44 protein-coding genes and 4 tRNA genes (1 of these 48 cut by a window edge) are annotated in these 57671 nt (G+C 56.1%); 37 read left to right on the plus strand and 11 right to left on the minus strand.

The genetic code is table 11. From position 1 onward, the window contains the following. Both B3075_RS05950 and B3075_RS05955 read right to left on the minus strand, forming a co-directional pair. A partial coding sequence (locus B3075_RS05950; protein WP_290492049.1) for an RHS repeat domain-containing protein occupies positions 1-5043 on the minus strand: 5043 nt, incomplete at its 3' end. Between the two features lie 196 nt (positions 5044-5239). Beyond that, a complete protein-coding gene (locus B3075_RS05955; protein WP_290487490.1) occupies positions 5240-5431 on the minus strand; it encodes a hypothetical protein in 192 nt (63 codons plus the stop codon). A 96-nt stretch (positions 5432-5527) separates the two neighbouring features. On the opposite strand from B3075_RS05955, the gene gadC reads away from it, so the two are divergent. Both gadC and glsA read left to right on the plus strand, forming a co-directional pair. Then, complete coding sequence (gene gadC / locus B3075_RS05960; protein WP_414631726.1) at positions 5528-7096, plus strand: putative glutamine/gamma-aminobutyrate antiporter GadC; 1569 nt, start codon at positions 5528-5530, stop codon at positions 7094-7096. Then, on the plus strand, positions 7089-8030 hold the full coding sequence (gene glsA, locus B3075_RS05965; protein WP_290487494.1) for a glutaminase A: 942 nt from the start codon (positions 7089-7091) through the stop codon (positions 8028-8030). Before gadC ends, glsA begins: the two co-directional genes overlap by 8 nt. 228 nt (positions 8031-8258) lie before the next feature. On the opposite strand, the gene B3075_RS05970 is transcribed toward glsA, so the two are convergent. After that, positions 8259-8669 carry a GNAT family N-acetyltransferase gene (locus B3075_RS05970; protein ID WP_290487496.1) on the minus strand — a complete coding sequence of 137 codons (411 nt, stop codon included), beginning with the start codon at positions 8667-8669 and terminating at the stop codon, positions 8259-8261. A 466-nt stretch (positions 8670-9135) separates the two neighbouring features. On the opposite strand from B3075_RS05970, the gene B3075_RS05975 reads away from it, so the two are divergent. From B3075_RS05975 to dapF, 6 genes are all read left to right on the plus strand, one after another. Beyond that, entirely contained in the window at positions 9136-10545 is a 1410-nt protein-coding gene (locus B3075_RS05975; RefSeq protein WP_290487498.1) for an alanine/glycine:cation symporter family protein, read from the plus strand. 87 nt (positions 10546-10632) lie between these two features. Further along, positions 10633-10708 (plus strand) — tRNA-Glu (locus B3075_RS05980). A gap of 234 nt (positions 10709-10942) precedes the next feature. Further along, a complete protein-coding gene (gene prfA / locus B3075_RS05985) occupies positions 10943-12019 on the plus strand; it encodes a peptide chain release factor 1 (protein ID WP_290487500.1) in 1077 nt (358 codons plus the stop codon). Between the two features lie 15 nt (positions 12020-12034). After that, complete coding sequence (gene prmC / locus B3075_RS05990) at positions 12035-12940, plus strand: peptide chain release factor N(5)-glutamine methyltransferase (protein WP_290487502.1); 906 nt, start codon at positions 12035-12037, stop codon at positions 12938-12940. Between the two features lie 22 nt (positions 12941-12962). Further along, positions 12963-15179: a replication restart helicase PriA gene (priA, locus tag B3075_RS05995; RefSeq protein WP_290487504.1), complete on the plus strand. Its 2217-nt coding sequence runs from the start codon at positions 12963-12965 to the stop codon at positions 15177-15179. Between the two features lie 59 nt (positions 15180-15238). Continuing rightward, on the plus strand, positions 15239-16063 hold the full coding sequence (gene dapF, locus B3075_RS06000) for a diaminopimelate epimerase (RefSeq protein WP_290487506.1): 825 nt from the start codon (positions 15239-15241) through the stop codon (positions 16061-16063). 40 nt (positions 16064-16103) lie between these two features. Here the strand turns inward: dapF and B3075_RS06005 are convergent, their stop codons facing one another. Both B3075_RS06005 and B3075_RS06010 read right to left on the minus strand, forming a co-directional pair. After that, positions 16104-16742 (minus strand): hypothetical protein, encoded by a 639-nt coding sequence (locus B3075_RS06005; RefSeq protein ID WP_143247127.1) that lies wholly within the window; start codon positions 16740-16742, stop codon positions 16104-16106. A 289-nt stretch (positions 16743-17031) separates the two neighbouring features. After that, complete coding sequence (locus B3075_RS06010) at positions 17032-17427, minus strand: hypothetical protein (RefSeq protein WP_290487510.1); 396 nt, start codon at positions 17425-17427, stop codon at positions 17032-17034. An 82-nt stretch (positions 17428-17509) separates the two neighbouring features. Between B3075_RS06010 and B3075_RS06015 the strand changes: the two genes are divergently transcribed. The 4 genes from B3075_RS06015 to B3075_RS06030 all read left to right on the plus strand — a co-directional run bounded on the left by B3075_RS06015 (position 17510) and on the right by B3075_RS06030 (position 20016). Continuing rightward, positions 17510-17584: transfer RNA gene (locus B3075_RS06015), tRNA-His, on the plus strand. Between the two features lie 63 nt (positions 17585-17647). Beyond that, positions 17648-18319, plus strand: a complete 672-nt coding sequence (locus tag B3075_RS06020; RefSeq protein WP_290487512.1) for a ubiquinone/menaquinone biosynthesis methyltransferase — start codon at positions 17648-17650, stop codon at positions 18317-18319. After that, complete coding sequence (locus B3075_RS06025; RefSeq protein WP_290487514.1) at positions 18316-19821, plus strand: MATE family efflux transporter; 1506 nt, start codon at positions 18316-18318, stop codon at positions 19819-19821. Before B3075_RS06020 ends, B3075_RS06025 begins: the two co-directional genes overlap by 4 nt. A gap of 119 nt (positions 19822-19940) precedes the next feature. Beyond that, positions 19941-20016, plus strand: a tRNA-Ile gene (locus B3075_RS06030). Positions 20017-20168: 152 nt separating this feature from the next. Here the strand turns inward: B3075_RS06030 and B3075_RS06035 are convergent. Next, positions 20169-21323, minus strand: a complete 1155-nt coding sequence (locus B3075_RS06035; protein ID WP_290487515.1) for a 2-isopropylmalate synthase — start codon at positions 21321-21323, stop codon at positions 20169-20171. Positions 21324-22147: 824 nt separating this feature from the next. On the opposite strand from B3075_RS06035, the gene B3075_RS06040 reads away from it, so the two are divergent. Next, positions 22148-22426, plus strand: coding sequence for a DUF3892 domain-containing protein (locus B3075_RS06040; protein WP_290487517.1), 279 nt, complete (start codon positions 22148-22150; stop codon positions 22424-22426). Positions 22427-22524: 98 nt separating this feature from the next. On the opposite strand, the gene recJ is transcribed toward B3075_RS06040, so the two are convergent. Next, entirely contained in the window at positions 22525-24264 is a 1740-nt protein-coding gene (recJ, locus tag B3075_RS06045; RefSeq protein WP_290487519.1) for a single-stranded-DNA-specific exonuclease RecJ, read from the minus strand. Between the two features lie 188 nt (positions 24265-24452). After that, entirely contained in the window at positions 24453-27314 is a 2862-nt protein-coding gene (locus B3075_RS06050; RefSeq protein ID WP_290487521.1) for a beta-N-acetylglucosaminidase domain-containing protein, read from the minus strand. Between the two features lie 14 nt (positions 27315-27328). Here B3075_RS06050 and B3075_RS06055 point away from each other — a divergent pair, with 14 nt between their 5' ends. From B3075_RS06055 to B3075_RS06095, 9 genes are all read left to right on the plus strand, one after another. Next, a complete protein-coding gene (locus B3075_RS06055; protein WP_290487524.1) occupies positions 27329-27604 on the plus strand; it encodes a hypothetical protein in 276 nt (91 codons plus the stop codon). 35 nt (positions 27605-27639) lie between these two features. Next, positions 27640-28560 carry a metal ABC transporter substrate-binding protein gene (locus tag B3075_RS06060; protein ID WP_179219196.1) on the plus strand — a complete coding sequence of 307 codons (921 nt, stop codon included), beginning with the start codon at positions 27640-27642 and terminating at the stop codon, positions 28558-28560. Continuing rightward, the gene (locus B3075_RS06065) at positions 28557-28991 is read left to right on the plus strand and encodes a hypothetical protein (RefSeq protein ID WP_290487528.1); all 435 of its coding nucleotides are present in this window, start codon (positions 28557-28559) and stop codon (positions 28989-28991) included. The genes B3075_RS06060 and B3075_RS06065 overlap by 4 nt, the downstream gene beginning before the upstream one ends. Continuing rightward, positions 28982-29788: a metal ABC transporter ATP-binding protein gene (locus B3075_RS06070; RefSeq protein ID WP_290492050.1), complete on the plus strand. Its 807-nt coding sequence runs from the start codon at positions 28982-28984 to the stop codon at positions 29786-29788. Before B3075_RS06065 ends, B3075_RS06070 begins: the two co-directional genes overlap by 10 nt. After that, on the plus strand, positions 29785-30648 hold the full coding sequence (locus B3075_RS06075; protein WP_128154188.1) for a metal ABC transporter permease: 864 nt from the start codon (positions 29785-29787) through the stop codon (positions 30646-30648). Before B3075_RS06070 ends, B3075_RS06075 begins: the two co-directional genes overlap by 4 nt. A gap of 112 nt (positions 30649-30760) precedes the next feature. Beyond that, a complete protein-coding gene (locus tag B3075_RS06080) occupies positions 30761-31252 on the plus strand; it encodes a UvrB/UvrC motif-containing protein (RefSeq protein WP_290487535.1) in 492 nt (163 codons plus the stop codon). A 5-nt stretch (positions 31253-31257) separates the two neighbouring features. Next, positions 31258-32313 (plus strand): protein arginine kinase, encoded by a 1056-nt coding sequence (locus B3075_RS06085; protein ID WP_094136033.1) that lies wholly within the window; start codon positions 31258-31260, stop codon positions 32311-32313. Positions 32314-32341: 28 nt separating this feature from the next. Continuing rightward, entirely contained in the window at positions 32342-34924 is a 2583-nt protein-coding gene (locus B3075_RS06090; RefSeq protein ID WP_290487541.1) for an ATP-dependent Clp protease ATP-binding subunit, read from the plus strand. A 126-nt stretch (positions 34925-35050) separates the two neighbouring features. Next, the gene (locus tag B3075_RS06095) at positions 35051-37597 is read left to right on the plus strand and encodes an alpha-N-acetylglucosaminidase (RefSeq protein ID WP_290487543.1); all 2547 of its coding nucleotides are present in this window, start codon (positions 35051-35053) and stop codon (positions 37595-37597) included. Positions 37598-37727: 130 nt separating this feature from the next. On the opposite strand, the gene B3075_RS06100 is transcribed toward B3075_RS06095, so the two are convergent. Together B3075_RS06100 and B3075_RS06105 are read right to left on the minus strand one after the other, a co-directional pair. Beyond that, complete coding sequence (locus B3075_RS06100; protein WP_290487545.1) at positions 37728-38096, minus strand: rhodanese-like domain-containing protein; 369 nt, start codon at positions 38094-38096, stop codon at positions 37728-37730. A gap of 194 nt (positions 38097-38290) precedes the next feature. Beyond that, positions 38291-39169 (minus strand): fumarylacetoacetate hydrolase family protein, encoded by an 879-nt coding sequence (locus B3075_RS06105; protein ID WP_290487547.1) that lies wholly within the window; start codon positions 39167-39169, stop codon positions 38291-38293. Positions 39170-39335: 166 nt separating this feature from the next. Between B3075_RS06105 and B3075_RS06110 the strand changes: the two genes are divergently transcribed. From B3075_RS06110 to B3075_RS06165, 12 genes are all read left to right on the plus strand, one after another. Continuing rightward, positions 39336-40892, plus strand: coding sequence for a 2-isopropylmalate synthase (locus B3075_RS06110; RefSeq protein WP_094139758.1), 1557 nt, complete (start codon positions 39336-39338; stop codon positions 40890-40892). A 126-nt stretch (positions 40893-41018) separates the two neighbouring features. Continuing rightward, entirely contained in the window at positions 41019-41933 is a 915-nt protein-coding gene (locus B3075_RS06115; protein WP_290487551.1) for an SMP-30/gluconolactonase/LRE family protein, read from the plus strand. A gap of 118 nt (positions 41934-42051) precedes the next feature. Next, the gene (locus tag B3075_RS06120; RefSeq protein WP_022198625.1) at positions 42052-42507 is read left to right on the plus strand and encodes a GatB/YqeY domain-containing protein; all 456 of its coding nucleotides are present in this window, start codon (positions 42052-42054) and stop codon (positions 42505-42507) included. Next, positions 42504-43199: a 2-C-methyl-D-erythritol 4-phosphate cytidylyltransferase gene (ispD, locus tag B3075_RS06125; protein WP_022198626.1), complete on the plus strand. Its 696-nt coding sequence runs from the start codon at positions 42504-42506 to the stop codon at positions 43197-43199. Before B3075_RS06120 ends, ispD begins: the two co-directional genes overlap by 4 nt. After that, positions 43196-44050 carry an NAD-dependent epimerase/dehydratase family protein gene (locus B3075_RS06130; protein WP_102735110.1) on the plus strand — a complete coding sequence of 285 codons (855 nt, stop codon included), beginning with the start codon at positions 43196-43198 and terminating at the stop codon, positions 44048-44050. Before ispD ends, B3075_RS06130 begins: the two co-directional genes overlap by 4 nt. A gap of 190 nt (positions 44051-44240) precedes the next feature. After that, the gene (gene trpS, locus B3075_RS06135; RefSeq protein WP_290487557.1) at positions 44241-45206 is read left to right on the plus strand and encodes a tryptophan--tRNA ligase; all 966 of its coding nucleotides are present in this window, start codon (positions 44241-44243) and stop codon (positions 45204-45206) included. Between the two features lie 88 nt (positions 45207-45294). Beyond that, positions 45295-45765 carry a universal stress protein gene (locus B3075_RS06140; RefSeq protein WP_012419131.1) on the plus strand — a complete coding sequence of 157 codons (471 nt, stop codon included), beginning with the start codon at positions 45295-45297 and terminating at the stop codon, positions 45763-45765. Between the two features lie 33 nt (positions 45766-45798). Further along, on the plus strand, positions 45799-46602 hold the full coding sequence (locus B3075_RS06145) for a TIGR00282 family metallophosphoesterase (RefSeq protein ID WP_290487598.1): 804 nt from the start codon (positions 45799-45801) through the stop codon (positions 46600-46602). Positions 46603-46851: 249 nt separating this feature from the next. Beyond that, positions 46852-47646 (plus strand): tRNA cyclic N6-threonylcarbamoyladenosine(37) synthase TcdA, encoded by a 795-nt coding sequence (gene tcdA, locus B3075_RS06150; RefSeq protein WP_290487600.1) that lies wholly within the window; start codon positions 46852-46854, stop codon positions 47644-47646. Further along, positions 47643-48158 carry a hypothetical protein gene (locus B3075_RS06155; RefSeq protein ID WP_290487602.1) on the plus strand — a complete coding sequence of 172 codons (516 nt, stop codon included), beginning with the start codon at positions 47643-47645 and terminating at the stop codon, positions 48156-48158. The genes tcdA and B3075_RS06155 overlap by 4 nt, the downstream gene beginning before the upstream one ends. A 104-nt stretch (positions 48159-48262) precedes the next feature. After that, positions 48263-48348: transfer RNA gene (locus tag B3075_RS06160), tRNA-Leu, on the plus strand. A gap of 613 nt (positions 48349-48961) precedes the next feature. After that, positions 48962-51031 (plus strand): DUF262 and DUF1524 domain-containing protein, encoded by a 2070-nt coding sequence (locus tag B3075_RS06165; protein WP_290487604.1) that lies wholly within the window; start codon positions 48962-48964, stop codon positions 51029-51031. 517 nt (positions 51032-51548) lie between these two features. Here B3075_RS06165 and B3075_RS06170 read toward each other — a convergent pair. Continuing rightward, positions 51549-52511, minus strand: coding sequence for a carbohydrate kinase family protein (locus B3075_RS06170; RefSeq protein WP_290487606.1), 963 nt, complete (start codon positions 52509-52511; stop codon positions 51549-51551). A 430-nt stretch (positions 52512-52941) separates the two neighbouring features. Between B3075_RS06170 and B3075_RS06175 the strand changes: the two genes are divergently transcribed. From B3075_RS06175 to B3075_RS06185, 3 genes are all read left to right on the plus strand, one after another. After that, positions 52942-53445 carry an 8-oxo-dGTP diphosphatase gene (locus B3075_RS06175; protein ID WP_290487607.1) on the plus strand — a complete coding sequence of 168 codons (504 nt, stop codon included), beginning with the start codon at positions 52942-52944 and terminating at the stop codon, positions 53443-53445. Between the two features lie 628 nt (positions 53446-54073). Next, positions 54074-55273: a glycine C-acetyltransferase gene (kbl, locus tag B3075_RS06180; protein WP_094136060.1), complete on the plus strand. Its 1200-nt coding sequence runs from the start codon at positions 54074-54076 to the stop codon at positions 55271-55273. Between the two features lie 14 nt (positions 55274-55287). Continuing rightward, positions 55288-57671: the 5' portion of an SUMF1/EgtB/PvdO family nonheme iron enzyme gene (locus B3075_RS06185; protein WP_290487608.1), read on the plus strand. It continues 256 nt past the right edge of the window; only the first 2384 of its 2640 coding nucleotides appear in the window; the start codon lies at positions 55288-55290; its stop codon lies off the right edge, out of view.

The raw sequence follows: 57671 nt of genomic DNA on the forward strand, positions 1-57671 counted from the left end.
ATACGGGCCGTATTCGTACAAGGCTCGCCGGCCCGCCTTGATGCCGAAGAGCGCCGTTGTGTTCTTCAACGCGTCATGCGTATAATAAAGATCTTCCACATAAGTTCCCGTTTCATCAAAGACGCTCATCGCCAGGACGCGCGTGGCTACCGGTTCCAGGGGATCCCACAGGTACGTTTTACGCAGGACGGGTTCAGCGGATTCCGAAGCGTCCGCAGCATCCAGTTCCGCGATTTGCAGGTAACCCTGGTAGATAAACCGTTTCCTTGACATGAGCGCTTCCCCTTCATAGACGGATTTTTCTACCCTCCTGTTCAGATAATCGTAAACGCACTCAATACGCCTGTCCCCCTGCGTGAAGCTGACCGCCTGATTCAACGCGTTGTAGGCGGCTTCCCATTCTCCCGTGGACGTCTGAATCTTCGTCTGGTTGCCGTCGGCGTCATAGGTGGGAACAAAGGACGGCTCCGTACCCTCGGTAATATCCGTGTATTGATTAAGCCGGTTGGCAACGTATGTGGTGGGAAGGGAATCCGTTCCCTCCCGGGAGGTTGTGCGGTTACCGATGTTATCGTAGGCGTAACTGTATATGCCGCCCCGGCTCATCGCGTCGCTCACAAGTTCATTCCTGTCATTGTAGGCGTAGGCGTGGGTGAGGTCGGGCGCGGACGTGTTGAAATAGTCGTTCTTCGTGACGGGACGCCCCAGCACATCGTACGAGTAGCCGGTTTTGGCCGGGTAGTTGGCGCTGCCGGGGCGCAGGTAGTCAATATTCACCGGGAGGTCGCGCTTTTCTTCCAGGGTGCGCCGCCATTTCAACGTGTTGGGGTAATCAAGAGTGTCCAGCAGGCCGCTTTCCGCATTGTAGCCGTAGGTGAAGGGCTTCGCGACGGCGTTCAGCGAGACGGAGGAAAGCCTTCCGGAGGCGTCATGCCCCCATGCCGTCTGCAAGGCGGCGGCGCCCGCATAGTCCAGACAGTAGCCCGCGGGCCTCCCCACTCCGTCACGGCGGAGGGTCAAGACGCTTGCCGCAAGGCCAGCCGTCGTTTCCGTTTCCTGTTCGTTATACTGATTGTACGTGAACGTGCGCGTTCCGGAAGCGTCTTCAATTTGCGTCAGCTGCCCCAGATGATTGTAGCGGCTGCTGATGGAGGGGGTAAAACCGTCGTCATTAAAGGTAATGGAGGTAAGCTCCCCGGTAAGGGGGGCGTAGGAGCGGGAGGCAACGGTTCCCCGCGCGTCCGTCGTAGCGGAAACGCGGTTGAGCGCATCATAAGCGGTATCCACATGGGTGGCATTGGCATAGGTCTTGCGGACAACCAGCCCCGTAGCGACATCGTACGTCCAGGTGGTGATGTCCCCATCCGTCCGGAGGCGGGGATCAGTAGTGATGACATCCCCGGGATCACGGAAGGTGGAAAGGCTCACTATATGGCCGGCGGCGTCATAAGCATATACGGCGGGCTGTATGGCCGTCCCCCATTCGGCTTCCTTGCGGCCCCGGATATCATAAACGGAACAGGCCGTTTTACCAAGGGCATTGGTAACGCAGGTAGGCAGATCAAAGGGCTGGGCATAAGCGTAGGTGGTCGTGTTGCCCGCGGCATCCGTGCCGGAAATGATGCGGCCGGCGATGTCGCAGACGGCGGTAAAGACGTTACCGCGCACATCTGTGTCCGCATAGGTGATGCCCGTTTCCGTATAAGTGCGCTGCCGGCGGGCGGTCGCGCCGTCAAAGCCCGTAACCGCCGTCGTGAATCCGTCCACGACGCGCGTGAGGGCAACGCTCCCGACGCCGGGCACGGTTTTCTTCTGCAGGCGGACAGAACCGCCGCCATACTCCGTCCACTCCACGGTATCCTGGCCGCGGGGATCCGTCATGACGGTTTTGCCTGCAAGAACAGAACTCAGAGCAGAGAGCAGGGCCGCCTGCTTTTGAAGAACGGGAGTACCTGAAGAAGTATAACTTGTTATGGAAACAAGTCTGTAGATGCCGTCTTCACGGCTCTCGGCCACATAAGCGTAATCAGTAATGCGGGAGTTCAGGATGGTCGGTTCATCCTCCAGGGCGACGATTGCCCTTGTCCTGTTCCCAAAGGCATCATAGGCATAGAGTGTCGGCGCCATGTCCGCCAGCTGTTCCCTGATAAGGCGCCCCTTGTCATCGTATGCAAGAGTGCGCACATTTTCCCCATTCAGGGTATTGGCGGCAGCAATCCGTACAAGCTCGCCAAAGCCGTTGACGGTGGAGCTTCCCGTCACGACGCGGGGCTCTCCCCCCTCCCCTTCCGGCACAGCCTCCGTCGTGCGGATCCCTTCCGCCGTGGCCTCAACGGTATAAAGGATATCCTGCTGCCCGGTGCCGTAACGCCGCACTACTGTTCCGGAAGGGCTTTTCCGGGTGATGAACGTAGCGCCGGCGGCCGTGGTAACAGTTTCTACCAGGCCATCCCCGCTATAAGAGCGGACGGTGGTGCGCCCCAGAATATCGGTTTCTCTTATCAGGCGCCCCAGCAAATCGTATTCCCGGCTTTCCACCGTCGTCATTGGGCCTGCATCCCTGCGCAGGGAGGTAATTTTACCGAGGGCATCACGGGTATAGCTCGTGATGGTTTCCGGAGTGATCATAGTTTCCCCGTCCGTAACGGCTGAACGGATGGTTTCCACCAGCTGGCGGGCCGTATTGTAGGAATAGGAAGTGGTCACTCCATTTTCATCCCTCTCCCACAACGGGCCGCAGCAGGTCATCATGCGCTCGTAAACGCGCCCATTGGCGCGGGTGCGCTTTACCCAACGGTTCTCAACGTCATATTCATAAGAAGACGCGTCCGTCATGGACCAGGCGCCATCGGCCAGCCGGGCGTATTGCTCATAACGCATGTTATTGCCCTGGCCGGAGACGTAAGTAACCTTCCGCGAGCTCAGGCCGGGGACGCTCTCTCCCGCTATCCGCGTTTCCGCGGTCACTTTGTAAAGGGCTCCGTACCGGTCCGTCTCTTCATAAAAATAATGCGTCTGAATGCCGTCCATGCCCTGTTTCATCTTCAGGCGTCCGCGGGCATAAACATTGGGAGCCGTGCCGAGCCAGGATTCCTTCACTTCCAGACGCACGTTTTCTTCCCCCAATGCGGTGGTGCGTTTTTCCACGCGCCGCACATGATTTTCCTCAACGTAGGTGTAATCCGCGCGCCAAAGTTCCGCCGCAGTGGCCGTCAACGTCACCCATTGGGTGAGGATATCCGGATCCGCCTGCGTCTGGTCCCGATACGTGGTGTAAGTGACCTTATCGCCGGCTTCCGCCCAGGGGACGCTGGACACGATTTCACGGCCGAAACGGTCGTATGCCCACGTTTTGACACTTCCGTCAGGAGCAGTTTCCTTAGCGATTTTTCCCATGCCGGTGTACTCGTAAGTCGTTTCCCGGGCGTAGTCCGTTCCGTAACCTTCAATACGGCTAGTGCACAAATTGCCATTGCGGGTGACGGCATAAGTCTCACAGACGCGGGAAATGGGAGCGCCGTTTTCCCCCCGCTGGATGGTGGTGATGAGTTTCCACGTGCCGGGCGAAACGATCTGCTTTTCTTTCAGAGTGAATATGGCGTCTTCTCCTTCCCCCTGCGCCATGTTCCATGCTCCGTCGGCTCCCTGCCAGTAGCGGGTGGTGTAGGGAGCGCGCGCGGCGGTCTGTTCGGTAACGGAGAGTCTGCCCGCAGCCGCGTCCCCGGTAATTGTGAAGGTTTTAAAAGGGTCGCCCGTAACGGAATAAAGGCCGGTGGAACTGTTTTTCCCTCCCACCTGTTCGGGGAGATAGAGGGCGATGCGGTAACCGGACTCCGTGACATTTTCGATGTTGGCGAGCCCGTCCCACAGGTTCCATATTTGCCGGATGCTTCCATCCGAAGCCCGCACAATATCCAGCTTTCCGTCAAATTCTTCTCTTGTGTAAGCCGCGCCGTTTTTAGCGGTGTAGCCGGTGGCGTATTTCAAGGAAGAGGCCGAACCTGCGGTATAGTTAACGGTATTGCCCGTGTTTGAACGGATACTGAGGCAGAATTCTCCCGCCCTTGCCGAAGAAACGGATCTCCTCCCGAACCACGCCGAGCCCCCGCGCTTGGCGGATCCTGCAATGGGGGCCACGCTGTCCCCCCTGCTGCCGTCTCCATCCGCGTAACAGTAGTAGTTAATGGCAGTTCCGCCGCTCCTGATTTGGAAAGCGGTATTCGCCCCGATGCCCGATGATGGCGCGGAGATGATTTCACGAGTCATCGGATGCCAGTAATGAAGCGCACGTGGGGACCAGAGTTCAGCCGAGAATGCGTATCCTACTATTTCCAGCAATCCCTGAGGCAGACCCGTCATGCCCCGGAAAGAGCCGAAATTGGTACGCCAGATCATTTCCGTCTTGAGCGTCCGGGCGACCACGCGCCTGCCGGCGGCCGACGAACCGTAAAGGGTGGAGGAAGAGCGCGCGCCGCGCGCCGAAGAGCTGCTGCTGCCGCCCTCATTGTTTTCACAGGTGCAGGGATCCACATCTTCACCGTTATCCCCTTCTCCGTTGTCTTCCTCCGGACAGGGAGAACAGGAACTGCTCTGGGAGCCATTGCCGCCAGCAACCTCCTCCCCGCATTCACACGGCACATCTTCCCCCTCATCTTCCGTACTTACGGGTTCCGGATAACCTTCATCCGGCTGATAGGAAGATGAAGAGGTTCCATCCGAAACCATGACTTCAATGGAATAATTAAGGATGGCGAGATTAGTCCATTCAGGAGGAACAGCCACGTTCTCATAAGTCATGTGCACGCGGTGCGGTCCCGGTTCAATGGGGAAGCTCAAGCTTTTTTCCCTATAAGACCCTCCATGGTATTTGCCTTCCCCAGGAATGAAAATTCCCTCGCCGTCAACAGTAAGAGAGCCGTTATCATCCACCCCCAGCATCAGACGGCACTCTGCCGTTTCCCCCGGGCCGAGCGGATCAACGACAATCCCCCAGTCCCAGCTGCCGCTGAACGCCCCGGCCTCTTTGTTAAACGGGACCGGCACACCTCCGGACGCTGTGAGGGAATTATCAGACAGAGAATTCGCATGACGCTGAACCTGTTGATCTTTCATAAAATCCAGATAATTGACGATTGAGGGACGAACATCAAAGAAGACAACGCTTCTCTATATTCACTATTCTTATGTATCTCGGAAAACGGAACAGAGCAATGATTCATTTTTGAATAATTGTTACTAATTACAATAAATTATTATCAATCAATATTTTTTTAAATATATATTTATTTCCAACAACCGGAGGGAATAACCATGTTTTTCCGCGCTGCCTGACATCCCCCGCATCCACTGCCGGCCAAATGGCCATGTGGACGGGCTGAACAACTTCCCCGGCCTCCGTTAAGACAAACTCCGGCAGATCTATCTGCATCATCCCTTCAACGAAAGGGTCTCCCGTCTGGTCGTCCAGATAAGGCCGGTGTGGGCACTTTCTTTACGCCGTCCCAATTCTCAACCCGGAAATAAACCAATGAATAATACGACTCAACCAGGGGCCGCTCCAACAGGCCCCGCAGCAACAAGTAACGCTCCGGCGGTAAAATCCGTCCTCCGCATGGGAGTATTTACGCTCGCCATGATCAACGTTTCCGCCATTGTCAGCCTGCGCGGCATGCCTGCGGAAAGCACTTACGGACTAAGTTCCGTTTTTTATTACATTTTCGCTGCGGTTTTCTTTCTGGTGCCGGTTTCCCTGGTGGCCGCGGAACTTACTACCGGATGGCCTCAAAAAGGCGGCGTTTACCGCTGGGTAGGCGAGGCTTTCGGAAAGAAATGGGGGTTCCTGGCCATCTGGCTGCAATGGATTGAAAGCACCATCTGGTTCCCTACCGTTCTGACATTCGCCGCCGTTTCCCTGGCTTTCATGGGGCCCGGGCAAAGATGGGATGAAGCTCTTGCCGCCAATAAATGGTACGTTCTCATCGTGGTGCTGTGCGTGTACTGGGCGGCAACTCTGCTTAACCTGCGCGGCATGAAGACTTCCGCAGGCGTCACCAAATGGGGAACCATCATCGGAACCATTGTTCCCGGAGCCATCCTGATCCTCCTGGGCCTGGGCTATTGGGCCGGAGGCAATCCGATCCTGCTGGATATGAGCTGGGACAAGCTGGTGCCGGACATGAGCAATTTCAACAACCTCGTTCTGGCTGCCAGCATCTTCCTGTTTTACGCGGGGATGGAAATGTCCGCCGTTCATGTGAAGGATGTAGATAATCCCGGACGCAATTATCCGCTGGCCATTCTGATTTCCGCCATCATTACGGTGCTTATTTTCGTTCTGGGCACGCTGGCCATCGGCTTCATCATTCCCAATTCCCAGATTAATCTGGTGCAGAGCCTGCTGATTACTTATGACAGCTACTTCAGCTTCTTCGGCCTCGGCTGGATGAACTGGATTCTGGCGCTTGCGCTGGCCGTAGGCGTTCTGGCCCAGGTGACCGCATGGGTGGGGGGCCCTTCAAAAGGCCTGTATCAGGTGGGCCTGGCCGGCAACCTTCCGCCCGTCATGCAGAAGCGGAACAAGAATAACGTCCAGATGGGCATCCTGCTTATTCAGGGGGGAATCGTCACCCTGCTCTCCATCATGTTTGTGATCATGCCTTCCGTGCAATCCGCCTACCAGATTATTTCCCAGCTGACCATCATTCTGTACCTCATCATGTACATGCTGATGTTCGCGTCCGGCATTTACCTGCGCTACCGGGAACCGAATACGCCCCGCACCTTCCGCATTCCCGGGGGCAGAACCTTCGGCATGTGGGTTGTCGGGGGCCTCGGCCTTCTGGCCAGCCTGGCGGCTTTCCTAGTGAGCTTCATCCCGCCGAATCAAATTACCGTAGGCAGCAGTACCATGTACATTCTCCTTCTGGTGGCGGGCACCTTCATTTTCGCGGGTATTCCCTTCATCATCCATGCCATGGCCAAACCCTCCTGGAAACGACCGGTGGATCCCGAAGACGCCTTTGAACCCTTCGGATGGGAAAAAAACAATGATTCCCATTCCACCGCGCCCCCTAGCCACACCATATCCCATGAGTAACATTCCTTCCAATGAGCAAATCCGGACGGCCCTGGATAACGCGTACGCCTACGCCAAAACCGTCCAGGGAGGCAAAAACGCCTCGTACATTCCCGCCCTGGCCCAGGTGCCTTCCGACCTGCTGGCGATTGCCGTGGTCACCGTCAACGGAGACCTGCTGACCGCAGGCTCCGCGGACACGCCCTTTGCCATTGAATCCATCTCCAAGGCATTCAACCTGGCTTATGTCATGGATTTGATCGGCATGAAGCAGCTGCGCGCGAAGATCGGAGCGGACCCCACCGGGGAACCCTTCAACTCCGTGATGGCGGTTGAGCTGCACGGCGGCAAGCCCCTCAACCCCCTGGTCAACGCAGGGGCTATGGCGACGGTCAGCCTGGTCAACGGTTCGGATTCCGATGAAATATGGGGAAACATGATCCATAATTTCAATAACTTCGCCAACACGGCCCTGACCGTGAACCAGGAGATTTACAAGTCGGAAAGCGCTACCAACCAGCACAACCGCGGCATTGCCTGGCTGCTGGACAGCTACGGCTATTTTTACAATACGCCGCCCATGATCGTGGATTTGTACACACGCATGTGTTCCCTGAATATCACTGCCTCCCAGCTGGCCCTGATGGGCGCCTGCTACGCCAACGGCGGGGTCAATCCCGTCAGCAAGAAGCGTGTGGTGAAAGAGGAGAACGTTCCCCCCATTTTGGCGGAAATGTGCATGTCAGGCCTTTATGATTCCACAGGGGACTGGATGTACAAGGCCGGCCTTCCGGCCAAATCCGGCGTGGGCGGCGGCCTGGTGACCGTGGCTCCCGGCAAGCTGGCCATGGCGGCTTTTTCGCCTCCACTGGATCCCGCAGGGAATACCGTCAAGGGGCAGGCGGCGCTTCAATCCATCATCAGGGAACTGAATCTAAACCTTTTCCGGAGCTGATCCGGGATGAGAAGGTAAACCCGCGGAGCCAAAATCCGAAAGGATTCCCGCGGGTTTACTGTATCCTGTCCAGCCCCCCGAGGCAGACCGCAGTTCCTCGACTGCGGATTTCAGCCATAAAAAACAGCCTTCCGGAACAGTATGCTGAAAAACGGATATATCCGGCGGACAACGGCCGCATCGCCTGCCCTCCCGCAACCGCAAACAACCTCTCCCCGGCGCCCCGCATCAGCTCCTGTTTGAAAAATTGCACAGCTGCATGGCTACGCCGTCTGCCATAACCCGGAAGCCGTGCTTCTCATAAAAAGAGGCGTTTCTGCTCTCCTCCGGCATGATTTCAAGATACAGGTAGTCCCTGTATTTTTCCTTAACCATTTCCACCATTTTTCCGGCAATCCCCCTGCCCTGATAGGCGGGATGCACCAGAACATAATGCATGTAGGCAACCATCTCGCTGTCGTCCAGCACCCGCACCAGCCCTGCCAGGTGGTCGCCATCCCAGGCCGTCACAACAGTGGACGAATTCATGAGCGCTTTATACAGACGCCCCGGATATTGTCCGGAAATCCATCCAACGGACAGAAACAATTCTTGAACATCTTCCCTGGAAAATTTCTTTTCTTCCGTAAAAACAATCATTTTCTTCTTTAATTGATTATTGATGATCCGCCTGTACTGTCGCGGCCACATCACCGCCTGAGTGGAAAACCTCTTTCTCCGGCCGAATGAACAACTTGTTTCAAGGTTTTATCTGCTCCTGCCGGCGCAGTCAACACCGTCTGTCCGAGTACTTTGCCCATTCCAAAAACATGGCGGAGCTTATGATAAGAACGCGCGCGCCGGGAACAAGCCCCTCCCTTTTCCCAGTCAGTAACTCGTTCGCCTCTGCCTCCTCTGCTTCCGGAGGGAAGAAGAGCCGCACTCGGGACACACATCTTCTATCAGGGAAACGATACTTGAACACGGGAAACGGCATTTTTCCTGGAATCGATTCCCCCAAAGCGGAAAAACTCCGGCCCAGGATTCATAACATTGCGAAAAACCTTTCTCCGTCATCTGTTTAAGGGCTTGTCACCACGTTACTTTTCCCTAGAATCCCTCCGGTATGCCTGATGCCCTCCAAAATGCCTTTTTCCAGGCCGGTGACGCTCTCACGTCCTGGCTGTCCGCTTTCAGCAGCTTCCTGTGGGGCTGGCCCCTGCTCATCATGTTGCTGGGCACGCACCTGTACCTCACCGCCATCCTGCGGTTTCCGCAGCGTTATCTGCTTAAGGCCCTGAAATTGTATTTTGTGAAAGATCATACGGACAAGGGAGATATCTCCCCGTTCAGTTCCCTGATGGTGGCCCTGGCCGCCAACATCGGAGCCGGGAATATCATCGGCGTGGGCGTGGCGATTGCGGCCGGGGGCCCCGGAGCCGTCTTTTGGTGCTGGCTGACGGGAGTTCTGGGAATGGCAACCCGTTATTCGGAAGGATTGCTCGCCATCAAATACCGGGTGGAGAACAAAGACGGCAATATGAGCGGAGGCCCCATGTTCGTGCTGGAACGCGGTCTGAACAGCAAATGGCTGGGTACGGCCTTCGCCGTCTTCACGGCCATTGCCGCCTTCGGCATCGGAAACCTGACGCAGGGGAACGCAGCTGCGGAACAGCTCCATCACGCCTTTTCCATTCCTTCCTGGGGCACAGCCGTTGTACTGACGGCGTTGACGGCGCTGGTGATGCTGGGAGGCATCCGGGGCATTGCCAGGGTATGCGCTTTCTTCGTGCCGTTCATGGCCGTCATCTACATCCTGGGATGCCTGTATATTCTGACTGTACAGGCGGAGTACATTCTTCCCGCCATCCGGTATATTCTGGACTGCGCCTTTACGGGAGAAGCCGCCGCCGGAGGCGCAGCAGGGGCGGCCGTCATGGCTGCCATGAGAACCGGTGTGGCCCGGGGCCTCTTTTCCAATGAGGCCGGCCTGGGGTCCGCAGCCATCGCCTCCGCCGCCGCACAGAACCGCAACCCCGTCAGGCAGGCGCTCATCTCTTCCAGCGGCCCCTTCTGGGATACCGTCATCATCTGCGCCCTGACAGGAATTGTCCTGACCACCAGCATCATCGCGCATCCGGACATTTCCTGCACGGACGGCCCCAGGCTTACTACGCTGGCATTCAGCAAAATTCCTTACCTAGGCTCCCCTCTGCTCACGCTCAGCCTGGTTACTTTTGTAGTTTCCACCATTCTGGGCTGGTCCTACTTTGGAGAAAAAGCGCTGGAATACCTGGGCGGCATCCGGCTGATCACGCCTTACCGCGTCATCTGGGTGGCGGCGGTTTTCATCGGCTGCGTCTCTAAAATAGAACTGGTATGGATTTTTGCAGACTGCGCCAACGGCCTGATGGCCCTGCCCAACCTCATTTCCCTGCTGGCACTTTCCGGCGTGCTTGTCCAGCAAACGCGGCACTATCTCTGGCAGCACAGGCTGGACGACTACGACGAATCCCACATACCGGAAGGAAAATAACGATTTTTTTAACTCGGATTCAAATAATTCTTGCCTTTCGGCCTCCGGTAGTATTTACTTCGCCGCGCAGTCCCTGCAAACCTAAAAGTCGCGTTCGTCTAGCGGTCTAGGACTCCCGCCTTTCACGCGGGCAACACGGGTTCGAGTCCCGTACGCGATGCCAGCTTTACCGCCGCGGCAGTTACGATGATTCCGCTTTTCCCTTTTTCAGGAAAGCATATCGGAAAAACGTAATGGCTGCGGTTTTCTTTTGGCCCGGTTTCCCGGATTCAGGAAAGCGCGGCAAAGGCGCCGGAAGCGGCCCTCCTTCTTTTAAATGCCGGAATTGTCTTACATTTCCCGGATTTGGCTTTCAGAAAGCCCTGCCATCTTTTAAAATTCTTTACACGCAAACGCCATGGATTACACACCTCTCATTGAAAAACGCCGCCAGCGCCTGGAAGAATTGGAAACAGTCATTGCCGAACCGGACTTCTTCAATGACCAGAAAAAGGCCTCGGAAATCATGAGAGAACACCGCCGCCTGAAGGAACTCATGGAAACATGGGATTCCCTGAACGCCACGGAACAACAGCTGGCGGACAATCAGGAACTGGCCAAGACGGACGATCCGGAACTGGCGGAACTGGCCGCCCTGGAGATTCCGGAACTGGAAGCCGCCCTGGAAAAACTGCGCAGCGACGTGCAGTACAGCCTGCTTCCCCGCGACACGACGGAAGACCGGGACGCCATTATTGAAATCCGCGCCGGAACGGGCGGGGATGAAGCATCCCTGTTTGCCGGAGACCTGCTGCGAATGTACCAGCGTTTTGCGGAAGAACGCGGCTGGCGCTTTGAGCATCTGGAAAGCAGCCCGTCAGATGTGGGCGGCTTCAAGGAAGTCGTCTGCCGCATTGCCGGGGAAGAAGTGTTCCGCTTCCTGAAATATGAAGGCGGCGTGCACCGTGTGCAGCGCGTTCCCGCTACGGAAACGCAGGGGCGCATCCATACCTCCACCGCCACCGTGGCCGTCATGCCGGAAGCGGAGGAAGTGGACATAGAAATCCGCCCGGAAGATCTCCGCATCGAAGTATGCCGTTCCGGCGGAGCCGGGGGCCAGCATGTGAACAAGACGGAATCCGCCGTTCAGATATGGCACCTCCCCACGGGAGTTTATGTCCGGTGCGAGGAAGAACGCAGCCAGATGAAAAACCGGGAAAAGGGCATGAAAATCCTGCGCGCCAAGCTCTTTGAAGCCAAAAAACGGGAAGAGGCGGAAAAATATTCCGCCGCGCGCCGCAGCCTCATCGGCTCCGGCGGCCGTGAGGAAAAAATACGCACATACAATTTCCCGCAGAACCGTCTGACAGACCACCGCATCGGCTACACCTCCCACAATCTGGACGGTATCCTGATGGGGCAGCTGGAAGACCTGATTATGGCCCTCCAGCACGCGGAAATGCAGGAACGCCTGGCGGAGGCTGGAATGTCCTAACCCCTTTTCCCTTGCATGAAAACTTTACTGGAAGTCCTTCAGTCCGGCACGGATTATCTGGTCCGCCAGGGGTGCGACGAAGCGCGCGCCACTATGCAGCATTTGCTGGCCCATGTCCTGCACTGCAACCGCACGGCTCTTTACTCCCAGTTTGACAGGCCCGTGGAAGAAGCGGAACTGGCCCCTCTGCGCGAATTGCTGAAACGCAGGGCAGCGGGAGAACCGTTGCAGCACCTGCTGGGCGTCACGGAATTTTTCAGGAGGGATTTCTTGACGGATGCCCGCGCCCTGATTCCCCGCCCGGAAACTGAGGAACTGGTGGAAATGGTGCTAAGGAAAATCCCGGATCATCCGGTACGCATCCTGGACATGGGCACGGGCTCCGGCGTTATCGGCGTCACGCTGGCGCTGGAGCTCAAGGAGCGCGCCAGGGAAGTCGTGCTGGCGGACATCTCCCCGCAGGCTCTTGATCTGGCTCTGGAAAATGCCATGCGGCTGGGAGCCAGGGTCTCCACCATCCAGACCGACCTGTTCGCCAACATTTCCCCGGAAAAAACGGGTCTGCCCACAGAAGATGCCGATTCCGCTCCGGAAGGAGAAAAAGGGGAAGACGGGCGGAACATGCTCTTTGACGTTATCGTGGCCAATCTGCCATACATTGCGGAGGGGGAAAAACTTGCCCCGGAAGTCATGAAAGACCCCCATACAGCCCTGTTCGGAGGGCCTAAAGGCTGGGAAATCATTGAACGCTTTCTGTCCCGCGCCCGGGATTATCTGAATGAAGACGGCTTTGTAGCCCTGGAAATCGGGTACGACCAGGCATCCGTCGTAACACAAATCATGGATGGATACGGCTACAATTATATTGAAGTTCTGAAAGACATGAGCGGCGTCGCCCGTTTCCCCTTCGGCTATCGTTAATGTTATCCCTCCTTTTCACTCCATGCAGGCGGCGCGCATTCTGGTTGACGGACAAAGCGATCTGGTACTGGATTACGGCATTCCTCCGGAAGCGGGAGACGTCAGGCCGGGCTGCCGCGTACAGGTGCCCCTGCGTAACAGAACGGCTACCGGAACCGTGCTTACGCTGTCGGAACCGTCTCCGGCCTGGAAGGACAGGCTCAAACCCATTCTGAAACTGATTGATCCGGAGCCTCTGATTTCCCCGGTGATGATGAATCTGGCCTCATGGGCGGCGGACTATTACTCCGTGGCTCTGGATCAGATGATCCGGTGTCTGCTCCCGGAAACCGTCCGTCAGGAAAATACGGCGGAAAAACTGCGCAAAATGGTGTATCTGGAAAAAACTCCGGCACGGGAGGAACTGGATGCCCTGTACCGCAAAGCGCCCCGGCAGGCCCAAATGCTGGATTATTTCTCATCCGCGGGACAACAGGCCGTCCCCCTGGCAGCATTCGGCGCCGGAGCCCTGAACGTTGCCCGCAGCCTGGAAGCCAAAGGCTTCATCTCCCTGAAGGAAGAGGCCGTGCACCGGGACCCCAGCACCGGGGAGCAATTCGTCCCCACCCAGCCCATGAAGCTGAACAGCCAGCAGCAGAAAGCGCTGGAAGAAATCACGGCCATGTGCGCGGCAGAGCACAAAAAACCGATCCTGCTGCAAGGGGTTACCGGTTCCGGCAAAACGGAGGTTTATTTACAGGCCGTTTCCCAAATAGTAACATCCGGAAAATCCGCCCTGATCATGGTGCCGGAAATTTCCCTGACGCCCCAGACGGTTCAGCGTTTCAAATCCCGTTTCGCGGAACTGCCTTCCTCCGTGGCAGTGCTGCACAGCCTCCTTTCGGACGGAGAGCGCTTTGACGAATGGCATGCCATCCGTTCCGGAAAGGCCCGCATCGTCATCGGCCCCCGTTCCGCCGTCTTCGCCCCCCTCCAAAATCTGGGCCTGGTGATTGTGGATGAAGAACACGACGCCTCTTACAAACAGGAAAGTTCCCCCCGCTACCACGGGAGGGATCTGGCCGTGCTGCGCGCCCATCTGGAAAACTGCACCGTGCTTCTTGGCTCCGCCACTCCCTCCCTGGAAAGCATCCATAACGCCCTGATTGGAAAGTATTCTCTGGTAAAACTGACGGAAAGGGCGGACGGCCAGCAGCTGCCGCTCATTCGCATCCTGGACATGAAAACGGAAGGGAAGAATAAATCCGGACCCAACGTTATCTCCGAACGCCTCAGGATGTCCATTGACCGGCGTCTCGACAAGGGGGAACAGGTAATCCTGCTGCTCAACAGGCGCGGATTCGCACGCTCCATCCAATGCCCGGACTGCGGCCACGTAGTCACGTGCATGCACTGTTCCCTGCCCCTGACCTACCACCGTACGGAAGATCGCCTCATGTGCCACCTGTGCGGATTCAAAGCCCTTCCGCCCCGTTCCTGCCCGGAATGCCGGTCCGCCAACATCCTGCTCCAGGGGTACGGAACCCAGAAGGTGGAGGAAATCCTGCGCCGCACTTTTCCTGCGGCGCGCATCACGCGCGTGGATGCGGACGTGGCCCGGCGGAAAAACGCCGTCCGGACCATTCTGAACCAGTTCCGCGCCCATAAGATAGATATTCTCCTGGGCACCCAGATGATCGCCAAAGGGCTGGACTTTCCCAACGTGACGCTGGTAGGCGTGCTGAACGCGGACCTGGGGCTCCACATCCCGGATCCCCGTGCAGGGGAGCGCACATTCCAGCTCCTGACGCAGGTAGCGGGCCGCGCCGGCCGCGGTGACCTTTCCGGAGAAGTCATTATCCAGACTTTTACGCCCCAGTCCCCCTCCCTGCAATACGCCCGGCACCATGATACAGACGGCTTCGCAGCTCAGGAACTGGAAATGCGGCGCGCGTTCGCCCTGCCCCCCTTCACCCATATCGCCGTATTGACCATACGGTCCCAGCATGAAAGCATGGCGGAATTCGCCACGCAAACCCTCGCGTCCCGTCTGCGCGGCATGCTTCCCCCTCCCGCCACGATGACCGACCCCATGCCCGCCCCCATTCCCCGCGCGCACGGACAGTTCAGATTCCAGATTACGGTCAAGGGACCTTCCGCCCGCATCCTCTCCCGCACCCTACGGAAACTGGTGCAGGAAGCCGGACTGGGGGAAGACCTGACGGCCGTAATCGACGTGGATGCCATGTCATTCATGTAAGCCGCCTTGCCAAAACCGGCCGGGAACATTAGAATTCCGGCACAACACAACTTACTATTATGCTGCTTCATTTCTACAAAATGACGGGAGCCGGCAACGACTTTGTCATGGTGGACAATCGTGACCTGAGCCTTTCCTCCGTGCTGGACGAAGAAACCATAGAAGCCCTGTGCGACCGCCGCTTCGGCATTGGGGCGGACGGGTTGATCGCCGCGGAACCTTCCCAGGGCAAGGGGGGAATTGTCCGGATGCGTTATTACAATGCGGACGGCGGAGAGGCGGAAATGTGCGGCAATGGGGCCCGCTGCTTCGGCAACTTTGCCGCCGCCCTGCTTCATCACGACAAGACAACGCCTCTTCCTTTTGAAACAATGGCCGGCGTCGTCACCGCCAACTTTGAAAAAGACGGCAACGTCACCGTCAACCTGACCAATCCCCACTCCATGCAGCTCTTCGTGCTGAATGCCGACCCGGCTGTGGGAGCGGATGTCCATTTCCTGAACACGGGCGTTCCCCACGCCGTAGCGTTTCTGGACAAGCTGGACGGCCTGGACATTGCCAAACTGGGGGCCTATCTGCGTTACCATGATGCCTTTTCACCCAAAGGCACCAACGCCAACTTTGCCAGAATCCTGTCTCCGGGGCACATTGCCATACGCACTTACGAACGCGGCGTAGAGGATGAAACGCTTGCCTGCGGAACGGGGATGACCGCCTGTGCGCTGCTGCATGCCGTATTGACGGACGCTCCCTCCCCCATTCAGGTGGACGTGGCGGGTGGAGACACGCTTAAAGTCGGATTCCAACGCACAGGGGACCGTTTCACTGACGTGACGCTGACCGGACCGGCAGACCTTGTGTTCACCGGAGACATTCAGATCTAGATCTGAGCCTCCCCGGCCAGAAAAAACAGCCTCTCACCCATCAGCGGGACTGCCTGTTCAGCAGGGAACATTCCGCCCTAACGTAACCGCCGTAATTATTGCAGAACGCCTTGTACACGGCAGGGCCCATATTCGTTTCGCAATAATATTTCACGGTAATACAGCCGTTTTCACGCTCCATATTCAGAAAATGGCTGGACAGAAGAACCAGATTGTTCTGGTAATTCCACAGGGCCATGTCACGCGCCATTTCCTCATGAATCCTCTCACATATAAAACTCTCCGGAGGGGGAAACAGAATGGCGCAGACAATACTGATCAGGCAGATTCCCGGAATAACCCCTACGGCAAGGCCCCTGTGGCATTTTCTGATCAAGGGGAGGTGATTCCTGAATTTCCGAAAAACGGTAAAACGGAACAAATACCCCGCCAGCAACGCCACCGGAAAAAAGACATTGACGTATTCGAAAGCCAGGCTCATTCCTCCAAGAACAAAAAACCCGATTCCCTTCCACACCTTCCGGTAAACCGGAATGCAGGCGCAAAGGAACACGTACAGAATATAGCCCAGCAGACAGAGGAAAGGCAGAAGCGTTCCCGTAAAAACATGCTCCATCATGCGGTCCCACGGATATTCCCGGCTGGGAGAGCTGGCCTCCTGAAAAAACATGCATACCATGATCATCAACACCAGCCCGACAAGAAGAAAAGCCTTTGATTTTCTTGACTCGTACAAAAGCCACAGCAAAACAGCCCCTAACGGCAATAAATAGCAACCTATACTGTTGAATACAGTAGACAGCATGGGAATATGAGGAAAGAAATTCATAGATCGGATACAGATGAGAGGCCGGTTAACAACTAAAATGCAGTAGCGACTGCGGAAACAGTAATTGGAAATAAAATAAATTCAAACATTCGTTTTCAAACAACTCATAAAAAATCATGTCCTTTTCACAAAAATCCGCTTATCCGGACTCTCCAACTTGACAAAACAACTCTCTGGAAAGGATAATAATATCCTTGTGAAGCCCTCCCTTTTCATCCAGACCGTCCTCCTTCCGGTTCTTTTCTTCTTCCCCCAATGCGGCCGCAAACCGCTCCTTCCGGAATATACACCGCTGTGTTCCGGAATGATACCGGGAGAGCACGCTTCCCACCGAGCCCTCCGGGCGCGGGAAAACAGAACCTACCGGGTCGGCCCGAAAGGCGGCGTATACTACATCAATCCCCATAATAAAAAAGTTTACATCAAATCCAGGAGGGTGCAATAGAAGATCACACAGGTTCTCCGCAATTTTCCAAAGAGGAAACAAATAACCGCCCCGGCATGCTCTTATTGTATTATTGAGAAAATATTCCATTCAAAAAAACTCATTAAACTTATTTTCTTCTTGCCAAAATGGAAGAGAGCGGGTAATGTCTGCCGCACCACAACACTAAATGGTGTCGGTAGTTCAATGGTAGAGCCCCAGATTGTGATTCTGGTTGTTGCGGGTTCGAGCCCCGTCCGACACCCCATCCCTTTCCTTTATAAAAAGAGCACTTACGGTGCTCTTTTTTACTATCCCCAGCCCTTTCTGCATGCGTAATCCAGAATTCGTCAAAGCCGCTTTTTCCGCTATTGCACCGCGCTATGTGGCTACCAACCATGTGCTGAGCATGGGCGTGGACCTGCTATGGCGCCGGCGCGTCGTTCAGCTTGTCTCCGAATGGAAGCCGGAGAACCTTCTGGATCTCGCGACCGGAACGGGAGACCTGGCCCTGGCCATCCTGAACGCGATGCCGGAAATCCGCCTCACCGGGTCCGACTTCTGCCAGCCCATGCTGGACATAGCGGCCAGGCGCGGGCTGGATCATCTGGTTTGCGCAGACGCCATGAACCTGCCCTTCCCCTCCGCCTCCTATGATGCGGTCACTGTCGCCTTTGGCCTGAGGAACATGGCCAGTTATCCGGACGCCCTGCGGGAAATGGGCCGAATGCTGCGCCCGGAGGGCCATCTGCTCATTCTGGATTTTTCCCTGCCTGAAAGCCTGTTGAAAAGACCTTACAGGTTTTATCTGCACCGCATCCTTCCCGTCATTGCGGGCTGGATGACCGGCCACCGGGAAGCATACGACTACCTGGCGGACAGCATTGAAGCCTTCCCCTGCGGGCAGGCCATGAAGGCCCTGCTGCGGGAATGCGGCTACAGCAATATCACGGCGGAACCTCTGAACGGGGGAATTGCCAGCATTTACACGGCTCAGCGATGAGTGCGGGGGACGCAAGAGAAGGAATCATACGCGGCAAGGCGGCACGCGCCCGCCTGGGCGGCAAACTTGCCGGACTGTCCCTGCCCCGGCAAATCGCCGTCATTGCTTTCTGGCCTTTCCTGGAGCAGCTGTTGAGCTTTTTCGTCACTTCTTCCGACCTTTTCATCGCCACTAAGATAGGGGTGGACGCCCAGGACACCATCAACATCTCTGACGGCATGGGCGCCGTCGTCTTCATCATGTGGTTCGGCTTCGTTATCCAGGGGGCCATCATGATGGGAGCCACAGCCATCGTTTCCCGCATGACGGGCGCCAGAGACTATCCCCAGGCGCAGCATGGCCTGCACCAGGCCGCCATGCTGGGGCTCCTGGCCGGCGTCGTTTCCTGCGGCCTTCTCTTCACATGCAGCGATTTCCTGGTCACGCACGTATTGACCATGAATGAAGCCGCCCGGACCTACGCCCTGCAATATGTTTATATGGCCGCCTTTGCCGCCCCGTTCAGCGGCGTGGTCTTTGCCATCAATGCCGCGCTGCGAGGCTCCGGAGACACGCGGCTGCCCTTCTGGATTATGATGAGCGTAGGCATCCTCAATGTCATCTTCAGCGTCATCTTCGTCTTTGCGGACGCTCCTTTGGGCGGCTGGCGCATTGGAGGAATTGCGGCGGGAACAGTCTGCGGCTACGGCATCAGCATGAGCATCCTCCTGTTCATCATGCTGCGGCGCAGAAAAAAAATCTTCACGGGCAGGAACAATGAATCCCTGGAAGAACTCGTCCGGGAACGGGGAGAGCACTATGCTCCGCCCCTGTACCTCAGCTTTTCCCATCTGCGGCCGGACATGGGCATGCAGAAGCGCATCCTGAAAATCGGGCTGCCGCAGGCCGTGGAAGTCTTCGGCATGTGGGGCATTCAGATGTTCTGCCTTTCCATCATCAGCGAACTGCCTGTTCAAGGCGTGCTGGGCGTCCACAACATCGCCGTCCGCATTGAATCGCTCAGTTTCCTGCCAGGCTTCGCCATCGGCATGGCCGCTTCCACGCTCGTGGGGCAATACCTGGGCGCCCGGAACGCGCTTATGGCCCGCATTACCATCTGGAAATGCATGCGGTACGCCATCATATTCATGACGGGCCTGGGAGTGCTCTTCTGCGCCTTTCCCGCCCTGTTCATGGAGATATTTTCCAACGGCAGCATGACTCTCATTGATACCGGCATTCCCGTGCTGCGCACCATGCTGGTGGTGGAGCCCTTCTTCGCCGCCTGCATCGTGATGAAAATGTCCCTGCGCGGCGCGGGAGATACCCGGAGAGTCATGCTCATTTCCTACGGCATTATGGGCTTTTTCCGTGTCGTCTGCACCTGGGTATGGTTCAGGCTGGCACCGGAAACCATGACCCTGTGGGGCATCTGGCTACTCTTCGCCTTTGAAATGGCCGTCCAATCCGCCATCCTCTATAAAATCGTCAAGGGGCGGAGCTGGACGAAACTGCAAGTCTGAATCTTCCCGTTTTTTCCTGCTTCCCGCACCCGTTCGCCAATCCAAAACGTTTACTGCAGGATAAAAACTTTGCTTTCCTCCTCCAATTCTGCTAGTATTCTTCCACGTTGTTCTGCAACGGGCTCGTAGCTCAGCGGTTAGAGCAGGGGACTCATAATCCCTTGGTCGTAGGTTCGAACCCTACCGGGCCTACCAGATAATCCCCTGCAAGTTTTTAACTTGCAGGGGATTTCCTTTTTCAGTGCAGAAGAAAAAGGCTTCTGTTGAAGATGCCTCTGCTTCCCCATACAAATACAACAATCATCCGGAAATTCCGTGGGGAACTTCCGGACAGCGGAAGTTCATTCTTAAAGGGAGTCCACGAGGGCGGCTAAATCATCATCATACACGAACTTGCATTGGTCCCCCTGTTTCTTGAACAGTTCAAACAGGCGCGGCATATCCGTATCCGGAACGGAGAGGCCCAGCGCACGCAGGCGCATGTTCACGGCATGCCTGCCGGAATGTTTGGTCAGGGGAAGTTCCGTGGTTCCCCAGCCTATTTCCTCCGGGTCCAGGACTTCGTAAATGCTCCGGTTCTTCAAAACGCCGTCCTGGTGAATGCCGGAACCGTGGGCAAAGGCGTTCGCCCCCACTACGGCCTTGGAACGAGGAACGGCCAGGCCGCTCATGGCGGCCACCATGCGGCTGGTGCGCACCAGTTCATTCGTTCGTATTCCGGTCCACACTTCGGAAAAGAAATCCCGCCGGGCATGCAACGCCATAATGACTTCCTCCAGGGCGGTATTTCCGGCCCGTTCCCCGATGCCGTTGATGGTTCCCTCTACCTGCCGCGCCCCGGCTCGGATGGCCGCCAGCGAGTTGGCCACGGCCATCCCCATGTCATCATGGCAATGGACGGACAGCCGGACGCGGTCCACATTGGGAACATGTGACTTCAGATAGGAAATCAGGCGAAAATATTCCTCCGGCATCGTGTACCCCACCGTATCCGGAATATTGATGACGGCGGCGCCCGCGTCAATGACAGACTCTACAATCTCCGCCAGGAATTCCGGCTCCGTGCGGGAAGCGTCCTCTGCGGAAAACTGCACTTCCCCGCACAAATCGGAAGCCATGGCAACGGATTTTACGGCCATGTTCCTGATTTGTTCCCGGCTTTTTCCCAGCTTGTATTTCCGGTGGATGGGGGAGGTGGCCACCACCAGATGGATGCGCTCCCGTTCCCCGGCGGCCTTCAACGCTTCATGGGCGGCAATGATATCCTTTTCCACGCAGCGGGCCAGTCCGCAAACGCGGCTTTTTTCCGTGCATTCCGCCACGGCCCGGACGGCTCGGAAATCGCCGTCCGAAATAACAGGGAAGCCCGCTTCAATAATATCCACCCCCAGCGTTTCCAGCTGCATGGCCACCTGTATTTTCTGCTCCACGTTCATCGCCGCGCCGGGGCACTGTTCCCCGTCTCTCAGCGTCGTATCAAAAATGTGTATATGTTCTTTCATTACAATAATCATGTTAAGGGTTCGTTCCTCAGGAAACTGCGCGCGGAAAAATATTCCGATGAAGGAGCCATTCCTTCTGCGCACAACTATCAAGACCAGCCGTTTACTTCCCTCGCGCCGGAACGGCCCGCCGGCGCATATCAAGATATCTTCTCGGACTACCGTCCGAGAAGCAGCAATAGACGACCTTGAAGGAACAGGGTGTTCATCTTGCTTGTTTTTGCCCTGAATGGGGGGGGGGAATAGAAAGAATGATGTACTTTCAGAACATTTCTGTCAAGGGTACTAAACACATATAACTTTGTTGGAACAACTTCATCAATTGGGCATTTGAAGAAAGAGCAATATACTTCTACACAAAAACTGCCCAGCTGAATTAACATCAACTGGGCAGTTGATCCCCTTTATCACCAACCATTAATAAGTTTCAATCCACGCACTCGCAAGAGTGCGACTATGCTCCAACAATCAGTTTGAGATTCTCAAAAGAGGTCTCACTGCTCTTTCGAAGAAGCAGTATGCTATAAATTTGAAATGGGTCAAACCATATATGCAAAAAATATTTTCTTATTAATGGTGGGAGAAAAAGATTTTAAAAAGAAAAAGGGGGAGGTTATTTTTTTCTGGACATTGGAAATGTCCCAATGCTATTAATACCTCATCAGAGCAAAAAAAGGGCAAGGTACGTCAATACCTTACCCCTTTCCTCTGATAACCAAATTCTTTCAGAAATTGACATCAGCTTGCTTCGTAGCGAGGACCTTATACAGGTTTACTAGAATGGTGTCAATCTCCGAGTAGGAACCACCTATATAAGTATTCATATGTATAAAGCAAAAAAAATTATACTCAAACCAGGATGCACCAATCCTAAATCTACATTAGAAATTGCAAAAATTTACCTCACAGGGGTAAAAAATGACGGTTTCTACACTAAAGAAGCCGTTCATGACTTTGTTCGAAAAGGTAATATCGTGCGTATAGACATCGGTCCATCCTATCCAAAACTCATTGATGCTATCAGCTCAAGAGGAGAAAAATACGTACGTTCCGAACCTAATGACACTCCTAACGACAATCTGTTCAGATTGCCCAGGGTCTAGATTTCATAAATCATTTATAATTTTGCGGCTTATTGCTATTTAACGCAATAAGCCGTTTTTACTTGGTTATAGACAATTCTTTTCTTTCGCGGTTCTCCTTACATTTCCCGGTGGGAACGTATTTCCTGAATGGAAATGGACAGGGAGGCGCGGCCGCGGTACACGTTGCGGTCAATCGTGAAAGCGATATCCCAGGGAGGATTGGGAAGCTCCCGTTCCGCTCCGTTGAAGAAAATAGCGTCACGCTCCACGATGCCCTGACGCATGAAAAGCTTCAGATGATTGGTTCCCACGCGCTTGGGCGGTTCCGTGGGAAAAACGTCGGAACTCATGAATAGAGGCTGGGGATTGGAGTTGCCGAAGGGTTCCAGTTTTTCATAGCTGTCCAGCAAATCCAGCGTCAGAGCCTGGAAGGACACTTCCATGTCAATGTTGAGTACGGGGCAGCGCTGTTCCTCCGTCGTGGTTTCGGACACATAACGGTTGAAAGCCCGGCGGAAGTCGTCCATGCGGGATTCTTCAATCACCAGCCCCGCCGCCATATCATGGCCGCCGCCGGAAACCAGCGTATCCGCGCAGTGGTGGATGGCCTGAACCAGGGATACGCCGGGAATGGAACGGCCGGAACCCTTCCCCACGCCGCTTTCATCAAAGGCGATGACGAAAGTCGGCTTGTGGTACCGCCTCATCAGCTGGGAGGCCACAATGCCCACCACGCCGGGATGCCACGCGCGGGAACCCAGCACAATAACGTTGTCCCGCTCCGGGTCAAAGGAGTTGTGAAGCATTTCCACCGCATCCGTCCGGATGGCCTCCTCTTCCTCCTGTCGCTTGCGGTTGTGGGAATCCAGCATTTGGGCAAGCTGCACGGCCCTCCTGGCATCCATGGTCAGCAGGAGTTCCAACGCATCCATAGGGGAATCCATGCGCCCGGCGGCATTGATGCGCGGGCCTATCCTGAACCCCACGTGGGCGGCGTTCAGGAAGCCCGCGTGGTTAACGGAGTCGGAAGGGCGGATGCCCGCTATTTCCGTCAGGGTTTTGAGCCCCGTATGGCGGCTGTGAGCCAGCCTTCCCAGGCCGTGGCGAACCAGAATCCTGTTTTCCGCCACCAGGGGAACGATGTCCGCCACAGTAGCCACGGCTACCAGATCCAGATAAAGTTTCAGGTCAAAGGTTTTCAGCTTCCGCTCCTTCAGGAGGGCATGCGCCAGCTTGAAGACGACGCCCGCGCTGCACAGATAAGTATACGGGCTGTTTTCCTCAATTTTGGCATTGACCACCGCCACCGCGTCCGGCCGCCCCAAAGGGCCCGCCTCATGGTGGTCCAGAATGATGACGTCTATCCCCAGGCCGTTGAGCATGTCCACCTCTTTCACGGAGGAAGTGCCGCAGTCCACCGTAATGAGCAGGCTGGGAGGGTCCGCACATTCGCAAAGGCAACGCTTGATGCCGGCCTCGCTGAGGCCGTAGCCTTCCCGGGAACGAACGGGAATAAAATACTGGGGATCCAGGTCATAAGCCATCAAAATGGCCCGAAGAAGCGCCACGGAGGTAACTCCGTCCACATCATAGTCCCCATAAATGCACACGGTTTCCCCTTCATCCACGGCCCGGAAAATGCGGTCCACGGCTACCCTCATTTCCCCCATCAGGAAAGGGTCGCTCAGGTGGGAAAGCCTGGGTTCCAGAAAGAGTTCCGTTTCCGTTCCCCCGGTGAACCCGCGCTGCAGCAGAAGCTGCTTGACCAGCAGAGGCAGTTCCGCAGGAAACGCTTTCAAGACCGGATCATCCTCCTTCACGGAAGGGCGTAGAGTCCAATGAAAACCCGGTGTCATGGCAGTATTTTAGCCCCGCATCCAACAGGGTCAAGGTTGTTTCCACAGCAGGCGGCCAAAGCGGAGAAAAGAGGTTTCCGCTTCCGTTTCCGGGAAACGGCCTGCACGCAGCGCACCCGTCCCTTTCAAAATAAAACTCCGTCCGGAACGTACCGGACGGAGTAAGATGCCAGCGGCGTCTGAGACGGTTATTTCCGGGAGGAAAAAATGACTTCATTAATGATCGCCTCCGGCTGGGGAGCCTTATAGGTCAGGCGCACAGCAGAAGTTCCGGCAGGGATGGCAAATTCAGAGACACCGGGGCCGGCGTTCCGTTTGCCGACCGGCGTCCAGGCGCCTTCTCCGCGGCGGGCCTGGATGGCGAAGGCGGCGGATCCCACCACGATTACTTTGGTAGCCTTGGGATTGTCCAGATTGGGAACGACTATGTCCAGCGGCTTGTCGGCACGGTAAACCGTTTTCAGGTTTCTGTCGCTCAGGGAAACCAGGCTGGTGCCGGGGTCCGCGGGAGGAACGTCAAATTTGAACATGTTCAGAACAATATCCTGCTCCCTGCCGCTTTTATTAACCAGCTTCATCCCCTTGATTCCCTTGGGAAGCTGGCTGCCCCTGGCAATGAAGTTTTTGCCCTGTTTGTCCAGCTTCTGGACTACGGGCTTGGAAGAGCCTTCCACGTCCAGCACCACTTCCGCCCAGGAGTTGACGTCATCCCGTTCCAGGTTGACTTCCAGCCAGGTAGCGTCCGTGGGGCCATCCAGCTGCAGGGAAATAAATTCCCCGGGTTTCATCTTATGCGTTTCCATCACGCGGTTGATCCGCACGATTTTATCGGATTTCTGCACGGAAACGCCCTCCAGCCCCGCCACATTGGAGGAAGCCATAGCGGAAGGAGGCGTGTTGACGGCTATTTCCCGCACGGCAGTCCAGACAGACCGGCCGTTGCCTGTTTTTTTCGGTTCAATGACGCGGTAGCGTACGGCACGGAGCAAAACCGGCTTGGGAGCCTTCCAGACCACCTGCATGCCGGAAGTTTCCGGCCCCAGCGGTTTCCAGGTTTCAAGGTCGCGGGAGCCTTCCAGCTGCCCTTTTTCTACATAGTCGCCGTCCTTGTCATTGCGGCCCATCAGCACTTCCACGCTCCGCACGGGGATGGGCATTCCGTAGTCCACGCCATACCAGTCGCCCGGCTGGCCGTAGGCGCCGGAGTGCCAGAAAGAGCCGCGATCCCCGTCACAGAAGAGTTCCGCCTTATCCATGCTGCCCCCCTTGACCAGAGGCTTGGGAGAAAGGGCCGGCGCGCCGGCAATGGCCGGAAAAACTTTTTTGGAGACAATATCCGCCAGCTCATTGACGGCGGGGGCCATCACACGGGAACCGGTCTTTACCGCAGAACGGTACAACTGTCCTTCCTGGTTGTGGCGGCGGGAAATTCCATCCATGGCCGCCAGAGCCTGCGTAGCCTGCACCAGCCGGGTCGCGGCTTCTCTGGCGTTGTTTTCCTCCAGCGCCGCTACAGCGTGCTGACCGGCATGCCCCAGCTGCTCAAAGGCATCCACCCACGCGCCTATTTCCTTCATCATCCGCGGATTATTCGCCCTGGCACGGATGACGGGCGCAGCGGCGGCCATACGGGCAAATTCCTTTTTGAGCAGGGCCGTATCCTTCTTCTCAATCTTGCCTTCCCGGGCGGCTTCCAGCACGCGCTTGACTACGGGTTCTATTTCCACGGATTCCTCACGCCGGTAGCCGTGACCGTTAGGGCCCTGGTCGGAGTTGTGGTTCACAAAAACCTGCATGGCTTCCGCCGCTTTCGGGAACAGGCGCCTGACTCCTTCCTTCCAGGCCTCATCAGACTTGAACCCGTTGATATTCCAGGAGTAATCCGCAAGGCCGAAGAGGGAGACCTTGGAGGCCTCCGGCTTATCCATGGGGTTGGAGACGAAACCACCCATGGATTCCTTCGCCCCCGGTTCCGTGGCAAGGCCATATACGCGGCCCATGCAGAGGTTGGAACGGCAGTAGTCCGTGACGGGGAAGTTCCACCAGACGTAGGAAGGGCGCTTGATTCTCCTGTTCACCCATTGCTGGCCTTCCAGCGTAATGTCGTGGCAAACGGAGTTCCCCGTCCACATGACGTGGATGGAGGGGTCCAGACGGTCTCCCAGAATGTCCAGATAGGTTCCCGGCTTGGGATCGGCCCAGCCGCGGTTGTACTCCGTGGGGCACATGACCAGGGGGGTGACGTCTTTCTTCACCTTGACAAATTCGTCATTGATCTTGTTCAGCAGAAGGGCCTGCATGTCCCCGCGCTTGCCTTCGCCGAAGATATCGTCAAAAAACACGGCAAAAGAACGGACGCCCAGCTTGTACATCATCTCAAACTTTTTGATGACGTTGTTCATGTCTTCTTCCGTCCACTTGATATCTTTGCCGGGATGGATGGCCCACACAAAATCCACGTGGTTTTCCTTCGCCACCTTCACCAGTTCCCTGATCTGGGCGGCCTGGTCCGCGGGATAGGGGTCCCTCCAGTGGGGGGAAGAGTGGTAGGGATCGTCCTTCGGCCCGTAGATGTATGTGTTCATCTTGTTCTGGCCGTAAAAGCGCAGCTGGCTCAAACGGGCTTCATGACTCCAGGGGGTGCCGTAAAAACCTTCCACCGTTCCGCGGAATTCAATGTCCGGCCAGTCTATGATTTCCCCAACGGGCAAAATCACGCCTTCTCCGCCGGCCTTCGTTCCCAGCTGCCGCAGCGTCTGCATGGCGTAAAACGCCCCCCGTTCGTCATGGGCTCCTATGCCCACTTTTCCCTGCGGAGAAATCACCAGCTTGTAGGCTCCGGATTTTTCCGGAACCCCATCCAGCAGCTTGCTGCCGCCCGTCTTGGCGGAACGTATGGTCACGGAAGGCTTCCCGGAGAAAGCAACCGTCTGGGAGGTGAATTTGGACTGTTGGGGAGACGGATATACGGCAGGAGTCGCCGCCAGGGCGGAACCGGCCAGAAAGGCCGCCACGCTCAAGCCACATTGGAGAAGTTGAAAACCATTCATGATGATGCGCGATAATGGAACCAGAAAACACTTTCCACCTCAAGAAAAAACCGCCCTCCGCCATCAGACTGCCGCCACCAGTGGAAAAAACTGTTATCAATCCATCACCAGAAGCACCCGGAGTCCGCGCGGGAACCCCTGTTGGGCAGGCCTCCTGGGGCGTCGCATTCTCCTTCCCCTGCCAAGAGTTCGCTATAACGCTGAAAAACAAAAAGAAGAGCCGTGCGGAATCCCTGAAAAGTCAGCGTCATCCCGCTTTAGAAGACAAATTTGACCATTGCATCACTTGAAGGGAAGGTTCATCATGCGGAACATGCTCCGGCGCATGTTCATTCCTTTTCTGTGTCTTCTGGGCGTGTTCTGTTCTCTTCAGGCCCAGGATGCCCCAATGTTGAAAATCGCGGCTCTGCACCCCGTCCTGGGGGATATGGCCCGCTCCATCGGCGGCAGCCGCGTGCAGGTGGCGGACCTGCTGCGCCCCAACGGCAACCTGCACAGCTTTGAACCCGCGCCGCAGGATATTGCCGCCGCAGGACAGGCGCGCCTGGTGCTGGCCTCCGGCAAAAACCTGGAGCCGTACCTTCCCAAATTAAAGGACGCCCTGGGAGGCAATGTGCAAATTCTGGATCTCGGGGCCTCCGTTCCGGACGTTCCCGTGGAGGAAGACACCGCAGACCATGACCACGAACACGACGGAGACTGCTGCGCCCACGGCCCCAACGACCCCCACTGGTGGCACACCCCGGCCAATATGAAACGCGCCGCCCGCACCCTGGCCGCAACGCTCACGCGGCTGGACCCGGCCCATGAACAGGACTACAAAGCCGGCCTGGCCCGGTGGAACAGAAAGATGGACCAGCTTTCCTCCTGGGCCCGAAAGGAGCTTGCGGACATTCCGGAAACGGACCGCGTCCTGGTTACGGGGCATGCGGCCATGAACCATTTCTGCCGGGAATTCGGCTTCCGCAGCATCAGCATCCAGGGGATAAGCCGTGAAGATGAAGGCAACTCCGCCCAGCTGGCCTCCACGCTGAACAAGCTGAGGTCAGCCGGGGTAAAAGCCCTGTTCCCGGAATATTCCTCCAACCCCAAGAGCCTTACGGAAATCGCCAAATCCCTGAACATCCCCGTTGCCAGACCAATCAATACCGACGGGCTGGCCCCTGAAGGCCACACGTTCGAATCCATGTTCAGACAAAACACAGGCATCATCAAGGAAGCCCTTTCCCCGTCTCCCAGACCATGACCAGCACTCCCCTGCGGCAGTTTTTTCCCACTCTGGGAGTCGTCATCCTGCTGGGATTCTTCCTCTACAGCATGACGGCACCCACCACCGGATCACAGGAAGCGGCGCATGCCGTCCCTGCGGCGCCAACCGCGGATATTCCCACGGTCATCACGGTCAGATGCGCCCACCGTCCGGAAGCCCTTTCCATATCCTGCGGCGGCCGCCTTCTCTGGCAGCCCGAAACGCCCGGGCTGTATGAAGAAACGGAATGCGGCCTGCCGTTGAAAGACGGCTCCGTGATCCTCACCGTTTCCGCCCGCTGGCCGGAAAACACGCCGGACACCCCCGTTACTCTGGAACTGGAACCGGAGGGGAAAACCACCGTCTCCGCCACCCGCTGGTCTTTCGGTCCCTCCCTGAACGACAGCTACTCCTTCTCATGGAAATGAACAGCCCAGCCCCTCCCTGCACCCAGGACCACATCTGCTGGGGCGCGCACGCCAGCCACCCGGACCGCCACCGACTGGAAGTGGACAGCCTCAGCGTTTATTATGGAAGCCTTCTCGCGCTCAACGGCATCAGCTTTTCCATCACCTGCGGCCACACGCTGGCTCTGATGGGTCCCAACGGCGCAGGAAAATCCACGCTGATCAAGGCTCTGGCCGGGCTGATCCGCCCCGATTCCGGAAAAATCCTGTGGAACGGACGTCCCCTGCACGACACGCCGGGAGAAATAGCCTACCTGCCCCAGCGTTCCGACGTAGACTGGTCCTTCCCCATCACCGTCCGCGCGCTGGTGGAAATGGGCCGTTATCCGTCCCTGGGCCTGTGGAAAAAATTCGGGAGGCATGACCGGGATATTGTGGAAAAATCCCTTCACGTTCTTGGTATGGAATCCCTGGCGGACCGCCAGATTTCAGAACTTTCCGGCGGCCAGCAGCAGCGGGCCTTTCTGGCTCGGGCCCTGGCGCAGGAGGCCCATGTCCTCCTGCTGGACGAACCCTTCACGGGCCTGGACGCCCCTGCCAGCCAATCCCTGGGGAAGCTTTTGGATTCCCTGGCGGCGGAAGGACGGCTGGTCATCGCCTCCCACCACGATTTGAACACGGCGGCGGACATCTTCGACACCATCCTGCTGATGAACAGGGAGCTGGCCGCCTTCGGCCCCCCGAAGGAAGTGCTCACCCCCGCACGCATCCGGGAGACATACGGGATGGAACCTCAACCGGAACCCCAAGCTTCATGATGGACGATTTTCTCCAATTCCTCCGCGAACCCATCGCGCAGCGGTCCCTGCTGGCCTGCGTCATGATCGGCTTCGCCAACGGCTTCGTCAGCGGGCTGGTAATCCTGAAAAAATCCGCCCTCCAAATCGGCACGCTTTCCTGCGCCCTGCTGCCGGGCATTGCGGTGGCGGTGCTCCTCTTCGGTCTTACCCGCTGGAGCCTGCTGACGGGGGCTGTAGTGGCCGCCCTGCTGGTGGGTCTGGGTTCCCTCTTCGTCTCCCGCACATCCCGGCTGAACCAGGACACCGCCCTTTCCATCCTGCATACCACGGCTTTCGCTGCGGGCTTCATCGTGCTGGTCAGGCTGGGCCTGCAGCAGAAAATTGACGACTGGCTGTTTGGCTCCATCATGAGCCTGTCCGACTCCGACCTGTGGATCGCCTTCGCCATCAGCTCCGTCAGCGTCCTGATCCTGCTGCTCTTCCGCCGCCCCATCCTGATCTGCCTCTTTGACCCGGACATCGCCACCACGCTGGGAATCCCCTCCCGTCTCATCAGCTACGGCATTTTCACCCTGATCATTCTGGTGCTCGTTTCCTCCCTGCAGGCCGTGGGAGCGTTCCTGACGCTGGGGCTGCTTGTCGGACCCGCCGCCACGGTGTACCTGCTTACCAACAAGCCGTCCCATCTCTTCTGGGGGGGAGGAATCATCGGAGGGCTGGGCTCTCTGCTGGCTTTTTACCTGTCCTTCCCCCTGGGCTGGCATCTGGGCGCCACCATCATTCTGGTTCTGGGCATCATTTTTTGCACAGCCTATTTGTATTCATCACGGTGCGGACGTTTGAAACAACGCGGAAAGAATTCTTCCCAAGTACAATAACAAAGCCCATTTTCATGACAATCCATGACACGCAGACTACTAGTCCGCCACAGGGAGCGCCATTATAATGCGGGTTGTGAAAAAATGTGAGATATGCTCTGCACCGGCAACGGTGTTCCTGACACAGATCATCAACGGGAAGTCCACCAAATTCTGCCTTTGCGCCAAATGCGCCCAGGAGCGGGGTCTGCTGGATCCAGATGCCTTCGATCTGGCGGAGAAACTGTTCCCGAACCTTCAGGGCCAATTCGGCAAGGAAGGCGCGGCGAGCCCCTCCGCCCCCATTCCGGCCCTGCAATCCCTGCCCCTCACAAGCTGTCCAATCTGCTCCTTCACCCTTCAGGATTACAAAAACGTAGGACGTCTGGGCTGCAGTGAATGCTACAACGTCTTTGAAGAAGAAATCCTCCCGCTTCTTACCCAGATCCAGCCTGATTCCCACCATCACGGGAAAACGCCGGAACGGGCCGAAAAACGCGAAACGGAAACCCAAACCATCAGTGATCTGGAACAACAGCTTTCCCTGGCAGTGGCAAGAGAGGACTATGAACGCGCCGCCGAACTCCGCGATCAAATCAACCAATTGCGCACGCCGACCAATTAACATACATGCTCTTTGACGACTTACTCAACAACCCCGCCAAATGGATGGTGGAATCACGGGATGAGCACGACATCGTCCTCACCTCCCGCATCCGCCTGGCGCGCAATCTGACCGCCACGCCCTTTCCCGGCTGGGCCACTCGCCAGCAGAGGGAGGAAACGCTGAAGCTCACTTCCGGAGAAGCGCGCCAAATCCCCGTCATGAAAGGAGGCTATTATGCGGAGCTTTCCGGGCTTACCCAGCAGCAGAAACAGTTGCTGGTGGAGCGCCACCTCATTTCCCGGGAACTGGCGGCCCGTTCGGAAGGCTGCGCCGTCCTCATCTCCCGCAGCCAGAATGCCAGCATCCTCTTTAACGAGGAGGACCATCTGCGCCTGCAGTATATCCTGCCCGGCATCCAGCTAAAAAAAGCATGGGGGGCCATTTCCAAAATAGACTCCGAACTGGAAGCCAGGCTCCCGTACGCCTACAATACGCGGCTGGGCTATCTCACCGCCTGCCCCACCAATCTGGGCACGGGCATGAGAGCCTCCGTGATGATGCATCTGCCGGGCCTCGTCATCTCCGAACAGATGCAGCAGGTCGTTCAGGCGGCCGTGCAGCTCAACATCACCGTCCGCGGCCTTTACGGGGAAGGGACGGAAGCCACCGGCAACCTTTTCCAGATATCCAACCAGTCCACGCTGGGAGACAGTGAAGACCGGATTGTGGAACGCATGACCCGCTTCACTTCAGACCTGGCCCACCAGGAATGGAACGCGCGCAGGCGGCTGCTCCAGTCATCCTCCCTGCAGGTGAAAGACCGCGTTTCCCGCGCTTACGGACTCCTGACTAACGCCACTCTGCTTTCCACGCAGGAGGCGCTGGCGCTGCTCTCCTTCCTCCGGATGGGAGCGTCTCTGGACATCTTTTCCCGCCAGGCATTAAAAAACGTCAACAAAACCATCATGAACATCCAGCCGGCCCATCTGGCGCGCCTGTCCACCACGGACCAGACCACCTCGGAACACAGGGACCAGATCCGCGCTGATATGATCCGGAAGGAACTTTCCGGCAATTAATGCAACCATACCAATTTTTTAATCATCCATGAATAATTTTACGCCTAGGGCGCAACAAGTGCTGGCGCATGCGCGCCGGGAAGCGGACCGCTTCAATCATCATTACATAGGAACCGAACACCTTCTGCTCGGCCTGCTCAAACTGGGCAAGGGCGTGGCCGTCACCATCCTGGAAAATCTGGGCGTGGAACTTTCCGCCGTGCGCAAACAGGTGGAGGAACAAATAGGCCGGGGCACGGAACCCCAGGCGGAAGGCAACATTCCGTACACCCCCAGGGTGCGCAAAGTCCTGGCAATGGCAAACAGGGAAGCCCAGGAACTCAACCACACGTATGTGGGCACGGAACACCTGCTCCTGGGCCTCATCCGTGACGGAGACGGCGTGGCCGGACAGATTCTGCGCCACTTCGGCGTGGATTTGGAACAGGCGCGGCGCGAACTGCTGGACGTGCTGACCCCCAAATACCAGATGGACGCGGATGAAGACAACATCATCCCGGACGACGATGACGACGAAGAGGAAAATGAATCCCCCGCCATCCCGACGGACGAACCTTCCTCCCCCTCCTACTCCAGGCAGCAGAAATCCAAGACTCCCGCGCTTCAGGCTTTCGGACGGGACATGACCCAGCTGGCCCGGGACGGCAAGCTGGACCCCGTCATCGGCCGCGCCTCCGAAATTGAGCGCGTCATCCAGATCCTGTGCCGGAGGAATAAAAACAACCCCGTCCTGCTCGGTGAAGCCGGGGTAGGCAAGACCGCCATCGTGGAAGGGCTGGCCCAGGAAATAGCCCAGGGCCACGTCCCGGAGCTCCTGCGCAGCAAGAGGGTCATCTCCCTGGATCTGGCGCTGATGGTGGCCGGCACCAAATACCGCGGCCAGTTTGAAGAACGGCTCAAGGCCGTGATGGATGAAATACGCCGGGAAGGCAACGTCATCCTTTTCATTGACGAACTGCACACCATCGTGGGCGCCGGCTCCGCGGAAGGCTCCATGGACGCCTCCAACATCATCAAGCCCGCCCTCTCCCGGGGTGAGCTCCAGGCCATAGGCGCCACCACGCTCAACGAATACAGGAAACACATTGAGAAGGACGCCGCCCTGGAACGCCGCTTCCAGCAGGTGCAGGTAGGGGAACCCTCCGTGGAGGATACCATCCGGATTCTTGCCGGCATTCAGCCCAAGTATGAGGAACATCACAAGGTGCACTATACGACGGAAGCCATTGAAGCCGCAGCCAGGCTCTCCCACCGCTATCTGACGGGCCGTTTCCTGCCGGACAAGGCCATCGACATCCTGGATGAAGCGGGCGCGCGCAAGCGCGTCTCCCAAATGACTCGCCCGGACCACATCAGCGACATGGAAACCCGCATTGCGGAAATCAAGGAACGCAAGGACAAGGCTGTGGAAACCCAGATTTTTGAGGAAGCAGCCCGCCTCCGCGACGAGGAAAAACAAGCCAGGGCGGAACTTCAAAACATGCTGGAAACCTGGCGCAATTCCTATGAGAACAATTACGTTCCCGTAACGGATGAAGACGTGATGAGCGTGCTCTCCAAATGGACGGGCATCCCTCTGGCCCGGATGGAGGAAAAGGAAACCGCCAAGCTTTTGCGGATGGAAGAAGAGTTGAAAAGCAAAGTCATCGGCCAGGATGAAGCGGCCTCCGCCATCGCCCGCGCCCTGCGGCGCAGCCGCGCGGACATCAAGGATCCGCGCCGCCCGATCGGCTCATTCCTCTTCCTGGGCCCCACCGGCGTGGGCAAAACCTATCTGGCCCGCAATCTGGCGGAAATCATGTTCGGCACTGCGGACGCCCTGATTCAGGTGGACATGAGCGAGTACATGGAAAAACACACCACGTCCCGTCTCATCGGTTCTCCTCCCGGCTACGTAGGCCATGACGAAGGCGGCCAGCTCACGGAAGCCGTCCGTCGCAGGCCCTACTCCGTCATCCTCTTTGATGAAGTGGAAAAGGCCCATCCGGACGTTATGAACCTGCTTCTCCAGATTCTGGAAGAAGGAAGCGTGACGGACTCCCTGGGACGCAAGATCAACTTCCGCAACACCATCATCATCCTGACCTCCAACGTGGGGGCCGCCTCCGCCAAGCGGCAGAGCGCCATGGGCTTTGGCGCCATGGCCGCCGACAACGCGGACTACGCCGCCATGAAGGGAAAGATTCTGGAAGAAGCGCGCAGGCAATTCCGCCCGGAATTCCTGAACCGCTTTGATGACATTTCCGTCTTCCGCATGCTGGAACGGGATGACCTGGAACGTATCGTGCATCTGGAAGCGGACAAGCTCATCTCCCGTCTCAAGGCCAAGAACATCACGCTGGCCCTGAGTCCGGAAGCCCTGAACCTGATCATCAAGAACGGCTACGACCCTCAGTACGGCGCACGCCCGATGCGCCGCGCCATCGAACGCCTGCTGGAAGACCCGCTGGCGGAATCCCTGCTGAGGGGAGACGTGAAACCCGGCGATAAAATTGAAGCCGTGGAAACGGACGGGACGGAGACACTCACCTTCCTGCACATCCAGGACACCCCCCCGGCAAAGCCCAAAGCGCCGCGCAAGAGAACGCCTCGGAAGCCCAAGGTGGAATAAAAGCTTTCAGTCTTTTCAACCAGGGCCCCTGCATGACAACATGCAGGGGCCTTTTTCTTTAACGGATTACGCAAATATCCGCTTTTTCCTGAAAGAACTATTTACCTGTCTTGTATATATTACAATATGACCTCTTATTTCCCAAAAATTCTATTACTTTTCGTGCTGACAAGCCTGTTTGTCTCCGCAGAAGATATACAGAAAAACAGAGAGCGGGAAGCAGCGCGTTCAGTAATCATGCGGACCGTTCCGTCCCTGGCTAAAGCCCCGGAAAAACTGCAACTGGAAATTATTGAAAAAGAAGACGGGCACGATGTTTTTGAAACGAAAGCCTCCGGCGGAATACTGAATATCCGGGGAAGCAGCGGCACAGCCCTCTGCCGGGGATTCTATGATTTTCTGAAGACAAACCGTCTGGGAATGGTTTCCTGGGATAATAAAGATATCCGCTGGCCGGCGCAACTGCCGGATGCCGCGCCGCGCCGCATCGTTTCCCCTTTCCGCAACCACTATTACTTCAATGTGGTCACCTATGGCTATACGATGCCTTACTGGACCTGGGAACGCTGGGAAAAAGAAATAGATTGGATGGCTCTGCACGGCATAGATATGCCTCTGGCCCTGGTTGCCACGGAGGGAATCGCCGTCCGGGTATGGAAACAGCTGGGACTGACGGAGAAAGAAATAGAAGAATTTTATACGGGACCGGCACACCTTCCCTGGCAGCGGATGGGGAACATCGTCAATCATGACGGCCCCCTGCCCGCCAGCTGGCACAAGGAACAAATCGCCCTGCAGCACCGCATCCTGCACAGGATGAAATCCCTGGGCATGACCCCCATTTGTCCCGCTTTTTCCGGTTTCGTTCCCCGGGGAATCCTCCGCCTTTATCCGGAAGCGAAGCTTCACCGGCTGGGGTGGGGAGGCTGGCCTCAAAAAAACCACGCCCATTTTCTTTCTCCGGAAGAGCCCCTTTTCCTTAAAATAGGACGCCTGTACATGCAGGAATGGCAGAAGGAATTCGGGAAAAACACCCATTTTCTTGCGGACTCTTTCAATGAAATGGAACTTCCCGAAAACAAAGGAGGCGCCGAAGCCCGCAACAATATGCTCAGCTCCCTCGGAGAACAAATCTACCGCTCCATTTCCTCCACCAACCCGAATGCGGTATGGGTCATGCAGGGATGGATGTTCGGATACCAGCGCAATATCTGGAACGCAGATACCCTGAAGGCTTTGCTCAGCAAGGTTCCGGACGATAAGATGCTCCTTCTGGACCTGGCGGCGGATTACAACAAGACTTTCTGGCGCAACGGCATGAACTGGGACGTCTTCAAGGGTTTTTTCAATAAACCGTGGGTTTACAGCGTGGTTCCCAACATGGGCGGCAAATGCGCCATGACCGGGGTAATGGATTTTTACGCCAACGGCCATCTGGAAGCCTTGAACTCTTCATCCAGGGGGCGCCTCTCCGGAATGGGCATGGCCCCGGAAGGGATAGAAAACAATGACGTTATCTACGAACTGGTTACGGACGCCGCATGGAGGGACCGCCAGGAGGACGTGGAACAATATCTGGAAAATTATTGCCGTGCCCGATACGGAAATTATCCGGACAGCATGAAGGAAGCCTGGAATCTGTTCCGCCGCACAGCCTATTCCAACTTAAAGGACCATCCCCGTTTCAACTGGCAAATGAAACCCGGCACCCGCGGCTGTTCCGTAAACACAAGCGAAGATTTTCTGAAAGGCCTCTCCCTGTTCGTCAACACTCGCGGCCTGGAACAGTCCCCCCTGTTCCGCCAGGATGCCGTTGAGATGACCGCCCATTACCTTGGCATACGCATGAATGAAGCCATCCTGGCCGCTCTGGAAGCCCTGGATGAACAAGACATGGAGAATACGAAAAAATGCATGGAATATTTCCGCAAATACGCCCTTCGGGCGGATTCCCTTCTGGAAGGGCATCCCACCTGGAGACTGTCGCGCTGGTTATCATTTGCCCGGTCTCACGGAACTTCTCCGGAGGAAAAAAACAAGTATGAACAAAACGCCAGAAGGCTGGTGACCAGATGGGGGCCTCCCGTAGACGACTACGCCGCCAAAATATGGAGCGGCCTTATCAGGGACTACTATCTGCCGCGCTGGGAACACTTTATTCAGAGCCGTCTTTCCGAAAAAAATCCGGATATGGGAGCATGGGAGGAAAAATGGGTCCGTTCCACTGGCGTAAGCGCGGCGCACGCTCCCGGAGATCTGGTCAACGCCTGCCGCCAGGCTATCCGGGAGGCGCCGCCCCTGCCTTCTTCCCTGAAAAGAAAAGCAGCCGGGTCAATTATAGGAAACTGGACCTCCGCGACGGTATCCACGGAATGGAGTTATTTGGACTGGCCCGTTTCTTCCGCTGATCTTGAAAAACTCCGGGGGGTGCGCTTCGTCTTCACTTCCGGCAGCCATGCCCTGGAAATAGACGGCGTCGAACTCCTGGAAAACGGCAAAGTAATCGCCCGCGACCGGCACGCCGGATTGGCAGGCAAGCCTTCCCGCGGGAATTTCTACAAACTTTCCCTTCCCAAGGGAATCCATGCCAACAACGGATGCTCCCTCAGAGCCAGGGTCCGCTCCGTGGGCGGAAAATCCTCCAATGGGAAACTGGAACTGATTAAAGAATGAACGGCTTAAATTCCAGTTGCTTTCCGGAAAGAGCCATATGAATCCGTTCCTGTGCCGTTTCCTGACCGAGTCAGGAAACGGCATGCCCGGCGCCCCGCGGAATCCCCGCACGGAACAATCGGGATGAAAGCTACATTTCAGACCGGTACAGGTTTTCCACATGGGAATATCCCATCTTCCTGAGCACTTCCAGCGCCTTGTCCGCCCTCTTGCCCGTACGGCAATACAGCAAAATCACGGCATTCTTATCCGGAAGAAGCTGCGCGGCCCGTTGTTCCACCTCATCTACCGGAATATTCAAGGCCCCCTCCTTATGTCCCGTGCGGTACTCCTCCGGAGTTCGGACATCCACCAGCACAATAGGGCGCGCCATGCCGCTTTCCGGAGACACCACCATGGCGGCGGGAGCAGGGGCGCGTTCCGCATTCCTGCTTTTCAGCCAGACGAAAAGGGCAGTCAGCCCGGTCACCATGACCACGTACAAAACCACATTTTTCACGCGGCCACTTCACTAAACCGCGGCGAAGTAATCAAGAGAAAATAACGCCCAGCCCCCCGCATGCAGGCGTCATCTGCCGTCCGGCCCGCTCCGGCGGCCCCGTTCCACGGGAAAATAACGCTCCGTCCGCAGAAGCGGGAAGGGAAAGTTCTTTCCCTTCCCCCCATATTCGAAAAGGCCGGAGAATTGTCCCCCTACCCCTCATCATCAATCACCACAGCCTGGGAGGCGAATCCAAAAGCGGGGCTTCCCCATTCCACGACATCCCCGGGTTTCAAATATACCGGAGGCTTCATCCCCATCCCCACGCCTCCCGGAGTGCCGGTGGAAACCACATCTCCGGGCCATAAGGTCATGAACCGGGAAACATAGGCAATCAGACGCGGAACAGGCCAGATCAAGCCGTCCGTATTTCCGCTCTGGCGCACTTCCCCGTTCACCCTCAATTCCAGGGGAATGCCGGCACCGTCCCCAAGTTCATCAGCGGAAATGAACGTAGGGCCCATTGGGGCAAAGCTGTCATAACTCTTTCCCTTGGTCCACTGTCCGCCATGTTCCAGCTGGTTGGCCCTTTCCGAATAGTCGCACATCAGCGTATAGCCGCTGATAGCCCGCGCGGCCTCCTCCGGGGAAGCGTTTTTCAACATCTCCTTAATCACTACGGCTAATTCAATCTCATAATCCAGCTTGTCGCAGCCGGGCGGATACAAAACGACATCGCTGCAGGAAGTAATGGCGGAAGGTGATTTCAGGAAAACAGCCGGCTCCTGCACGGAATCCCCGTCAAACTCCTTCGCATGGTCCGCATAACTCTTTCCCAGGCACACCAGCTTGGAAGGAGAACAGGGCAGCGCGGTATCAATCATCCATTCAGGGTTGACAGCTTTGGCGGCGGCACTATCCAGAAACGCGGCAATGCGCTTCATTTCCTCTCCGCAGGCCCCCGTTTCCCCGCAAATGCAGGCATCCACCTCGGCAAGCACGGAATCCGCCGCCAGGTATTCTCCGCGGCTTTCGCTCCACAGAGCCATGACGCGCTCCGCCCGGTCATTCAGGTAAAATCTGATCTTCACCCTTCCATCCTACAAAGCTCTTCCTTTTAGGCAAAGGGCGGTTCCGTCATTCTTCGCTCCGGCGGTTCTCTTCCGCCGCCCGGACGCTCTGTGAAAGCATGCAGCGCGTAGGGCTTGCGTTACCGGAGCAAAACATTATCATGCCACCGCTTAACATCATTAACCTATGTCCGATCAAATCTACTTTTTTGACACTACCCTGCGCGATGGAGAACAATGCCCCGGAGCATCCATGAACCTACGCGAAAAGCTGGAAGTGGCGCGGCAAATGGAACGGCTGGGCATGGACGTGATTGAAGCCGGCTTTCCCTGCATCTCCGACGGCGACTTTGAAGCCGTGCACACCATCGCCCGCGAAATCAAAAAATGCCGCATCGCAGGACTGGCCCGCTGCGTGAAGGCGGATATTGAAGCGGCGGCCAGGGCCCTGGAACCCGCCGGGGAACGCGCCCGCATCCACATCTTCCTGGCAACCAGCAAGCTGCACATGCAGTTCAAATTGAAAAAAGCGGAATCCGAAATCCTGCGCATGGCGGCGGAAGGCGTATCCTATGCCAAGCAATTCGTACAGGACGTGGAATTTTCCCCGGAGGACGCTTCCCGCACAGACCTGGATTTTCTGACCAAAGTCGTGGAAACGGTCATCGACGCAGGCGCCACGACCGTCAACATTCCGGATACCGTAGGCTACACTACTCCGGACGAGTTCTACCGCATTATCCGCCACCTGAAGGAACATGTGCCGAACATCGGCAAAGCCGTCATCTCCGTGCATTGCCACAATGACCTTGGCCTGGCCGTAGCCAACTCCCTGGCAGCCGTCCGCGCCGGAGCCCGCCAGGTGGAAGGAACCATTAACGGCATCGGCGAACGCGCCGGAAATGTGGCTCTGGAAGAAGTCATCATGGCCCTGCGCACCCGCGCCGGGCAATTCGGGGACGTCACGGACAACATTAACACGAAGGAAATCGTCCGCACTTCCCGCATCGTGGCCCGCATGAGCGGCATGCAGGTGCAGCGGTCCAAAGCCATCGTGGGGGAAAACGCTTTCGCCCACTCTTCAGGCATCCACCAGCACGGCATCCTCAACTGCCGGGAAACCTATGAAGTCATGGACCCGCAGGCGGTCGGCTGGGGCGCCACGGAACTCCCGCTCACCAAGCATTCCGGACGCGCCGCCGTCAAATCCAGGCTGGAACAGCTGGGCCATGTCCTCACGGAAGAGGAAGTCAACACCGTCTTTGAACGCTTCAAGAAAGTGGGCGACTCCAAAAAATTCGTTTATGATGATGATCTTTCCGCCATTGTGGACGACTCCCTGCATGCTTCCACCGGCCTATGGGAACTGGACTTCCTGCAATTCGTGGCGGGCAGCCACGCGCGTCCCACGGCTACGGTGGGACTGCTCAAGGAAGGCAAGAAATTTGAAGACAGCTCTACAGGCAACGGCGCCGTGGACGCCGTCATTAAGGCTATTGAACGCATCACTAAGCGCAAAGGCACGCTGAAAGGCTACAGCGTCAACGCCGCTTCCGAAGGAAAGGACGCGCTGGGAGAAGTCACGGTGCATGTGGACTTCGGCCAGCCCAAGCCCATTGTGGGCAAGGGAGCCTCCACAGACGTCATTGAAGCCTCCGCCCGCGCCTACCTGAACGCGGTCAACCGCTCCATCCGCATGGAAAACATGCCCCGGCCCAACAACCTGGATTCTGGAACCATCTAACACGGAAAGCGCCCCGTTCGCCCGAACGGGGCGCGACTCTGCCCGGCAGCCTATCATCCTCTACAAGGCTTGCATTTCCATTGCTCCCATGTCATAAGGATCAAGACTCCTATACCGCACCACCCCATGAAAGCGACACCACTCCTTCTCTGCCTGGCGTGCAGCGCGCTGGCCGCACCGCCAACAAAAAAACAGCCGGAACCCGCCGAACCGCTGCCCGCCCTGGAAAAAAACACCATTGCCATTGACGGCCATCCGGAAAGCGTGGCGGCGGATGCCGAGGGCAATATCTATTTCACCTGCATCGGCTCCAGGCTCACGCCTACGGAAAAAGACAAGGACGGCTATCTGGGCGTCATTCCGCACGGTTCCACAGAGCCGAAAAAAATCACGGACGTAGATACCCTGGACGCGCCGAAGGGGTTACTGTATCAGGACGGCTTTCTTTACTGCACGGATGTAGACATGGTCTTCAAGATAAACGCCAAGACCGGCGCTATTGAAGGATACGTGGACTTGTCCCCGTCCCGCATGAAATTCCTCAATGACCTGGCATTCATCAATGGCAGGCTCATGGTTTCCTCCACGGATACCAACCAGATTTTCTATGTGGACACGAATACCAGCTCCTATGGGGAACTGGTCACCAAACAGCCCATCTACAAGCCGAACGGCCTGGCCTGGGACCCGGAAAGAAAGGTCATTTACCTCTGCGAATACGCAACGGATGAAAAGGGCAAACCCAGCGGACGCCTGCTCTCCATCAACCCCGTTTCCCGGGAGATCACGGAACTTTCCAAGGAACGGGGACAATACGATGGACTGGTGTACCGTGATAACGCCCTTTACTACAGCGACTGGTCCAAGGATAAAAAACCGGAAGCTGTCCGCAGGCTGGATCTGAAAACGGGGCGTTCCGCCCCGGTAGCCACCGGCCCTGTTGAAGGAGCGGCGGACTTTATCCTGTATGACTCCATGATGGTGGTTCCGGGCATGACGGAAAAGAAAATCCACATCATGCCCATTGGCGGGAAAAAATAAACACGGCTGTTCCGCTTTTATTCCCCTTATCCGGGCCGCCGCGGCATTTCCTGCGCTGGCGGCCTTTTTCAATTTACGGCTTGAAGTACACCTGGGGATGCGCTTAGTTAATGGAAATATGAACAAGATTTCCGACCAAATCATGGAGGGGATGAAAACCGCCATGAAAGCAAAAGACACCGTTACCCTCAATACCCTGCGCGCCCTCAAGACGGCCCTCACGAACACGGCCATCGCCAAGGGAGGCCTGGGAACCCTGCTGGAAGAAGCGGAAGAACTGGCCGTAGTCCGCAAGCAAATCAAGCAGCGGGAGGACTCTGCGGAGCAATTCCGCTCCGCCGGACGCCCGGAACTGGCGGAAAAGGAAGAAGCTGAAATCGCCGTGCTCAAACAGTTCATGCCCGCGGAACTCACAGCAGAAGAAACGGCAGCCATTCTGGAAACCGTGATGAAGGAAACGGGAGCCTCTACCAAAAAAGACATGGGGCAGGTCATGAAACTCATGCAGGAACGCACGGCCGGCAGAGTCAACGGCAAGGAGCTGGCCCGCATGGTGTCAGCCAGACTGTCATGAAATGCTGCGCCGCCATCATCGTTGCGGCCGGGTCCTCCCGGCGCGCCGGATTTGACAAGCTGCTGGCCCCCCTGCACGGAGTCAAGGTGCTGGAACGCAGCATCCGCGCCTTTGCCAGCTGCCGGGAAATCACGGAAATCGTAGTCGTCTGCCCGGAAGAACGTTTTCATGCCATTAACGGCGCGGACCTGGAAACGGAAATACCCGTTACCCGTGTGGACGGAGGGGCGGAACGGCATGAATCCGTGCAGAACGGACTGGCAGCCCTGCTTTATACCCCGGAATTCGTGGCCGTGCACGATGGAGCCCGCCCGCTCATTACGGCGGAGCAAATCTCCCGCTGCATTCAAACCGCCAGGGAATATGGGGCGGCCGCTTCCGCACATCCCGTAACGGATACCCTGAAGCGTGCGGACAAAGAACGCTTTACGATTCCGGAACAGGTGGAACGGGACGGCCTGTGGTGCATGGAAACCCCGCAGGTCTTCCAATATCCTCTTCTGCTGGATGCCTATGTGGAAGTCACGGAACGGAATATCCAGGTAACGGATGAAGTCACCGCCCTGCAGCTCATCGGTCATCCTACGCGCCTGGTGCATAATCATGAGCCCAATCCCAAAATCACATGGCCGGAAGACATTTCCCGCGCTGAAATGCTAATGGACCTCAAGCACCTCCGCAATGACTCATGACCAGTTTTCTGTGTAAAAACCCCCGCGTCATTCTCATTCTGGGCACAGGGTATCTGGGAAAAGCCCTGGCGGAAAGTCTGCGGAAAGCGGGACATACGGCCCTGACGGCGGATATTGACCCGCAAAAAGCTATTTACGAAGCCGATGTCGCAGACCGGGCCTCCATGCAGGGGCTGGCCGCCCGCATCCCCTCCCCCCAGATCATCGTCATGTGCGCCAGCACGAGAGGAGGCGGAGAGGAAGCCTACCGCAACCTTTACGCCAATGGAACGCGGAACACGCTGGAAGCCTTTCCCGGAACGCCGCTCATCTTCTGTTCCAGCACCGCCGTCTATGGAATCACGGACGGACGCTGGATTACGGAGGAACACAACGTCTATCCCTCCTCCGTGAAAAACGGTCTGCTGATTCGGGCGGAACAGGCGGTTCTGGCGGCGGGGGGCACGGTCGTCCGGCTGGGAGCCCTGTACGGGCCGGACCGCTGCGTTCTCGTCTCCCAATACTTCACGAAGGGCACGGCCCTCCCCGGAGCCATGGACAGATGGCTCAATTACATCCACCGTGACGACGCCGCAGCCGCCCTGCACCTGCTCTGCACCCTGCGGGAACCTCCCGCCGGCATTTACAACCTGACGGACCGCACCCCCATGCAAATGGGGGAAATCTACTCTTACCTTTCCAATTTGCTGGGGAAACCCGCTCCGCAGCCTGAACCGCTCCCGGCGGAAGCGCGCCGGGGCTTCTCCAACCAGAGGATTTCCTGCTCCCGCCTTCTGGCCCTGGGCTGGGAACCGCTCTACCCAAGTTTTGCGGACGGTGTGCACAACGTGCTGGAGGCGCTGGAAGAGTAAATCTCACACCCATCCTTTTCCACGCTGTCCGGCTCTTTCCCGACGTTCCCTGAACAGGAGGAGGCAAACCTTCCGAACGCGTCTCGTGAGGCAGGAACATGCCGGAAAAAATCCAGCCAGCGGCCCCGTTTGCCTTTGACTCTCCCCTTTCTTGACTTGCCGGGCACGAACAGGCAAAATCCTGCGCGCAATGCGTATCATCACAGGTCTTCAACCCAGCGGCAAGCTGCACGTCGGCAACTACTTCGGAGCCATGGAACCGGCTGTCCGCATGCAGGAAAGCGGGGAATCTTTCTACTTCCTGGCGGACTACCACGCCATGAGCACCGTTCACGACGCGAACACGCTGAGGGAAAACTGCAACAGCCTCGCTACGGACTTTCTGGCCGTGGGCCTGGATCCCGAAAAATGCGTCTTTTTCCGCCAGTCCGCCGTGCCGGAAGTCAATGAACTGGCCTGGATACTCAGCACCGTCTGTCCGATGGGCCTGCTGGAACGTTGCCATTCCTACAAAGATAAAATCGCCAAGGGGTTCTCCCCCAGCAACGCCCTGTTCACCTACCCCGTGCTGATGGCGGCCGACATCCTGATGTATGACTCCGACCTGGTGCCCGTAGGCAAGGACCAGAAGCAGCATCTGGAAGTCACACGCGACCTGGCGGGCAAAATGAACGAACAATTCGGAGAGGACACCTGCAAACTGCCGGATGCGCTCATTGCGGAAAGCACAGCCATTGTGCCGGGGCTGGACGGGCAGAAAATGAGTAAAAGCTATAATAACACGCTCCCTATTTTCGGAGAGGAAAAAGCCGTCCGCAAACTCATTATGAGAATCCCCACGGATTCCACTCCCGTGGAAGATCCCAAACCGACGGAAGGGTCCGTCATCCTGCAGCTTTACAAACTCTTTGCCTCCGCGCAGGGTTATGAAGACATGGTGCGCGGCTTCCAGAACGGGGGATGCGGCTATGGAGACTTCAAAAAGCGCCTCTTTGACGCTTACTGGGAATACTTCCGTCCCGCGCGCGAACGCAGGGCGGAACTGGAAGCCAATCAGGACTATGTGCGCCGGACGCTGGAAGAAGGCGCCCGCAAGGCGCGCGAGACGGCCTCTGTCGTGCTGGACAGGGTGCGCCGCGCCGTGGGGCTGGCCTGAAACGGAATAAAACGGAACACCCAGGAAAGCCGGGGCAGCACACGTTTTTTGGTGGCATGGAAAAGTACGGAATGTTATACAGAAAGATATGAAGAATATTCTGGTAGCTATTGATTTCTCCAACGCCACGGACGCCGTCATCCATCAAATCGGCAAACTGGCCTGCCCCAACGACAGCATCATCCATTTGCTCCACATTGTGGAACCCAGCATTTGCTATGAAGTCTCCGGCGTTCTGCCGGATGAAGTGCCCGTTCCCGTGATGGACCAGACGGAAGAAAACGAAGTCATTTCCATCGCCAAAAACCATTTGAAGCAAACGGCGGAAAAACTCTCCCGGCTGACGGACGCCACGATCATCCAGGCGGTGGAAGATGAATTTGAAATCAGCGAAGCAGTCATCAATTATGCTGAAAAACACCACATTGACATGATCGTGGTGGGCAAGCATAACCACGGCTTCCTCTCCACCGTCTTTCTGGGCAGCGTAGCAAGCTCCGTGATGCGGAAATCCCCCGTGCCCGTTCTGGTAGTGCCCGTCACCAGGGAAGAACAGTAAAAGCCGCCGTCTGCGCCAGCCCCGTTCCAATTCATGATTACCATACTCTTTATAGGCGATGTAGTCGGCGAACCCGGCCGCACCACCGTGAAACACATGTTGCCGGAACTCAAACGGGAACACGGGGCGGACTTCGTCATCGTCAACGGGGAAAACGCGGCTGCCGGGAGAGGCATCACGCCCCGTTTGGCACAGGAACTGCTGCACGCCGGAGTGGATGTCATCACAACGGGAGACCATGTCTGGGACCAGGCGGAGCTGGCCCCGTGGATGGAATCCGAACCGCGTGTACTGCGCCCCGTCAACTATCCGCAGGGAACACCGGGGCACGGAAGCGTAGTCGTGGAAACTCCCAAAGGGAAAATAGCCGTCATGCAGGTGCAGGGGCGCTCATTCATTCAGCCGCCGCTGGAAAACCCCTTTCTCATCTCGGAAGCGGAAGCCAAAAGACTCAGGGAAGAAAAAGGCGTGCAGGTTATCTTTGTGGACATGCATGCGGAAACGACCAGTGAAAAAATCTCCACCGGCTACAATCTGGACGGACTGGTTTCCGCCGTCGTCGGGACACATACCCATGTGCAGACGGCGGATGAAACCATTCTGGAGCGCGGCACGGCCTACCTGACGGACGCAGGCATGTGCGGTCCGGCCGTCGGGGTGCTGGGACGGGAACGGGAACCTATTCTCCAGCGTTTCCGCACCTCCATGCCGGCCAAATTCCCCGTAGCGAACTGGCCCGTGCGCCTCTGCGGAGCCGTCGTGCAAATAGATGAAGCCACGGGCAGGGCGCTCAACATCGCCCGCATCAGCAAAATCGTGGAAAAACCGGCCTCCTGACATGCATGCTTCAGCAGCATTCCTCTTCCCGTACCCGGTGACGGCGCCCTGCGGATGTTCCGGACCTAGCGGGAGCCTCGTGAAGCGCGGGCAGAATGCGAATCATAAGAAAAACCTGTTTCAGCGGGCGCCCTTCATCACACTCGCGGAAGGAAAAGACTGCCGGCGGCCTGCACTCCTTTCCTGGAATAACGGAAAATTAGCGTCCTTATTCTCCTTAAGCCCATACTCCGGAACAAATACGTGGTCATGAACTATGAAGCCAGATTCGGCGGCATAGGCCGCCTGTACGGAAACAGCGGACTATCTCTTCTCAGAAGCGCCCGCATAGCCGTCGTCGGCATTGGGGGCGTAGGTTCATGGGCGGCGGAAGCCCTGGCCCGGTCAGGAGTAGGCACCATTATTCTGATGGATATGGACGACCTTTGCGTCACCAACACCAACCGGCAAATACATGCGCTGGCGTCCACAATCGGGCAACCAAAAACGGAAACCATGGCCACACGCCTCCGGGAAATCAACCCGGAAGCGGAAGTCATCTCCATCAACAGTTTCTACACGGCCTCCAACGCGGAAAAACTGTTGTCGGCGGAACCGGATGTCATCATTGACGCCATTGACTCCCTGATACCCAAGGCCCACCTCATCGCCTCCTGTTACCGCGGCAGGCAACCGCTGGTGACCTGCGGCGGCGCGGGAGGGCGCATCAATCCCGCCCGGATAGAAATAGACGACCTCTCCCGCACCAAAGGGGATCCCCTGCTCTCCAGCCTGCGCTACAGGCTGAAAAGAGATTATGCCCTCCCCCTTGGAGAAAAAGCCCGTAAACTGAAAATCCCCTGTGTTTTCTCCCAGGAAACGCCCGTGTATCCCACCTGCGACGGAAAAACCTCCTGCACTCGCGATCCGGAATTCCAGGGGAAAATGGGTTGTGACGCCGGATTCGGCTCCATCACCCATATCACGGGAACCTTTGGCTTCTTTGCGGCTTCCGCCGCCATTCAAATGCTCTTCAATAAGAAAAAAACACCATCGTCATCATGAACAAACTTCTGCTTTCCCTGCTGGGGGCCGCCCTCTTTCCCGCATTGACCCAGTGCAACACCCTGGAAAAAGACATTGCCGGCATCAACGCCCGCAATGCGGAAATAGCCCGCGAACCCAGGGGAAACTACTTTGTCGGTCGCCGTTACCATGTACCGGCAACGCGTTTCTGGGGATACCTGCGCCAGCCGGGCCAGACTTGGAGAACGGCCCAGCTCGTCATTATGGATGAGAGCGTCTGCCGTAACCCGGACCGCCTGCCGGAATACACCGGGAATCCGCGCTACGCCTACGACAATAACTATGAATACAGGGTATACGGCAAATACACGGGCAAATACGGTTACGAACCCAATTCCAATCTGAGGCTGCCCATCTTCAAACCGACCAGGTTTGAAGTGGCTAACACCAGCCCCGGCTGGCTCTTCAAACCCTCGGAAAAATATGATACCGGAGCCGTTACTCTGCGCCCTGCTATCATGCCCGCGACAACCACCCTCCCGGTCCGGTAAGAACAACCTTTCCGCAAAAACGGGCCCCGGAAAGATAAAAAAGAAGAAAAAGCTTGATATTTTCATTTCTCTGCGCTAAAAACTTCCCGCCTTAAGGCCTCCATGCTCAGGTGGCGGAATTGGTAGACGCGCTAGACTAAGGATCTAGTGGTGATAAACCGTAGGGGTTCGAGTCCCCTCCCGAGCACCATCCTCTTTCATACCGCAAGTTGCTGATTTTCAGCTCTTGCGGTTTTTTCTTTCTTGAAACAGCAAGATACGAAAACGATTTTTATGACCACGGCCGGCCCGCGGAGGGAGCGCCAGTCCTCCGAGCATATCTCGCAAAGAACTGGAGGAAATGTCCCCAAGGGGACAGAATGCCTCTTACACCAGATAAGTTCATCATGATAGTGTTCGGCAGTTCTTCCGAAACAATTGTCCTGCGTCTTCTTGTTTTTATGATTCTCCTCTTCGGTGAGGGATGGTCTGTTTTTCATTGTTGTTTTCCTTATTGGTGGACGTTCCCCCGATAGGAACACACGGCATTCCCTACCTCCGCGAAAGCCGCCTCCGCATCAACGCCGCTTCCCAACAACGTCACCCACGCTTTGGAGAAAAAGGCACAGAAAGTCGGCATTTACAAAATCTCCTATCCGGACGGCACTCCCCGCAATCCCGCCATTTCAGATAAGACGGATTTGGGTTCTCCGGTTCAGAATAATAAATCTTTCAAATTAACGAGGTAAAAAGACAGGAAGCTTCCAATCTTCATTCAACGAGTATTCTTGAGCAAGATTCATTTTTATGCAAGACTGCTCTCCATGAAGGCCAATGCCGAAAATCTCTTGTCGCTTTTAAAAGGCCCCAGGCAGTTTGTTATCCCTATTTACCAGAGAACCTACTGCTGGTCCATTGCACAATGCCAGCAACTGCTTCAGGATATCTTGAGAATCAGCAAGGATGATTCCGTCAATGGTCACTTTATCGGCTCTGTCGTTCATTTTCAACATAGTATTACGACTATTTGCGATGTACCGGAATTACTTGTCATTGATGGACAGCAACGTTTGACAACGGTTTCATTGCTGGTTCTTGCCGTAGCTGAATTTTTGGAGAAGCATTCCGATTTAAAAATCGACACGACTCCTACGAAATTAAGGAATTACTACCTTCTTAACAATGAAGAAACAGGGGAAAAACGCTTCAAGTTGCTACTGACCCAGGGAGACAGAACCGCCTTTTGTTCCTTGATGGATGGAACTCCGCTGCCAGAACATGTCCCTGGCAGAATCGTAGAAAATTATGAATTTTTCTGTGGGAAAATAACACGGGAAAACGTCACGGATATCTATGATGGAATGATGAGGTTGTTCGTTGTGGATGTCGCTCTTGAACGGGATAAAGATGATCCTCAGTTGATTTTTGAGAGCATGAACAGTACGGGGTTGGCTTTGTCCCAGACGGATCTTATTCGTAATTATGTCCTGATGAGACTGCCAGTTGAGCAACAAACCAGACTGTATCAGAAGTATTGGTTTCCGATGGAACAAAGCTATGGAAACGAATATGAATTACTGTTCAACAGCTTCATGCGCGATTACCTGACCATCAAGCAAACAGAAATTCCTCGCAAGGATGGAGTGTACGAGGCATTCAAGCATTTTGTCGATACCTGTGGGCAAAGCATTGAGGAGATTGTAGCGGATATTTTCGAATTTTCATCTTATTACAGTAAGATGACCCTTCATAAGGAGGCGGATAAAAATCTAAATGAAGCTTTCATGCGTTTATCCCAATTGAAAGTGGATGTCTGTTATCCTTTTCTGCTTCCCGCCTATCGGGATTATGTTCACCAAATCATATCTGCTGATGAATTTCTCGCTATCGTATGCCGGGTGGAAAGTTATGTCTTTCGACGCGCCGTATGCGGAATCCCTACAAACAGCCTGAATAAAACGTTCATGTTGTTGTATCGCCAAATCAATCCTGCGAAGTATATGGAGAGCCTGGATGCGGCTCTGATTTCGGCGGATAATTATAAACGCTTTCCTACCGACAGGGAATTCATGGACGCATTGCTGTCGAAGGATGTCTACAATTTCCCGAGACGTAATTACCTGTTGTCCATGCTTGAAAACAAGGACAGAAAAGAACGCATCAGCATCGGGGACTATACGATTGAACACATCATGCCCCAGAGCGCCAATCTTTCCTCGGAATGGCAATCCATGTTAGGAGAACGGTGGCAGGATGTACATGAGAAATACCTTCATAATCTGGGTAATCTGACGCTGACAGCATATAACTCCGAATTGAGTAATCGCTCTTTCAGTGAAAAGAAAACGATCCCCGGCGGATTCAATGATTCCCCCCTTCGTCTTAATGAGTATCCTCGTCAAGCAGACAAATGGGGTACGGAACAAATTGAGGAACGGGCACAAGCCCTGGCACGGAAAGCCTGTCAAATCTGGATGCGGCCAGTGCTTCCTCAGGAAGTTGTTGATACCTATAAGAAAAAATCAGCACCGGCACCTTCGATTTATAGCATGGACACCTATGACTGGAGCCCTGCCATGCTGGAACTGTTTCATATTTTACGAAAGAGAATTCTTAATCTCGATCCTTCTGTTCGGGAAGTTTTTCTCAAGCTTTATATTGCGTATAAAGTACAAACAAATTTTGTCGATATAGTTCCCCAAAAACGATCTCTGAGGCTTTCACTCAATATTCCGTTCAATGAAATAATTGACTCGGAGGGGATTTGCCGAAATGTCAAAGGGCTGGGCCGCTGGGGCAATGGAGAAGTAGAAATAATGATGAAAGATTCTTCCCACCTTGAACCCATTATGGAGCTTATTCAACAAGCCTGTAATCGACAAATAGAAGAATAGAGTAGATTCACCAATCAATATTATCGTCAAAGACTTTAGCAAATTCGCTTCCTTATCGTACACAAAAATGATTCTTAGAATCATCTCTGGACAGAACTCCATGCATCCCTGTGCTGGTAAGAATAACATCCAGCATTAAGGCGGCTATGCCAAGCTCCTCATTTTCTATCTTCCTGTTGATCAAATTTTCTTTTCTCAAATAGTTGCCTCCGACATGAAATTGGCATCAGAATAGATGCAGCTCCCTTCTCAACAGCTATTTCCATAACTGTCACAGGATTGATTTCTCCTACGATAACAAGCCCCCCCTTGATGCTCTTTTCAGTAAGATACTAACCATGCTGACCTCATACCTCGTTCGGAAGGAACGCCTTTAAACAAAATTCTTTCCTGCAACACGCTCACACGGCTTTTCATACGAAGCTGTGTCCAGCATTCAGACAAAAAATCCTCCAACATCTTACTTGCCGAAACAATCCGGACGTAATCAGCAACGGATTGGCCCTTACGGCATTCGTTAAAAACCTTCCGCCATCAGGGCCATGGCTTCTTCACGGGTCGGCATGGAACGGATGGCTCCCTTGCGTGTCGTCACAATGGAAGCGGCGGCATTGGCGAATAAAAGCATGTCCGCCAACTGACCTTCCGTCAGGTTTTCCAGCCCGGTTTCCAGAATCCGGTCCAGGCAGCATCCCAAAAAGGCGTCTCCGGCTCCTGTTGTGTCAATAGTCTTGACGTTCAAGTACGTAGGCTGGTGAATAAGTTTGCTTTCATAGGCAGCCCAGCTTCCTTTTCTGCCTCCCGTCACCAGAATAAGGCGCAAATTGTCGAATTCCCTCTGCAAAACCGTCAACCCTTCTTCCATGGAGGCGCAGCCGGTGAGAAAGAGAAGTTCCTCCATTTCTATTTTCATGACGCTGCATGCCCCGCATCCGTAGAGCATTTGTTCCCGGGCCAGTTCCATATCGGGCCACAGGGGCGGCCGGAGATTGGGGTCAAAAGAGATGAGCCCCCCTTTTTCCCGGACATGGCTGACGGCATGCCTGGTGGCCCTCCGAACATCATCATGCGTCATGGAAATCGTCCCGAAATGGAAGACGCGCGCGTGTTCCACCAATTCAAGGTTCACTTCTTCTGCAGTCAGCTTCATATCGGCGCCGGGATTGCGGTAAAAGGAAAATTCACGGTCTCCGCGTTCGTCAATCTGAACGAAAGCCAACGTCGTATTGACTTCCCGGGATGAAACGAGCCCCGAATCTCCGATGCCTTCTTCCTGAAGCGTGCGGCGAAGCATTTTCCCGAACATGTCGTGACCCACTTTGCCGATAAAGGAGGTTTTGCGCCCAAGCCTGGACAGCATGGACAGGACGTTGCAGGGCGCTCCCCCCGGATTGGCCTGGTAAACGGGCAGCTCCCGGTCATTTATCCCGCAGAGGGTGAAGTCTATCAGCAATTCTCCGAGAGCTACGACGTCATACATACTTTTTCAAATGTTGGAAGTGAACCTTCCGGCGAAATAGTAAACCGGGAGAGATGGCCAAGCATAGAACGCGGCGCCCTGGCGGGAAAAGGAAAAAGAGATTCATTCCAGTCATGGCGGAAAAGGAGTTTTCCCTTTTATCCCTCCTTGCAGAAGTTTCGAAGATTGAAGGGAAACCCAAATGTGAACAAGTCAGGCATATATCCCTAACGCCCTCTACTCAGGAAATGCCCATGAAGATGAGACGGCAAAAACAATCCTGCATGAGGCAGACACGGAACGCAGGACTCCCATTCCTCCGCAACAAGCACGCATTTTCAAGGCATTTCAGGCTTCTTGAAGAGAATTTAGCCCTGTTCAAGCATGTATGGAGGTTACAGTACTCCGCATTTTTCTTCATGATTCCCTTCTCATCCTGTAATATGCGTCCATGCAAGAAAAAAGCCGCGGCTTTCAATGGCCCGCACAGTGGACCCCCGATATTCTCGCCACGTTGATGTTTGTGGTGCAGGAAGGAAGGATTCTCCTGATACGCAAAAAGAGGGGAATTGGCGCGGGCAAGGTGAACGGCCCCGGCGGAAAGTTTGAACCGGGGGAAACGGCCCTGCAATGCGTTTTGCGGGAAGTACGGGAAGAACTTCACATTGACATTGAGGATGCCCGGGAAATGGGCGTGCTGAATTTTTCCTTTGTCTGCGGCACCATTCCGGAAATCCGCTGCCACGTGTTTATGGCGTCGTCTTTTACAGGCGCTCCCACGGAAACCCCCGAGGCGGAGCCTTTCTGGTGTCCGGTGGACAGGATTCCCTATGATCTCATGTGGCAGGATGACCGGTTCTGGCTGCCAGCCATGTTGGACGGGAAACGGTTTGAGGCGTTTTTCACGTTCGAGGGGGACCGGATTCTGGAATTTTCCCTGAAAACCGGGGATTAAACCGGCAAGGACTCCCAAGTTGCGGACTCTTCCCTTTAAGCCGGACGGGGAATGCTGCATTTTTTATTCTTCCCTTCAGATATCCTGAAACGCATCATAGGAATTATTCCGGCCACCTCTTTCCGATGCCGCCGCCCAGAAAAGCGAGGGCTCTTCCTGCCGGAAACCGGTTCCGGATTGGGGTTCATGCGAAGGGCTGGAATTCAGATCAATCCGCGCTCCGTGAAAAAACGGGAGAAGGGGTCATACCCGGGACCGGGAATGGTGGTTCAAGGCAGTAAATCAGCTCCGGCCTTTATTTTTTCCAAGCGTGTCCGAATATCATTTGGTACATCAAATTCCTTTTCCGTATTCCGTAAACAGGCGGGAGCCTTTCTTTTTGGCCCGGTCTCCGGGAAATGATGATTTTCCCGATGTTTTGTTTTCTTTTTCAGTCAAATGCGCGAATGCCTACGCCCTGGCCGCTTTGTTACTTTGCACGGGAAAAGGACGGCTCCCGCTTCCGGGCATCAGGCCGTATTCTTTAAGCTTTTCCTCCCGCCTCCGTTATGATAATGATGCGGGAGCAACCGTGTGATCCTTGATCGTTCACTTGCTGACTATTTCAATTCATATTCCATTATTCAACATGTATACCCCCGAATTCAAAAACATTCTCACTTCCACCCTGGACGGACTGCGCGCGGAAGGACTTTACAAGGAAGAACGCTTTATCGCTTCCCAGCAGTACTCCCAGGTGACGCTGAAGGACGGTCGCTCCGTCATCAACATGTGCGCCAATAATTATCTGGGCCTGGCCAATAATCCGGAAGTGATGGAAGCCGCCAAGAAGGCCATCGACCAGTGGGGTTTCGGCATGGCGTCCGTGCGTTTTATCTGCGGCACGCAGACCCTGCACCGCCAATTGGAAGAACGCCTCACCCAATTTCTCGGCACGGAAGACACAATTCTGTTTCCCTCCTGCTTTGACGCCAACGGCGGGCTGTTTGAAGGCCTCCTGACTGCGGATGACGCTATCATTTCCGACTCCCTGAACCACGCTTCCATTATTGACGGCGTGCGCCTCTGCAAAGCCAAGCGCTTCCGCTATGCCAACAACGACATGGCAGACCTGGAAGCCAAGCTTCAGGAAGCGGACGCCGCCGGAGCGCGCGTGAAGCTGATTTCCACGGACGGCGTCTTTTCCATGGACGGCATCATTGCCCAGCTGGACAAGATTCACGAGCTGGCTGCCAAATACAATGCCATTGTCCACTTTGACGACTGCCACGCTACGGGGTTCCTGGGCGAAAGGGGCCGCGGCACGCATGAATACCGCGGTTTGTTCGGCCGTATAGACATCACCACCGGCACCCTGGGCAAAGCACTGGGAGGCGCCTCCGGCGGCTACGTCTCCGGCCCGAAGGAAGTGGTGGACGTCCTGCGCCAGAAGGCGCGCCCGTACCTGTTCTCCAACAGCGTGGCTCCGGCTATCGTAGCCGCTTCCATCAAAGTGCTGGACCTGCTTGAACAATCCACGGAAGCGCGCGACCGCGTAGAAGCCAATACCAAGTATTTCCGTGACGCCATGACGGGAGCCGGCTTCACCATCGGCGGCAAGGACCACCCCATTTCCCCGGTCATGCTGGGGGATGCCGTCCTGTCCCAGAAATTCTCCGCCCAGCTCCTGGATGAAGGAGTGTACGCCGTCGGCTTCTTCTATCCCGTCGTGCCCAAGGGACAGGCCCGCATCCGCACGCAGATTTCCGCGGCCCATACCCGCGAACAGCTGGACAAGGCGATTGAAGCTTTCTGCAAGGTAGGCAAAAACCTGGGAGTTATTTCCTGATTCCCGCGCTTTCCATGGCTTCGGACGCATCACCCATTCCCGGCGGCAATCTGCCGACGCTTCCCGTCAAGCGGGTGGTGCGTCCCACTCCTTCCATTCCAGACCATGAAGTTGTGCGCCAGATAGGGAGCGGCGCGTATGGAGAAGTATGGCTGGCAAAATCCCTGACCGGCGCATGGCGCGCCGTAAAAATAGTCTGGAGGGAGGATTTTGAAGACGAGCGCTCTTTCAACCGGGAATTTGAGGGCATTCTCCAGTATGAACCCATCGCCCGCAACCATCCGGGGCTGGTCCATATCCTGCATGTAGGAAGGCATGACCAGGATTCCCCGTTTTATTATTACGTCATGGAACTGGGCGACGACGCCCGCACCGGAGTCCATATTGCACCAGACGAATATATTCCGCGTACGCTTCAGACGGACAAGAAGTTTTCCGGCAACAAGCCTCTGCCCCTGGACTATTGCCTGGAGGTAGGCAGCCAGCTGGCCCACGCCCTGCTGTACCTGCACAGCAAGAACCTGACGCACCGGGACATCAAGCCGGCGAACGTCATCTTTGTCAACGGACGCCCCAAACTGGCGGACATAGGCCTGGTGGCCCATCTGGACCAGCGCAGCTTTGTAGGAACGGAGGGATTCATCCCCCCCGACGGCCCCGGCACCCGGCGGGCGGACGTTTACGCGCTGGCCAAGGTTCTGTATGAAATCAGCACGGGGAAGGACCGCATGGATTTTCCCGAACTCCCGGATGAGCTGCCGGAAGGCACCGTACGCAAGAAGTGGCAGGCCTTCAACACCATCATTTGCCAGGCGGCGGAACCCCGCATTGAGGAATGCTCCATTGATTCCGCAGAGGAGCTGGCGGAAAAAATAGACGCTCTCCGGGGGTATGAAGTGCCGTCCCGTTTTCGTCTTCAGAAGAAAAAGAAACGCCGCAAACTCAGACGGGCCCTCCAGCTTCTGGCCGCAGCCGTCGCAGGAGCCCTGACTGCCTACTGGGGGGCTTTATGGCTCAACAACAGCCAGAACCCGCCGGAGGGACCTGCCGCGGATATTCATCCGGATATCCACCCATCCGCTCCGGAAGAAGAATCCCGGACAGGGTACGTGCTGGTGACCAGCTCACCGGCGGGAGCGTCCGTATATGACGCGGACGGCAACTATCTGGATGAAACTCCCTACGGCCCTATTGAGCTGCCTTCCGGCTCTCCGGTGGCCTATACCATCAAGAAATCGGGGTTTGCGGACAAGGAGGAGGCGGGAACCGTCAATGGAGGATCCACGCTGGCCCTGGGCGGCGTGCTGAAGGAGTACCATCCCCCTACGGACAGTCGGCCCTGGAAGGATACGGAGGGTGTTACCTACCTCCCCGCAGAAACGCGCCATGTGGCGCAAAGTCCCCTTACCGCCGCCCTGTTCAACAAATTTCTGAAGGAGGACCGCCAGAAGGGGAATTTCCAGATGAAAAGGGAACAGACGGAACCGGGGCATCCGGAGAAGGATGTGGCCCTGCTCACGCAGGACGGCATTACGGCCTACCTGGCGTGGCTGAACAAGAAATGCGAGCGGGAGGGGCTGCTGGGCAAGGAATTCTCCATCAACGCGGACCCGCTTCCGCAGGCTTCCGGCAGCACGGGAAACCACAACGCCTACGTTCTGAACGTCACCCGCGTGTTCCAGGTGCCCATTACCGTCACCACCAACCCGCCGGGAGCCAGCGTTTTTTTCAATAACAGGCTCATCGGGCGCACCCCCATTGAAGAATACGTCAACCAGGTTCCCTACGTCATTGAAATCAAACTGCCGGGGCATGCCACCATGCGCCGCAGGGGGCTGGACCCGCAGGACTTATACCTTTCCCTTCAGTTGGAGCCGGACAAATCCGTCGTCTTCGGATCGCCCTGGACCAATAGCCTGGGCATCAAACTGGTCCCTGTGGGAGGAAATGCTCTGGTCATGACCCACGAGGTGCGCGTAAAGGACTTTCAGGAATTCCTGAAAGCTACCGGAAGGAAAGCTCCGGACCGGCCCGGCTTTCCACAGGGAGAGGATCACCCGGTGGTAAACGTCAGCAGACAGGATGCGCGCGCCTTCGCCAGATGGCTTACCAACAAGGAGCGGACCCTGGGCCTGATTGACCAGAACGACTCCTACCGTCTTCCCAAGGATGAGGAATGGAGTTCCTGGGTGCGCCTGACGGATGAACAGGGAGCCTCCCCCTATGAAAAGACGCTGCCTCATGAAAACTCCCGGGAAGCTTTCCCGTGGGGGTATTCATGGCCGCCGCCGGATAAAACGGGAAATTTTGCGGACCAGTCCGCCCTGATTTACCTGCCGTCCTCCCGCGTTATCGTAGGATATAACGACGGACAGCCGTACACGGCCCCCGTAAAAAC

Origin of the sequence: Akkermansia sp. UBA7090, assembly GCF_002493465.1 — a bacterium.
Classification (GTDB): domain Bacteria; phylum Verrucomicrobiota; class Verrucomicrobiia; order Verrucomicrobiales; family Akkermansiaceae; genus Akkermansia; species Akkermansia muciniphila_A.

What these genes read in the sequence shown, in the direction of transcription:
- recJ (WP_290487519.1), bottom strand. Translation starts at nt 24,264, where the DNA reads ATGACACCGGGTTTTCATTGGACTCTACGCCCTTCCGTGAAGGAGGAT.
- B3075_RS06055 (WP_290487524.1), top strand. Translation starts at nt 27,329, where the DNA reads ATGGAACCAGAAAACACTTTCCACCTCAAGAAAAAACCGCCCTCCGCC.
- B3075_RS05970 (WP_290487496.1), bottom strand. Translation starts at nt 8,669, where the DNA reads ATGATTGTTTTTACGGAAGAAAAGAAATTTTCCAGGGAAGATGTTCAA.
- B3075_RS06110 (WP_094139758.1), top strand. Translation starts at nt 39,336, where the DNA reads ATGTCCGATCAAATCTACTTTTTTGACACTACCCTGCGCGATGGAGAA.
- dapF (WP_290487506.1), top strand. Translation starts at nt 15,239, where the DNA reads ATGCTGCTTCATTTCTACAAAATGACGGGAGCCGGCAACGACTTTGTC.
- trpS (WP_290487557.1), top strand. Translation starts at nt 44,241, where the DNA reads ATGCGTATCATCACAGGTCTTCAACCCAGCGGCAAGCTGCACGTCGGC.
- B3075_RS06065 (WP_290487528.1), top strand. Translation starts at nt 28,557, where the DNA reads ATGACCAGCACTCCCCTGCGGCAGTTTTTTCCCACTCTGGGAGTCGTC.
- B3075_RS06090 (WP_290487541.1), top strand. Translation starts at nt 32,342, where the DNA reads ATGAATAATTTTACGCCTAGGGCGCAACAAGTGCTGGCGCATGCGCGC.
- B3075_RS06130 (WP_102735110.1), top strand. Translation starts at nt 43,196, where the DNA reads ATGACCAGTTTTCTGTGTAAAAACCCCCGCGTCATTCTCATTCTGGGC.
- B3075_RS06140 (WP_012419131.1), top strand. Translation starts at nt 45,295, where the DNA reads ATGAAGAATATTCTGGTAGCTATTGATTTCTCCAACGCCACGGACGCC.
- B3075_RS06120 (WP_022198625.1), top strand. Translation starts at nt 42,052, where the DNA reads ATGAACAAGATTTCCGACCAAATCATGGAGGGGATGAAAACCGCCATG.
- prmC (WP_290487502.1), top strand. Translation starts at nt 12,035, where the DNA reads ATGAAAACTTTACTGGAAGTCCTTCAGTCCGGCACGGATTATCTGGTC.
- prfA (WP_290487500.1), top strand. Translation starts at nt 10,943, where the DNA reads ATGGATTACACACCTCTCATTGAAAAACGCCGCCAGCGCCTGGAAGAA.
- B3075_RS06115 (WP_290487551.1), top strand. Translation starts at nt 41,019, where the DNA reads ATGAAAGCGACACCACTCCTTCTCTGCCTGGCGTGCAGCGCGCTGGCC.
- B3075_RS06070 (WP_290492050.1), top strand. Translation starts at nt 28,982, where the DNA reads ATGGAAATGAACAGCCCAGCCCCTCCCTGCACCCAGGACCACATCTGC.
- B3075_RS06085 (WP_094136033.1), top strand. Translation starts at nt 31,258, where the DNA reads ATGCTCTTTGACGACTTACTCAACAACCCCGCCAAATGGATGGTGGAA.
- B3075_RS05975 (WP_290487498.1), top strand. Translation starts at nt 9,136, where the DNA reads ATGCCTGATGCCCTCCAAAATGCCTTTTTCCAGGCCGGTGACGCTCTC.
- B3075_RS06170 (WP_290487606.1), bottom strand. Translation starts at nt 52,511, where the DNA reads ATGTATGACGTCGTAGCTCTCGGAGAATTGCTGATAGACTTCACCCTC.
- B3075_RS06040 (WP_290487517.1), top strand. Translation starts at nt 22,148, where the DNA reads ATGTATAAAGCAAAAAAAATTATACTCAAACCAGGATGCACCAATCCT.
- gadC (WP_414631726.1), top strand. Translation starts at nt 5,528, where the DNA reads ATGAATAATACGACTCAACCAGGGGCCGCTCCAACAGGCCCCGCAGCA.
- B3075_RS06020 (WP_290487512.1), top strand. Translation starts at nt 17,648, where the DNA reads ATGCGTAATCCAGAATTCGTCAAAGCCGCTTTTTCCGCTATTGCACCG.
- B3075_RS06075 (WP_128154188.1), top strand. Translation starts at nt 29,785, where the DNA reads ATGATGGACGATTTTCTCCAATTCCTCCGCGAACCCATCGCGCAGCGG.
- B3075_RS06050 (WP_290487521.1), bottom strand. Translation starts at nt 27,314, where the DNA reads ATGAATGGTTTTCAACTTCTCCAATGTGGCTTGAGCGTGGCGGCCTTT.
- B3075_RS06035 (WP_290487515.1), bottom strand. Translation starts at nt 21,323, where the DNA reads ATGAAAGAACATATACACATTTTTGATACGACGCTGAGAGACGGGGAA.
- priA (WP_290487504.1), top strand. Translation starts at nt 12,963, where the DNA reads ATGCAGGCGGCGCGCATTCTGGTTGACGGACAAAGCGATCTGGTACTG.
- B3075_RS06060 (WP_179219196.1), top strand. Translation starts at nt 27,640, where the DNA reads ATGTTCATTCCTTTTCTGTGTCTTCTGGGCGTGTTCTGTTCTCTTCAG.
- glsA (WP_290487494.1), top strand. Translation starts at nt 7,089, where the DNA reads ATGAGTAACATTCCTTCCAATGAGCAAATCCGGACGGCCCTGGATAAC.
- tcdA (WP_290487600.1), top strand. Translation starts at nt 46,852, where the DNA reads ATGAACTATGAAGCCAGATTCGGCGGCATAGGCCGCCTGTACGGAAAC.
- B3075_RS06010 (WP_290487510.1), bottom strand. Translation starts at nt 17,427, where the DNA reads ATGGAATATTTTCTCAATAATACAATAAGAGCATGCCGGGGCGGTTAT.
- B3075_RS06145 (WP_290487598.1), top strand. Translation starts at nt 45,799, where the DNA reads ATGATTACCATACTCTTTATAGGCGATGTAGTCGGCGAACCCGGCCGC.
- B3075_RS06165 (WP_290487604.1), top strand. Translation starts at nt 48,962, where the DNA reads ATGAAGGCCAATGCCGAAAATCTCTTGTCGCTTTTAAAAGGCCCCAGG.
- B3075_RS05955 (WP_290487490.1), bottom strand. Translation starts at nt 5,431, where the DNA reads ATGATGCAGATAGATCTGCCGGAGTTTGTCTTAACGGAGGCCGGGGAA.
- B3075_RS06175 (WP_290487607.1), top strand. Translation starts at nt 52,942, where the DNA reads ATGCAAGAAAAAAGCCGCGGCTTTCAATGGCCCGCACAGTGGACCCCC.
- B3075_RS06155 (WP_290487602.1), top strand. Translation starts at nt 47,643, where the DNA reads ATGAACAAACTTCTGCTTTCCCTGCTGGGGGCCGCCCTCTTTCCCGCA.
- B3075_RS06005 (WP_143247127.1), bottom strand. Translation starts at nt 16,742, where the DNA reads ATGGTATGCATGTTTTTTCAGGAGGCCAGCTCTCCCAGCCGGGAATAT.
- B3075_RS06025 (WP_290487514.1), top strand. Translation starts at nt 18,316, where the DNA reads ATGAGTGCGGGGGACGCAAGAGAAGGAATCATACGCGGCAAGGCGGCA.
- ispD (WP_022198626.1), top strand. Translation starts at nt 42,504, where the DNA reads ATGAAATGCTGCGCCGCCATCATCGTTGCGGCCGGGTCCTCCCGGCGC.
- B3075_RS06095 (WP_290487543.1), top strand. Translation starts at nt 35,051, where the DNA reads ATGACCTCTTATTTCCCAAAAATTCTATTACTTTTCGTGCTGACAAGC.
- kbl (WP_094136060.1), top strand. Translation starts at nt 54,074, where the DNA reads ATGTATACCCCCGAATTCAAAAACATTCTCACTTCCACCCTGGACGGA.